Origin of the sequence: Carboxylicivirga linearis, from assembly GCF_018271995.1 — a bacterium.
GTDB classification, from domain to species: domain Bacteria; phylum Bacteroidota; class Bacteroidia; order Bacteroidales; family Marinilabiliaceae; genus Carboxylicivirga; species Carboxylicivirga linearis.
In genome coordinates this window covers 57,672-115,342 of the sequence record NZ_JAGUCO010000012.1, presented here as the reverse complement: position 1 = coordinate 115,342, position 57,671 = coordinate 57,672, and the positions used below count along the sequence as shown (strand labels likewise).

Genomic DNA, 57,671 nt, shown 5'->3' with positions numbered 1-57,671 from the left:
CCGAACCGTTTATGGCTGATGGATCATCATGCCCTGAGGTTATTTATTCAATTGTTTATAGCTTTCAATATGGAGCTACCGGTAATTACTTATCTAACAAAGCTCTTCATGGTGCAAGTAGTGCCACCTTTGGCCTGAAAGCAGCACCTTGGAATGGTAGTTGTGGTGTTCCTCAATTTATCGACACTTACGATCCAGATGATTCCAGATTTACTGATACATGGCTAATGGGACCTCAAGTTGATCAGGGAGGTTCTCCGATAACAATTGAAGGTACTCCATTGAATTATAGCCAGAGTGTACACAGTATTGACAACCCTGGCGCATACCAAATGGAAGGCGCACGCTTCAAGAAATATGAAATTGTTTCTGGTGAAGAAGGAACTTATGGAGATGATGTACCATTTTTTAGACTTACAGATGCTTACATGATTAAAGCAGAGTGCCTGTTACGCTTGGGGGGATACAATGGAGAAACGGAACAAACAGCAGCTGAAATTGTAACCATGATACGCCAAAGAGCTTTTAAATCAAACCCAGAAAAAGCAACACGTACAGTAGAGCAATTAAAAGGTCCTAGTGTCTATAATTACGGTCATCAGGAAAATACAGCTTTAGAAGGAGAAGATGATAACTGGATCATTACAGAAGAAGGTGGAGCTGATATCGAATTTGGAGGTTTATTAGACGATCTTGCCTGGGAGTTTGTTGGTGAACATCATCGTCGTCAGGATCTGATTCGATTCCAATTAACAAACGGGAATAATGTGTATACTGGAAAATCACGATTCTGCTTTGATGCACATAACAATCCTCAAAAAAATATATTCCCAATTCCGCAAGACTTCCTAGATTCAAATTCTAAGTTGGTTCAAAATCCTGGATACTAATTCTTATTTAAAAAGTAACACATGAAAAAGATAAATATATATTTTCTAATAACCTGCTTTTTAATAGGCCTATATAGCTGCGAAGACTACGATGATTTTTCATCTAAACATGTCTATACAGCTGATGAAAATCCCTATTTAAGAGTGGATGGAGATGCCACTATTACAACTGAAACTGAATTTGAAGTCGGCCGATTTGAAGCTTACACTATACCACTCGAAGATTACGCTGAAGTATTTGAATCTCAAATGGGAATGACAGTCGATGAGGTTATTAGTGGTCTAAACAATGGAAGTGTTTTATTCTACAATATTAATCTAAGTAAAAATGTTTGGAATAAAGCAGCTAAAACAAAAGGCTCAACCGGCTGGTACTATAATACTTCTGGTGTAATTTCTTCAGAAGGAGATGAAAGACTAACAGCTTCAGTAGAAATAGACACCAACTCCAAATCATTAATCGTTGATGTAATGGATGATGCAACTGCAGGAACAGTTTTTCAAGTTAATGTTGGTTTTGCGGTTGATGGACCTGATTACGATAATTACGTACGTTTTGTTTTTAATGTTTCTGTAACAGATCCATCCATAATTATCACCTCAATTAGTATTCCTACAGGAGACTATGCTAGCTTTGGAATTGACTTAACTCAATATGCCGATATTATAGAGTACAATATCGGAATGCCACTGGATGATTTCGTTAATAGTTTTGATCACAATGATGGCGGCACAATGCATATGAATATGGTTGATATTACTGACGCAGCAAATCCAATATGGGATTTAACAAGTGATTACACTGCCAATCCTCCTGGTTACTGGCTCGATGATCAAATGAAAGTTTGCTTTTGGGGAGATGCAGGTTTCTCACTATATGCAGAAACAAACTTAAATGATAAAGTTCTATATATTGGTAGAGCTCCAGAACTTGCTTCAGGACTTGAATTCAATCTCTGCGTTGGTTATAGAGATACAACTGATGATACCAAATTCTTTAGGTTTATTATAAATGCTAAACTTGAATAAAACATATGAATTTCAAAATTTTAAATAAACAAAAGCCGGTGTATGCCGGCTTTTGCTTCATACCTACAATCCTAATTTTACTGCTATTTGCGTCATGTGGAAAGAACAATTCCATTGTTGCACAAACACCCGATCCCGAACCTGAACCATCAGATACAACGGATGTTACATCGGATGTAATCATCTTATCGGAAGACGATGTAGCAGATTTCGACAAATACTATAAGCCCAATGAATTCAATAATATGGATATGTTGCGCAGCGACAGTAAATGGTCTTTTGTGCGAAGCAAGCAGTCTGAACATTTCTTTGTTTTCTGGGAAGAAGGTTTTGGCGATAATCCTAATTCAACAGATATTGAAGCAGCTTTAAGAATTGATGTAGATGATTTATTGGAAAAGGCCGAAGAGTTTTTTGCCATTAATATTAATACATTAAAGTTTGCTGATCTCGGAACTTCAACATCCAATCTGGATAAGTATAAAATGCAGATCTATTTGCATTATACAACCGAATGGATGGCATATGGAGCCGGATACGATGATGTAATAGGTGCCCTTTGGGTCAATCCTTCTACTTGTAAACCTGTTGGTTCAACTATAGCTCACGAAATTGGTCATAGCTTCCAGTATCAGGTGTATGCCGATTTATTGGCTTATGGTGGTATCACCAACGATTTTACACGTGGATTCAGATATGGATTTGGAGGTAATGGAGGTAATGCATTTTGGGAACAATGTGCTCAATGGCAATCTTTCCAGAGTTATCCTATGGAAGCTTTTACATCCTATAATTTCTCTGTCTATTCTGAAAATTATCATCGCCATTTTTGTCATGAACACCAACGGTATGCTAGTTACTGGTTGCAATATTACTGGACTGATAAACATGGTATTGATGCCTTGGCCAAAGTATGGAGAGAATCGGCAAGTCCGGAAGATCCACTGGAAGCATATATGCGAATTTATGGATTAAGCGTAAGTGATTTAAATGCAGAATTATATGAAGCTGCAGCCAAAATGGTAACCTGGGATATTGATGCAATTCGAGCCAATGGTGAAAACTTTATAGGTCAGTTTAAATATAAGTTCTACCAACTAAATGACGGAAGTTATCAGGTAGCCTATAGTAACTGTCCGGGTTCAACTGGCTATAATGTAGTACCTCTGAATGTACCCGAAGCAGGCACAACCATTGTTACTTCATTTACAGCCTTAACACCAGGTTCAGCTTTAGCTCCTGATGATCCAGGTACCTACTCAGATGAAGAAACAACACTAACCACAACTAACTATAATGCAAGTTCTCAAACAAGAGCTGGTTGGAGATATGGCTATGTTGCGTTATTGTCTGATGGTACAAGAGTATACGGTGATATGAACCGAAAAACATCTGCTGACATTGAATTTGTGGTACCTGCCAATTGCGAAAGACTCTGGTTAGTTGTTTTAGGAGCACCGGCCACTTACGAGGCGCATCCTTGGGATGAAAAAGAAAGCAATGATGATCAATGGCCTTACAAGGTTAAGTTTACCAACACCGATTTATTAGGCAATGTTACCGTAGATCCAAATCAAGATCCGGAAAGTATCACATTGACATATAATGTTGAGTTTCCAGCCGATGGCGTTAATTACACCGGAACAACTGTTAACCTGAATACCAACGGAGATATTTCAAAGGTAGCTCAGGCTCTATCAATGCAACCTTCAGCCATTGCCTCTAATATGTTAGATGCTAAATCAACTCCAGCTGAAGGTAAAATTGCTTTTGCTGCCATTGAACCTGATGAATCATTGAATTACGAAACCACAGCCAATGGATATGGTTTCTGGTTCGACAGTAATGGTGCTGTCATTGGATGGGGATCAGATAATGATAGTAAGGTATTTTCGGAATTTGATCCTGCTAACATGCAATTCTCTATCGGTCAGTTCCCAGGTAAAAGTTCTGCTAATGATACTTATACTATTAAAGAAGCTTTTGTTTATACAAAGGATGGAACTGAGTATATAATAACATTTGTATTTAATATTACTATTCAATAAAAGATTGATGAAGCTAAAACACCTGATAGTTTTCTTTTGCACGATAGTCTTTATTCTTTCGAGTTGCAGAAAAGATGATATTCCTTTGAAGCAAAAAAAGGATGATGAGATTGTGGAAGAAAACTATCAGGTTGCTAAGCTTTATATTACCACAGAAAATCAAACTGAAATAACTTCCAAAGAAAGGTACCTAAATTGTATTGTTCAATTCGAATCTGATAATGAAAATTGGAATTACACAGCCGATGCAAGAATAAGAGGCAGAGGAAACTCTACCTGGCTTTGGTACCCCAAAAAACCTTACCGTATTAAGCTTAACACAAAAGCTCCTATACTTGGACTACCGGCTGATAAAGATTGGGTCCTATTATCCAACTACCGTGACCCCACTCACCTAATGAATACTTTTGTATTTACCGTTGGCAAAAACCTGAGAATACCATTCCCTAACCACTCCCGTTACGTGGAAGTAACTCTAAATGATGAATATATAGGATTATATCAACTTACCGAGCAAATTGAACAAGGAACAAACAGGGTAGCCATTCTGGAGGATGAAGGAATATTACTATCGCTTGATGCAGACGACGGCCCCTATCTTGCGCCGGATGAAACTGATAACTTTTGGTCAGAAAAATACCATATGCCAGTGTGCATTAAAAATCCAAAAATCATCACCGAAGATAAACTACTTGAAATCAAAAATGAATTTGCCCTATTTGAAAATGCCATCAATAATGCTGTTTATTCAGAGGTTGAATCTCTCTTAGATATCGCGTCGTTTATTGACTTCATGATAATACAAGAACTTGTTTACAATGTGGAAGTTGATGCTCCCAGAAGTATCTACATCCATAAAAATAAAAATGGCAAATGGACGATGGGTCCACTCTGGGATTTTGATGCTGGTTTTGACTTTGATTGGGGAACAATGTACACCGGTCATAATTATTTTAATAGCTATCAGGAATTGGTGTTAGGAACATCACCTGTTTCTCACACGGGAGGCTACCATGTGCCTTCATTCTTCACAGACTTATTCAAAAACCAACAATTTGTAAATAAATACAAACAGCGTTGGCTTGAAATTAAAGATAAAATCATCTCTGAATATTGGGCAAGTACCCTTCTCTATGCTGACGAATTTAAAATTGCAATGGAAAGAGAAAATGAAAGATGGCCAATTGATAAGGATAACATTACTGAAATTAACAGAATGGAAAATTGGATTGAAAAGAGAGTCAATTACCTATCTGATGTTATAAACAATTATCCTGCAGGCATCAAATAAACATTTGTACTAGATAATAATGAAAACGTGACATAAAAAATACCAGACCTCATCTACTTTTACCTTCATAAACTTTGAATCATCAAAAATTAAATACAATGAAGAAAATTGCCTTACTACTCCTCTCCTGCTTTGCTATCTCAAGCTTTGCACAAGATAAAAACAGCGGATATCCAATTACACCGGTTCCGTTCACTTCAGTAAAAGTAAATGATGCTTTTTGGGGTCAACGCCTGAAAGCAAGCCGCGAAGTAACCATCCCATTGGCATTTAGTAAATGCGAAGAAACAGGTCGTTATCAAAACTTTATCAATGCTGCCCATCCAAGTGATACCATCAAGGTGGGTGGTTTATCTTTTGACGATACTGATGTGTATAAAACCATTGAAGGCGCCAGCTACTCAATGCAGACTTTCCCCGATGCCAAATTAGATCATTACATCGATAGCATTTTAGTGATTGTAAAAGCTGCACAGGAACCTGATGGTTACTTGTATACAAGCCGCACCATGAACCCGAAACATCCGCATGAATGGGCTGGTTCGAAACGCTGGGAAAAAGTGGAAGACTTAAGCCATGAATTATACAACCTGGGGCACATGGTAGAAGGTGCCATTGCTCATTATCAGGCAACAGGTAAAACTTCTTTCCTGGATATTGCTAAAGCTTATGCAGATTGTGCTGTTCGCGAAGTAGGTGATGGTCCCGATCAGACTTGTGTTGTTCCGGGTCACCAAATAGCAGAAATGGCATTAGCCAAATTATATGTGGTAACAGGCGAAAAGAAATACCTTGATTTTGCCAAATTTTTATTGGATAAGAGAGGTTATACCACCATCAAAACAGAATATAGTCAATCGCACAAGCCTGTTTTAGAGCAGGATGAAGCGGTAGGACATGCTGTTCGTGCAGCTTATATGTATTCAGGCATGGCTGATGTGGCTGCCTTAACAGGTGATACTTCGTACATACATGCTATTGATCGAATCTGGGACAATATTGTTGGCAAAAAGCTTTATGTAACGGGCGGAATTGGTGCTACCAACCATGGCGAAGCATTCGGTAAGAATTACGAATTACCGAATATGTCGGCGTATTGCGAGACTTGTGCTGCCATTGGTAATGTTTATTTGAATTACAGATTGTTCCTTCTTCATGGAGAATCAAAATACTATGATGTATTGGAGCGTACCCTTTATAACGGATTAATAAGTGGTGTTTCGTTAGAAGGTGACGGATTCTTCTACCCTAACCCATTGGAATCAATCGGTCAGCATCAACGTCAGGCATGGTTCGGATGTGCTTGTTGTCCTTCAAATGTTTCACGTTTTATTCCTTCGGTTCCCGGATATATTTATGCCGTGCACAACAGCGATTTATACGTGAATCTGTTTATGTCTAACACGTCAACTTTAGATATAAACAATAAAAAAGTAAGCTTAACGCAAAAAACATCTTACCCATGGAATGGCGATATTTCCATTGAAGTGAATCCAGAGAAAAAACAAAACTTCAACTTAAAAATCCGCGTTCCGGGATGGGTTCTTGGAGATGTCGTTCCAAGTGATTTATATTCATTCGCAGACAAAGAACGTCTATCATACAAAATTACTGTAAATGGTAAGCCTGTTGAAAGTCAATTAAAGAATGGCTATTTCACCGTGGCTCGAAAATGGTCGAAAGGTGATAAAGTAGAAGTTCACTTCGATATGGAAACCCGCGTAGTAAAAGCGCATCCATTGGTGGAAGCTGATCAAGGTAAAGTATCATTCGAGCGTGGGCCAATTGTTTATTGTGCAGAGTGGCCTGATAATGACTTTAGTGTATTGAGCGCTTTTATTCCTCAAAAACCTGAATTTAAAGTAACTGAAAAGCCTGATATGCTATACGGAATCAACATGATTCAGACAGATGCTCAATTATTAGCTTACAATAAACAAGGTAAGATTGATGTTGAAGATGTAAAACTGAACCTGATTCCTTACTATGCATGGGCTCATCGTGGAAGTGGCGAAATGGCTGTTTGGTTCTCTAACGAACTGCGTTCAACTAGAGCAGTTCAACAACCTACCTTAGCTTCCGAAAGTAAAGTTGAAGCTTCGCATATGGTAAAAGCCATCAGTGCTGTTAACGACCGTTTACTTCCAAAAAATGAAAACGACCGTTCAGTACCTTATTACCACTGGTGGCCTAAACAAGGCACTACCGAGTTTATATCTTACGAATTTCCTGAAGCTAATACTGTTTCAAGCTCTTCAGTAATTTGGTATGATGATGCTCCATGGGGTGGTTGCCGAATTCCAAAAGCATGGAAAATTTACTACAAAAACAGCGATGGAAACTGGGCTCCAGTAGAAAACGACACCGAATATCCAATTAAAAAAGGAACGGTTAATACCATCACGTTTAAACCCGTTAAAACAACCGCAGTAAAAATTGAAGTTCAACTTCCTGATGATAATGCTGCAGGTCTTTTCGAGTGGGAGATTGAATAGAACAAATAGAACTCAATAACAGAATATAATGAAAATAAGACATTTAATATATTCCTCAATTCTTACCCTTTTGGCCTTCTCTTGCACCAGTAAAGAAGGTCGAAAGGAACCTTTAACCCCTGTGCCTTTTACTTCTGTTAAGTTTACCGATAGCTTTTGGGCTCCTAAAATTGAGACAAACAGAACCGTTTCAATTCCATCGGCTTTTGGTAAATGTGAAGAAACAGGCAGATTAGACAATTTTGCGTTAGCCGGCGGTTTAATAGAAGGCGAGCATCAGGGCGATTTTCCTTTTGATGATACCGATATTTACAAAGTATTGGAAGGAGCATCTTACTCGTTGGCCGCTCAATACGATGCCGATTTGGATCATTACCTTGATAGTGTAATTACCCTAATTGCTGCCGGACAAGAGGATGACGGATATCTTACAACCTGTGTAACCAACAAATGCGAGCGTTTAACCGGTTGGTACGGAAAAGGTCGTTGGGATCGTTTAAACAGTCATGAACTATACAACAGCGGCCACTTGTACGAAGCCGCTGTAGCACATTACCAGGCTACTGGTAAAAGAAGTTTATTAGATATTGCCATTAAAAATGCCAATCTGGTAAATGAGGAGTTCGGCCCTAATGAAGGACAAAAACATGTTCCATCAGGTCATCCTATTATCGAGATGGCTTTGGTTAAATTGTACCGAGTAACTAACGATAAAAAATATCTCGATCTGGCTCATTATTTTGTGGAAGAGACAGGTAGAGGAACGGATGGTCATAAATTAAATGCCTATAGCCAGGATCACAAGCCAATTGTTGAACAGGAAGAAGCTGTAGGTCATGCTGTTCGTTTAGGATACATGTATTCGGGTGTAACTGATGTGGCTTCGTTGCTGCACGACCAACATTTGATGGAAGCCACCAAACGAGTTTGGGATAATGTGGTTACTAAAAAACTTTACATCACAGGCGGAATTGGATCTCGTGCTCAGGGCGAAGGTTTTGGCCCTAATTACGAGTTAAACAACATGACTTCGTATTGCGAAACATGCGCTTCAATATCTAATGTTTACTGGAATTATCGCTTGTTCTTGAATGAACACGATGCCAAATATTACGATGTATTGGAACGTACTCTTTACAACGGAGTGATTTCCGGTGTTTCGTTGAGTGGTGATAAATTCTTTTACGATAATCCGTTGGAATCAGCTCATAACCACGACAGAGCTCCATGGTTTGGATGTGCTTGTTGTCCGGGTAATATCACTCGCTTTATGGCCTCTGTTCCAGGATATATGTATGCAACAGATAAGCATACGGTTTACGTAAACCTGTTCGCACAAAGTACCGCCAAAATTCCTTTTGGAGACGAAACAGTAGGTATTAGTCAGGAAACCAAATACCCTTGGGAAGGCAAGGTTAACATCACCATTGATGAGCCTTCATCAACCAAAATGGAACTTAAAATCAGAATTCCGGGATGGGCACATAACCAACCTGTACCATCTGATTTATATCATTTTGCCAAAGAGATAAAAGATGCATACACAATAAGTATCAATGGCAAAAAACAATCAGTTAAAACCAATGAAGGTTACGTTGTATTAGATACCACATGGAAGCCTGGTGATAAAATCACCATTAATTTTCCAATGCCGGTTCGAAAAGTAATAGCCAATGAAAAAGCCACCTACGATCAGGGTAAGATAGCTTATCAAAGAGGACCTGTTGTATTCTGTTTCGAAGATAAAGACAACAACGATGGCTTCATGTTTAACAACTATGCACCGGAAGATGCTGAAGTAACAGACGAATTTGATGCTTCATTATTGGGTGGTGTGGTTAAACTTACCATGGGAGCAAATCAAGTAACTTCAAAAGACGGGAAAGAATCGACTGAACCAACCGAATTAACTGCAATACCTTACTATGCATGGAACAACAGAGGAACATCCAACATGTTGGTTTGGTTACCAGACAACAAGCAAACAGCTATTGCAAAACCAGCAGCATCATTGGCTTCAAAAGCAACACCTGAAGCTTCAAGCGGATGGGCTCCGGGATTAAACGATGGTTTTGAACCTAAAAATTCGGGCGATGTAGATAAGTCGTATTTCTATTGGTGGCTGAAAGAAGGAAGTGAAGAAACCGTTGATTACGTATTCGAATCTCCTGTTACCATTGCTCAATCTTCTGTTTATTGGTTAAATATGGATCATTACGATGGCAATTACCGTGTACCTGAGCACTGGAGTTTGCTATATAAAAACAAAGCAGGAGAATGGGCTGATGTTGAAACAAGCGACGAATATGGTGTGGCTTTAGATCAGTATAATACAGTCAACTTTAAACCGGTTAAAACAACTGCAATACGCATTAAAGCACAATTACAGGAAGGCGAATCAGGCGGTATTTTAGAGTGGAAAATAAAATAGTTAGTACAACGCAACATCACTAACCATTTTTAATGTAGAGAAGAATGAATATAAAATCGATTTTACTTTTAGGTGTGATGATGACTGTTTTGGTGTCATCGTCATGTGCTAATAACAAAAAGAAATGTGAATGCGCTTCGAATAAATATACCATAACAGCGCCACCCGCATCACTAAATCGCGATCCTTTTTATAAGAAATATGCCAATGTAAATGGGATTCAAATTATGAGTTCGTGGCGGGTGCCCGATTCAGCTTTTGTCAAGGCTTGTGAAATCATCGATTTTATGACAGGTGATTTACCTGATGATGTATTAAATCAAATGGTAAAAGTAGGTGCTCGTTTAGGTATTATGGCTCGTTACGAAGGCACAACTGATATACCGGAACATGCCGATTTGGCTAACGACACAACCATAAACTGGGATGTTCGTGCCCGGGGTTTAGGTGGTGATATGAATTTACCTTTAACCACTTGTGCTGAAGAAAATCTGCTTTGCTATCAGATTGATAAGTATCATGCCGAGGATATTACCATTCACGAATTTGCTCATGCAATTCACTTGATTGGTATTGCTCCAATTGATGATACTTTTAACGATACGCTTCAAAAAATGTTAGATAAAGCAATGGCCGAAGGTAAATACAAAAACACCTATGCCGCTACTAATCTATATGAATACTGGGCTGAAGCTGTTCAAAACTGGTTTAATGTTAATGCCGAGGTAGCTGAGCCGGATGGTAAGCACAATTGGGTGAATACGCGTGAGGATATGAAAAAGTACGACCCTGATCTTTATAAACTGGTCAGTAAGTATTTTTCCGATTTCAAAGAAAGCCCTTCCTGTCATAGTGCTCAAAATCTTTATACAGAGTAACCAAATACGATATTTATGCAATTAAAATCCCTTATAAAAAACACTGTTGTTTTAGGCCTAACATGCTCCGTAATGGCATGTTGCTCACCTAAAGAATCAAGAATTGAGGCTGACGGTCGTGAAGTGGTTGATTTCAAAGTACTCACTTTCCCTTTGGAAGATGTGAAACTGTTGGACGGTCCTTTCAAACATGCTACAGAGCTAAATGTACAATCGCTCTTAAATTATGAACCAGATCGTCTATTAGCCAAATTTCGTTCTGAGGCTGGATTAGAACCCAAAGCTGAGCATTACCATGGTTGGGAAGATAACACCATTGCTGGTCATAGTTTGGGCCACTATCTCTCTGCCATTTGTATGATGTATAAATCAACCGGCAATGAAGAATTTCTGAATCGGGCCAACTACATTGTTGATCAATTGGAAGAATGTCAGAATAGTGATGGAGAAGGATACATTGGAGCTTTCCCCGATGGGAAAAGAATTCTGGAAGAGGAAGTAGCCAAAGGTGATATCCGCTCTCAGGGTTTCGACCTGAATGGAATCTGGGTTCCCTATTATACTCAGCATAAAGTAATGATGGGTTTGATGGATGCCTATGAATTATGCGGCAATCAAAAAGCTTTGGAGATCAATAAAAAGTTTGCCGATTGGTTGCTAACCGTTGTGAAAGATTTGAATGACGAGCAAATACAAAAAATGCTGAATTGCGAATATGGTGGTATCAACGAGGCTTTGGCTGAATTATATGCCGTTACAGGCGATACTACTTACATGAAAATGACCGATGCATTCTATCATAAATCAATATTAGATCCTTTGTCCAACCATGAAGATATTTTACCTGGAAAGCATGCCAATACGCAGGTTCCTAAACTGGTTGGTTTAGCTCGTATCTATGAATTAACAGGGAATCAAAAGGACCGTGATGCTGCAGAATTTTTCTGGGACAGAGTAGTAAATCATCACTCCTACGTTACCGGAGGACATTGTAATCACGAGTATTTTGGAGCTCCGGATTCGTTACGCGATCAACTGAGTGATGGAACCACCGAAACATGTAATGTTTACAACATGCTTAAGCTTTCGAGCCATATGTTTAGTTGGGAGGCACAACCTGAAGTGGCAGACTTTTACGAGCGTGCTCTCTTCAACCATATTCTATCTTCTCAACATCCCGAGGATGGAAGGGTAATTTATAACCTTTCGCTGGAGATGGGTGGTCATAAGATTTATCAGGACCCTCAATGGTTTACTTGCTGTGTGGGAACGGGTATGGAGAATCACTCGAAGTATGGTCGCAATATCTACTATCATAACAACGATGAATTATATGTAAGTCAATACATAGCATCGGAATTAAACTGGAAAGATCAAGGCGTTAAAATCATTCAGAAAACTCAATATCCTGATGAGCAAGGCACTCAACTAACAATCAAAGCAGATAAAGCCAAGCAATTTAATCTGTTATTGCGCTATCCTTATTGGGCAAAGTCAGGCATTGAAATTACTGTAAATGATAAAGCCATTACAGTAAATCAAAAGCCGGGAAGCTTTGTAAGCATCAATCGCGACTGGAAAGATGGTGATGTAGTTAAGCTGAAAATGCCTTTTGACCTTCGCTTAGAAACCATGCCTGATGATTCAAACAGAGTAGCCATTATGTATGGTCCTTTGGTGTTGGCAGGTGATTTAGGTCCTGAAAACGATCCTAAAGTAAGTGAGTTGATGTATGTTCCTGTTTTAATGAGTGAATCGCGCAGTCCATCTGACTGGATGGAGCCCGTTGCTGGTAAGCCAAATACTTTTAAAACGCATGATGTGGGTCGTCCTCGCGATGTGGTTTTCAAACCATTTTATCAAACTCACGAAAGAAGATACTCTGTTTATTTCGACTTATTTGATCAGGCAGACTGGGATCAGCAACAAGCTGAATACCGTGCAAAGCAAGAGCAAAAGAAGAAGATTGATAACATGACGATTGATTTCTTCCAGTTGGGCGAGATGCAGCCGGAAAGAGATCATAATTACGATGGTGAAAAAGTGTTTGTTGATCAGTTTAAACAACGAAGATATCGCCAGGCCGATCGTGGCGGATGGTTCTCGTTTGATATGACTGTTTATTCGGGCCAGCCAATGGCATTGGTATTTGAATACTGGGGCGGATTCCCTTGGTCATTAACCTTCGATATTTTTGTAAATGACCATAAACTGGTTACTGAAAATCTGAAGAATAAACGTCCGGGAGAATTCTTCTATCAGATATATGAACTTCCGGATAACTTAACGGTAAACGGCGGCAAAGTAAAAGTAAAATTGGTACCTCACGAAGGTCACAGAGCGGGACCTGTATTTAGTGTTCGTACCATTAAAAGATAACAGGTTTATAGTTAATATTTAGTGCTAAATTAGATTCAATAAAAGTCAAAGTATCATCTTTGACTTTTATTTTTTTAACAAGATAAGTATTTGATCCATGGAAAATATTATAAAGATTCGTCTGCAAGAGCTTAGAACTGAAATGAAAAACAAAGGAATCGCTGCCTGGTATATGTCGGGTTACGATCCTCACCAAAGCGAATACATGCCCAACCATTGGCAGATTCGTGAGTTTATCAGTGGCTTTAATGGTTCTATGGGCTTTATGGTAGTTACTTTAAATGATGCCGCTTTATGGACCGATTCGAGATATTTTCTACAGGCTGCAAGCCAACTGGAAGGAACCGGTATTCAATTAATGAAATTCAGGATTGAAGGTACTCCCAGCCCTGCACAATGGATCAGCAGTCAAATAACATCCGATCAATTGGCTGGAACCGATGCTACATGTATTTCAGTATCTGCTTTTGAATCATTACAGGCGGAACTATCAGAATATGAAATTAAGCTTACTGATTGTGGTGATTTACTTTCTTCTTTCTGGACGGATCGCCCAGACTTACCGATGAATCCAATATTTGAACACGAGGTTAATTATGCTGGCTATTCACGCGCTGAAAAGATTGATCAGATTAGAAATCATCTGACTGAAAAGAAAGCAGACTCTATTCTCTTAAGTGCCCTGGATGATCTTGCCTGGACCTTTAACCTTCGTGGAAACGATGTTGACTTCAACCCTGTTTTTATATCATTTGCACTTATCAGTAAAACATCGTGCACCTTGTTTGTCAATCAGGCTAAACTATCGGATTCATTAAAAGATAAATTGCAAAGCGAAGGCATCAACCTGTTACCTTATCAGGATATTTATAGCGATGTAAGTAATATTAAAGGTAAAATTCTAATTGATCCCGACCGGATTAATTACGCTTTAAAAAATGCATTAAGCAAAGACGCCAAAGTTGAATACACCTTATCAATTGCAGCTATCCTTAAAGCCATTAAATCAGAACAAGAAATAAAAATGTTTGAAATTGCCATGCAAAAAGATGGTGTTGCCATGGTGAAGTTTCTTTACTGGCTCAATCAAACAGCAGGTGTTGAGAATATTACTGAATATGATGTTCTTTTGAAATTAAAAGAATTCAGGGCTCAGCAAGAAAATTTTATGGGGGCCAGCTTTCATTCCATTGTTGGTTTTAACGGAAACGGAGCGGTAGTTCATCGTTCTGTAACTCCAGAAACCGCTGCTTCTATCACCAATGATGGTATTCTATTATTTGATTCTGGAGGTCAGTATTTAGAAGGTACCACAGACATAACTCGTACTGTTTGTTTGGGGAATCCTACTGAATTAGCCAAGGAAGATTTTACAATAACTTTAAAAGGCACTATTGGTCTGGCAGAGTTGAAGTTTCCGGCCAATACCTTAGGTTGCAACCTCGATTTAGCTGCCCGTCATGCTATGTGGCAAACAGCAAGAAACTACGGACACGGAACTGCGCACGGAATTGGTTTTTTCCTGAATGTGCATGAAGGCCCAATGAGCATCCGTCAGGAATTTAACGATCGAGTTATTGAACCCGGAATGGTAATGTCTGACGAACCGGCTTTTTATCGTGAAGGTTTATATGGCATCAGAACAGAAAATGTGATGGTTTGTAAAGAATGGGTGACAAATGAATATGGACGCTTTCTACAATTTGAAACGCTCACCCTCTGCCCCATCGATACAAAATTAATTGAGAAAAGTTTGTTAACCGATGCCGAAGTTGAGTGGATTAATCAATATCATCAGCAATGCTACGATAAACTTGCTCCTGAACTGAATGAAGCTGAAAGCACATTTTTGAAAGAAATAACTCAAGTCATTTAACAGCTTCTTAACTCATTATCAGTAACGGTTGTCTTAGTCTGAACATTTGTGCAAGTTATTTAAACGCTAATGACAGCCGTTACCGGAATAATTTTTCTTCTTCACATTGAGAAAAAATCAGTAATCCAGGAAACAAGAACATATGCACAAATTTTCGCCAACCCAAATAATTAAGAAGTCATCTTTGCTTACTGCTACTTTTTTAACATTCATCATGATGTCTTGCAATAATGAAAAAACCAAAGAGATAGACACTGTGAAACCTAAAGTTGAGCTGTTTTCAATTAAAGATGTAAAACTTCTGGATGGTCCTTTTTATAAAGCTACTGAATTGGGAGAAAAGACTCTGTTGGCTTATGAACCCGATCGTTTTTTGGCCCGATTTAGAACCAATGCAGGATTAGAACCTAAGGCGGATCATTATGGAGGCTGGGAAGGAGAATCATTGGCTGGTCATAGTTTGGGGCATTACATGACAGCTTTAAGTCAAATGTATCAGACCACCGGCGACGAAGAGTTTTTGAATCGCGCTAATTACATTGTGGATGAATTGGCTTTATGCCAGGCTCAAAGCTCAACCGGCTTTATCGGAGCTTTTAAAGATACCGAGAAGGTATTAACAGAAGAAGTTGCCAAAGGGAAAATTAAAGCCCAGGGATTTAACCTTAACGGATTATGGTCGCCATTTTACACCATTCATAAAATAATGGATGGCTTGTTTCATGTTTATAAGCTATGTGATAATAAGAAAGCTCTTGAAATTGATAAAAATTTAGCCCTATGGGTTGGACAAATCGTAAAAGAATTAAATGATGAGCAATTACAAGAGATGCTACATTGCGAGTTTGGAGGCATCCCTGAAACATTTCTTGATTTGTATGGCGAAACTGGCGATCCTACCTATCTTGAGTATTCAAACAAATTCAGACATAAAGCCATTGTTGATCCAATCATCGAAAACCACGATGTATTAGCCGGTAAACATTGTAATACACAAATACCTAAATTTTTGGCTTTGGCTCGAAGCTATGAGTTAACAGGCGATACCAACGATTACAGTGGAGCTGTCAACTTCTGGAATATGATGGTTCATCATCATGCATATGTGGCAGGTGATTTTGATAATTACGAATATTTGTACGAGCCCGATCAATTAAACGATCAGTTAAGTAATAATACAGCTGAAACATGCTGTGTGTACAATATGCTTAAGTTATCAAGGCATCTTTTCCAATGGAACCCTTCAGCCGAGGTGCTTGATTACTACGAAAGAGCTTTGATTAACCACATCTTATCATCACAAAATCCTGAGGATGGACGCGTTATTTACCATTTATCCCTCGACATGGGAGGTTATAAGGTTTACGAAGATCCACATGGTTTTACTTGTTGTGTAGGTTCAGGAATGGAGAATCATGCCAAGTATGCCCAAAATATTTATTATCATTCTCAAGATGAATTATTTGTTGGACAATTCATTGCCTCGGAAGTTAACTGGAAGGAAAAAGGTTTTAGCTTAAAACAATCTACTTTGTTCCCTGAGGAAGAAGGAACAACATTAGAGATACTGTCTGATAAGCATGAAATTAAAAACACTTCAATAAAAGTTCGTTACCCTGCATGGGCAACTGAAGGATTTAATATCAGCATTAATGGCAAGACATTGGCAATTGAAGCTCAACCCGGATCATTTATTAATTTGGGAGATACATGGAAAAATGGCGACCTGATTAAAATTGATATGCCATTTAACTTGCATACCGAATCGATGCCGGACAACAAAAACAGAATTGCCATCTTCAATGGACCTGTTTTATTAGCTGGAGTTCTTGGACCTGAGAATGATCCAAAAATTGCAGATCCTTTATATGTGCCGGTTTTAATGACCAAAGATGCCGATCCTGCCAGCTGGTTACTAGAATCAAAAAAGGATTTTAATGCATTTAAATTAACTGATATAGCTCAGCCAAGAGCTGTGGAATTGCAACCATTCTATCGCACCCATAATTGCACTTACACTGTTTATTGGGATTCGTACACACCAAACGAATGGAAGCATCAGCAAAAGAAATACAAAGAAGAACAGGCTAAAAAGAAAGAACTGGAACTAAAAACCATTGATCTGTTTCGATTGGGAGAGATGCAGCCGGAGCGCGACCATAACTTCAAAGAAGAAGCATCGTGGGTAGGTGAATATAAATCGAGAAAATACCGCGAAATACCAAAGGAAGGTTTTGCCTCGTTTGAAATGGCTATTGATCCATCGCAAACCAATTCGTTGGTTTTTGAATATTGGGGTGGGTTTGCCGGAAGTCACACCTTTGATATTGCAGTAGAAGGCACTATTATTGCCACCGAAAACATTACCAATATGGCTCCTGGGAAATTTATCAATGTAACCTATGATCTTCCGGAGAACCTGATAGAGAATAAAAGCAAAATCAAAGTAGAGTTGTTGCCTCACGATGGGCATCGAGCAGGACCGGTTTTTGCTGTTAGAACCATTAGATCATAATCGCCAATTAACCAATAAAAATCATCAATCATCCAAAGCATATGAATAAGCACTTCATCCAACTTATTGTATTTGTAATTATTTCGGCTGTTGCTCAGGCGCAATCACCCCATATGAACTCCGAAAATGGCAACCCTCTCCTACCCGGATATTTTGCCGATCCAACCATCAAAAAGTTTGATGACACCTATTACATTTATGCAACCAGCGATGGAGTAAAATTGGCTTCGGGCGAGCCATCGGTTTGGATAAGTAAGGATTTAGTTAATTGGTATAATCAGGAGATGACCCTGGATTTGCCGGAAGGATTAACCAACTGCTGGGCACCGGATGTGGTTAAAGGCGATAACGGAAAATATTACTACTACATGGGTAATTGCCAGTTTGGATGTAATATCTATGGCTATGTTTCTGATTCGCCAACCGGACCATGGAAACCGGTTAACGATGGTAAAGCTGTTATTCCTGTTGGAACCAGTAAAGAGTATTTACCAGCTCTGGATGCACAATTTTTTAAAGATGATGACGGATCACTATATAGCTATTTCGGAACTTGGTGTACATCGTTTAAAGGCATGGGATGGGTTAAAATCAATCAGGATGATATGTTCACCATTGAGGAGGAAGGATTTATTCCCATTGAACAGATTCCGCATGCTTTTGAAGCAGCTTATCCACTTAAAAAAGATAGCATTTACTTTTTGATGTATTCGGCCGGCGATTGTCGTTTAAGTACCTATTCAGTTCATTATGCATGGTCACGATCACCAAAAGGTCCCTGGAACTATGGAAAGAATAATCCTATTTTGGAAACATCTGAAGATGGCCTGATCCATTCTCCCGGACATCATTCTGTGTTAGAAGAAAATGGTGAGTACTATATTTTCTATCACCGCCATGATAACCCACACAGTTCAGGAGGCGAATTCCGCCAGACATGTATGGATCGAATGGTATTTTCCGATCCTTATACCATTGAAAAGATTGATGCAAGTCACGAAGGCGTATGTGTCAATAAAAATAAAAAGCAACCTAAGAACCTGGCTTTGGAGGCTAAAGCATCAGCAACTTCGTATTACCACTTACAAGCTGAAGTCAACCGATATACCGAAAAAGAAACGGATTACAAGTACCTTCCTCTACTGGCAACCGACGATAATAACGGAACTATTTGGAAGGCTTCAAGCGGCTCTTTACCTCAATCATTGGTAATCGATTTAGCCAAGAAACAATCCATCAAAAGAGTAATGACTGAGTTTGAATATTCCACATATTTCTATCAATATAGAATTGAGACTTCGGCTGATAGTATTAACTGGAATATATTCACTGATCGAACTCAAAACAAACAGAGTGGATGTCCAATAATCGATGATAATAATGCCGATGCCAGATATGTTAAGATTACAGTAACCGGAACCGAGAAAGCTGGTATGTATGCAGCAATTTGGAATGTAAAAGTATATGATGATTTGTTTGAAACACCAGAACTAAATCATCATATTCAAACAATTGAAGCCGGCAGTACCGCTCAAAAGGGACTATTGGTTGATTTTGATGTTCAAAAGCTAAAAGCCAAGAAGATCAAGCAGTTTAAAAATAAAGGTTTGATGGATGGTGATTTTGTCTTACATGGAGATGCTTCATTATCCACTATAGACGGTGTTAAAGCCGTTCAATTGGAGGGAAAAGGATATTATGAATTAACTGCCTCACCTGCCAAAAGTCTGAACTGGAATTCTCCATTTACGGCATCAGCATGGGTGAACGTACCTGAGTTACAAAATGGTGATTGTATTCTTAAATGGAACTCACGCGATAATATGCTACAATCTTCTTACGCAGCAATGATGTTCGGAAGCGGCCCGTTTGGTGCCATCGCTCATGGAGACGGATCGGTTGATATGGGATTCAAAGAAACTCCTTCAGCCAATCAATGGCATCATATTGCCATCACTTTCGATGGTATGAAAGAAAGTGTTTACGTTGATGGTAAACTGGACAGAGAGTTGCCTCTAATGCTTTTTGTTGAAAGCGACACGGTGCTTATTGGTAGTTCAGGCTTTGAAATGGAGAACTTTAAAGGATTCATTGCCAAAGTACAGCTGTATGATATCAGCATGAATTCTGAAGAGATTTCAAACCTTTTTATACAATCAAAACCCAAAGGGCTTAAATAAAAATTCACTTCAATACATTAAATTTTGATTAAGTTTATATATTTTCAAAAACCTTAAAATCATCCCTGGCTAAATCGTTTCTCATAAAATTGAATCTATGAATAAAGTGTTTTTAGCTAAGTATCTGTTGATAAATATTCTGGTATCGATAATCGGTATCGCAACTATTCAGGCAGAAATTTCTGAAGAAGAACCACTTTATTTTAGTCATTATACCAATGAGGATGGATTGCCCTCAACTTATGTAAAAAGCATTGTTCAAGATGCTGATGGATTTATATGGGCGGCAACCCGCATGTCGGTAGTTCGGTTCGATGGAAAGACTTTTCGTGATTTCCCGAGTTATAACCATAATCACGAATTGGTTCAGATGTATTGTAATAAGTTGTTCTTCACAAAAGACTCAATGCTTATTTGTAGAACCAATGATGAAGAATACTTTTATTACGATGATAATCTGGAATGCTTCTATCCCTATGATTTACTGACATCGCTAGGTACAACAACTTCTGTTACTCCATCCAATAATGGATTTTGGATCTGTAAGAATAATACCATCTATTTTGTTGATAAATCAAACGGCAATAAAACGGATATTCTGTCAAAACTAGAAATCCAAAACATAGATAGAAAAACGGTTTTTCATGATCTGGTTGAAAATGATCAATGGCTTGTTTTTTCAACCACCTCAGGCATTATCTATTCTTATAATAAATCAACACTAAAAATAAACGAACTTTTATTACCACAGGTATTTAATGTTGAGGATTATGATTTAAGATTTATTGATAGCCACAATAACCTGTGGATCTCTACTTCAACATCTGGAATTGCGAATTTAAACCTTGTAAATAAACATTACAGTCATTATACAACCAACCGCAATGATGCCTACCGCTTACCCCATAACCTTGTTCATGCCTTTTCTGAAGATCAACTAGGAAGAGTTTGGCTTGGAACAGAAGCCGGTTTAGCCATTTATTATCCAACATCGGACAAACTGAGGTTAATAAAGAGTAGACTATCAAATCCCCAAGGGCTAAACACCGACCCTATTTACGATGCTTTTTGTGATATGGAAGGAAATATGTGGCTGGGCTCTTATTTTGGCGGAATTAACTTTTGGAGTGGTGAACAAAAATTCTTCAGAACATGGACTCCTGGTTTTAGAAAGTGGCAGATTAATGGTCGTGTAGTGAGTTGTTTTGAGGAAGATTTGGATGGTAATTTATGGATAGGGTTTGAAGATAAAGGTTTAAATAAATTAGATGTTGAGACCGGTAAAATGGTGCACTATTCATCAGAATCAGGCCAAAAAGGTTTATCCTACGATAACCTTCATGATTTACTTTTTGTAAACGACGATGAATTATGGATTGCCACCTATACCGGAAGTATTAATGTTTTAAATACCCAAACAAACACTTTCAGCTACTACCATCGCAATGATGAGGATGAGACTCTTTCTGATGTTATTTATCAATTTAAAAAAGTAGGTGATACCATTTATATTGCCACTTCTGAAGGGATTACCTATTATAATATCAAACAAAAAGAGTTTATTGCTCTCAGACCAGATTTACTAAGATCCATTCAGTTTGAAAGTATAGCAAGTACCAATGATGGAATTCTATGGTTCTCCTCCGCAAGTAAGATATATCAATATAATCCGGAAAAAGATTCGTTATATACTTTTGATCAGATCCCGGATTACACAAACATCAATTTTGTCAAAACAGATTCTAAAGGCAGATTATGGATAGGAGATTGCTACGATGGATTATGCATGTATAACCCCATGAATGGCACTATTCAAAAATTCAATAAATCAAATCATTTTCCTGCTTCATGGATTTTTAGTTTAGAAGAAGGGTTAAACGGTTGGTTTTGGGTAAGTACAGATAAAGGATTAATTCATTTTTCACCCGAACAAGAGATATTTACACTTATTGATAGTAATTCGGGTATACCTTTCAATCAGTTTAATTATCGGGCTTCGTTTACAGATAGTAACGGTAATATTTACTTTGGCGGAAATAGTGGTATGGTATCGTTTAACGAAGAAATTGATATTCCTAAAAAGCAGCATCTACCCATTGCCTTAACCGATATTCAACTGTTTAACGAATCACTTCAACCTGGTTGTAAAGTACTCAATCAATCCATTAATAAATTAGATAAACTTAGATTAAAACATAACCAAAACGTATTTACTATTGAGTTCTCAGCTTTTAGTTATTCAACCGGCGGAAGATGCCAGTACAAGTACTATTTAGAAGGTTTAGAAACAGACTGGAACAATGTGGGTAATCGAAATTTTGCTACTTACACTAATATTAGTCCCGGAACCTATACTTTACACATAAAGGCTGTTTATAACGAAAGACAAATAGATATTGAAGAGCGGCAACTACTTATTGAAGTACTACCTCCTTTTTGGTTGACAGGCTGGGCATATGCAATTTATGTATTTATTGTACTCATTATCTTTTTGGTTGTATTCCGTGTTGGTAAAAACATCGAAAAATCAAAAGCCCTGGCTCAAATGGAGCATCGCGAAAAGGTGCATGCCGAAGAAATCAATCGCGTAAAGCTCGAATTCTTCACCAACATATCGCATGAGCTTAAAACACCTCTTACGCTTATTTTAGGCCCCTTGAGTAAAATTATGAGTGAAGAGCAAATAACACCAGCTTTCAGGAAGAGATTACTTGGTATTGAACGCAATGCTAATCGACTGTTCCAACTTATTAACCAACTTTTGGAGTTTAGAAAAATTGAAACAGGTAAAGAAAAACTGGAAGTGTCCCCTACTAGTTTAGAAGAATTAATAAATGATGTAACCTATTCTTTCAACAGCATTGCCGAAACAAAAGGTATTGAACTCTCTACGCACTTAACCTCAACAAATGAAGTTGTTTGGATTGACAAAAACAAAATGGATAAAATCTTTTGTAATCTTCTTTCCAATGCATTCAAATTCACTCCTGAAGGTGGACTGATAGAGTTTTCGCTCAAAACAAAAAAAAGAAAAGGGAAGCATGTACCAGAGCTATATGATTTGATTATCAAGGTTTCTGATTCAGGTAAAGGAATTGAACCTGAACTACTAAATAAAGTATTCGATCGTTTCTTCCAAATCGAAGATGAATCCAAGAATGAAGGCGGATCGGGTATTGGATTAGCCTATGTAAAAAGTCTGGTGCAATTGCATAAAGGTAAAATTTCAGTAGACAGTGAGATCGGAAGTGGAACTAAGTTTAAGATTGTTATCCCTGTCAGTCGTGATGATTACAATAATAAAGAAATATCAACCATAGCTAACTCCCCCCAATCACAATATATAATTGAAGAAGAAGTCGAGTCAAATTTCACTAAAGCCGATTTGATTAATGTCGATGCTCTATCATCCAAGCCATCTGTTTTGGTAGTAGAGGATAATGTGGAACTGGTTCAATTTATGAAAGAGAATCTGGAAGCAAAGTATAACGTAATAACAGCTTTTAACGGTAAAGAGGCACTTGATACTTTAGAAAAAGATCGCCCCGATTTGATTATCAGCGATATTATGATGCCCGTAATGGATGGCATTGAATTGACTAAAAACCTAAAGAAGGATATTAATTATTCACATATTCCATTGATATTGCTTACAGCCAAAGATAGCGTTGAGGATAAACTTCATGGACTAAATTGTGGCGCTGATTATTATATGGCTAAGCCTTTTTATCCGGCCATTCTTGAAAAATATGTTGAAAACATCATTAATACTCGTAAGCTTTTAATTGATAAATTTAAAAGCGATGAAGATGTTAAAGCTGAGGACATCGCCTGTTCCGAATCAGATAAACAATTCATCGAAAAACTAACCGAAATTGTAAAGCAAAACATCAGCAATCCTGATATGGATGTGAGTTTCATAATGAAACAAATGGGTGTAAGCCGATCACTTCTTCATCTAAAACTGAAAGGATTATTGGGATGTTCAAGTACAGAGTTTATCAGGGCTATCAGATTAAAAGAGGCGGTAAAACTAATTTCCAGTGGTAAATGCAATTTTTCTGAAGCAGCCTACGAAACTGGGTTTTCAAGTCCAACTTATTTCACCCGTCGATTCCGCGAATTCTATGGCAAATCACCACGTGAGTACTTTGGAAAGTGATTTAACTTAAAAAAACAGAAGTGCCCTATTGCTTTACTCGGCCAAAGGTTTTCTAACATGAATATTGAAAGTTCAGTTGTTTTATGTGTAGTAATGAACATTTATGCTGGTTTTATAAACATTACTACTAAACGCTCGAGCGTGTTTTAGCTTTCTTTATGTTGGAATAAACTGTACTAATAAAACCAGCATGAATAGAATTTCTAAAATACTATCCGGCCTCCTTTCTTCTGCATTACTTGTTTCTTGTATCAACAACAATATAAGTGATGTTGAAAAAATAACTTATTTCCCATCCGAGATATGGAAGGTGGAAAAAGGGAATGATTTTTCGGATAGCCTGGCTCAACTTAGCCGATATCGAATGAAAGAAACTGCTAACCTGGCAATTTTATGGGAGAAGGCATTTGGTGAAGATCCGTCAACTACAAGCGATGAGAAATATCGATTTCAGATGCATGATTTGATGGAAGAAAGTGAAAAGATGTTTGTGTTTTATCGCGATAGCTTACAATTCATAGAAAAAGGACAATCTCTAACCGATAGTATTCGAATGCTGATTTTTGCCTATCACAACGATGATGGTACGGTTTATGGCGGAGGTGAAAAAGACTCAATTGGTATTATGTGGCTATCGCCCAACCGCATTCAACAAAAACCATATGCAGCCATGGCTCATGAGATGGGACATGCTTTTCAGTATCAGGTTGCGGCCGACGGTAATGATGGTTTCGATCCGGGATCTATCTATGAAATGACTTCGCAATACATGCTTTTTCAATTTTATCCGAACTGGATGCAGCTGGAAACCTATCATTTTGATAACTTTATGAAGAATACACATAAAGCATTTTTGCATGAAGATAATATGTACTGCTCCCCTTATGTTTTGGAGTACTGGTCGAATAAATACGGAAGAGAGTTTATTGGCAAGCTTTGGAGAAATGCAAAAAAGGGAGAAGATCCGGTAATGACTTATAAACGCATTCAGGAAATGGATCAAGAAGCCTTCAATAATGAAATAGCTGATGCATATCTGAAATTTATGACCTGGGACATGGATCGTATTAGAACAATTGCGAGTGAATTTGCCAATAAACATACCTCCCAATTGATCGAAAAGAAGAATGGCTGGTATCAAATATCAGAAGAGAATTGTCCTCAAAACTATGGGTATAATGGCATACGGTTAAATGTTCCTAGCACAGAAACAGAAATATCAATGGAGTTTAAAGGACTAACTGATGCAGATGGCTACAATAATATTCAATCAGATAAAGCCGGATGGAAATATGGTTTTATTGCTGAACTAAAAAATAATGAGCGTATTTATAGTCCAATCTTCTCTAATAACACAGATACTGTTACATTTACAGTTCCAGATAATACAGCTAATCTTTGGTTGATGGTTTGCGGAGCTCCAACAGAGCATTGGATTCATGAAATGGATTTTAAACCAGAAAATGATGAGCAATGGCCCTATCAAATTCGCCTATCTGGAACAAGTATCTTTAATGAACAACAAACTATTAATTAAAACATAAATGAAAATTAAGCTTCTTTTTGCAGTGTTATTCGCACTCTCTGCGAACATGCTTTCACAGGTTGCCACCGTTTCATCACCCGATGAATCTATAAAAGTAAATGTAAAAATTACCGATCGTATATATTACGATTTAGTGGTTGATGGAGTTGAAACCATGTGGTATTCTCCTATCTCAATGACGACTGACAAAGGTATTTTAGGTCACAATCCTACTCTTCTAAAACAATCTACCACATCAGAAGACAAAACCATTAAAACGGTTTGGGGTATTCGCTCCGAAGTGAAAGATCAATATAATGAGTTGACCCTTGATTTTAAAGGCGGCTACTCGCTTATTTTCAGAATGTACAACGATGGAATTGCTTATCGATTTAAAACATCGCTGAAAGGAGATTTAATTGTGTATGACGAAGAAGTGGAATACCGTTTCTGGGAAAATCATAAGATGCTAAGTCATGTTGTTGATTCGTATACAACCTCTTTTGAAAAGCTTTATACCCGTCAGACATTAAGAGAAGTTACACCGGATAATCTGATCAGTTTGCCAAGTGCTATTATAGCTGATAATATTAGGCTAACTGTTCTGGAATCAGATCTTTTCAATTATCCGGGAATGTACCTTTCCAAGTCAATCAATCATGCACATCGTTCTTATTTAACAGCAAAATTTGCCAAATACCCAACCGAATGGGTTCAGAACAATTTCCGCTTAAAAATTACTGAACGTGCCAACTACATTGCCAAAACAACAGGAACACGAGTTTTCCCCTGGAGAGCAATTTCCATTGCCAGATCGGACATTGAAATGGCCGACTCCGATCTAGTGTACAAATTGGCTCGTCCTTCACAGATTGATGCCAGTTGGGTGAAACCAGGTAAAGTAGCCTGGGATTGGTGGAATGCATTAAATCTTCAGGGAGTTGATTTTGAAACCGGTATTAACGATAAAACATATGAATACTTCATTGATTTTGCGGCTCGCAACAATATCGAGTATGTAATAATGGATGAAGGCTGGTCCGATCAGTTTGATGTTCTGCTTCCTACACCTATGATTGATATGGAACATCTTACTCAATATGCGAAGGACAAAGGTGTTAAATTAATATTATGGGCTGTTTGGCACACTATTGATAAACAATACAAAGAAGCTTTTGAACTCTTTGAAAGATGGGGAATAGCAGGAGTTAAAATTGATTTTATCGATCGCGATGATCAAATTGCCATTGAGTTCTACGAACGTATGGTAAAAGAAGCCGCCAAACATCATTTATTAATCGATTATCATGGATGCAGCAAACCAACCGGAATGCATCGTACCTATCCAAACCTGATCAATTATGAAGGGGTTCATGGTGGCGAATACAACAAATTCAATAATGAGCAAACACCTTCACATAATGTTGATTTGGTTTTTACACGTATGATGGCCGGGCCAATTGATTATACCCCCGGAGCAATGAGTAATTCAACGCAAGGTGATTACCATGTGAGTTATTATAATCCCAAAAGTATGGGAACAAGATGCCACCAATTGGGTATGTTTGTTGCCTATTATGCACCTCTACAGATGTTATGCGACGCTCCAACGGCTTATGAGAAATACCCCGATATTCTGCAATTTCTGAGTGAAGTTCCAACCACATGGGATGAAACAAAAGCCATTGAAGGCGAAGTAGGTGAATATGTTGTAATAGCTCGTAAAAAAGGTGAAGATTGGTATATAGGTGGTTTAAATAACTGGACAGAACGTGAAGTTAAAATAAATCTTTCCCAGATACTAGATGAGGATAATTACAAAGCTTCTTTACTAATTGACGGAGTAAATGCTAACAGAAATGCCGAAGATTATCAATCTATTCAAAAGAATGCAACAAATAAAGATGTACTAACGGTAACCATGAAAAAAGGTGGTGGATTTGTCATTAGATTAACTAAATAGGAATAGTTGAATTACAAAAAGCAGTTACTTAATGAAGTAGCTGCTTTTTTTTGCCCAATAATCCTACATGCAAATGCATGTTCTGTAATCATCGTCTCAAATCCATTTAATTGGGAAGATAAACTCTTGTAACCTCTGTGAAGTGAGAAATTTATAATTTATATATTTGATCAGCTGATATCCATTTTCTATGTTACAATCTCTGCAAATTCATAAAAAGCACCGCTCATTACTACTAATCATTCTATTAGTTATTATTAATGTAAACTCATTTGCACAAGAGATTAATTTAAGAGAAATACCCTCATTAGATAAATTACCCGTTAATGCTATTCACCGTATTTATCAGGATAGTGATGGATATATGTGGTACGGAACATTCAACGGTTTATGCAGATATGATGGATATAACATTAAAACAATCCGTTCGGACTTTAAGCACCCCAACTTACTGGCCGACAACTACATTACTTATATTATTGAGGATCATGAAAAACATATATGGTTTGGAACTTTAAAAGGAGCTTATATTCTTGATAAGTCAACCTTCCATATCACCCCGGTTAATCTGGAAGGCATCACCGATAAAAACGTATTCACCATAAATGTTACAAAAGATGGCTCTATATGGATTAGTGTAAAAGGAGCTTTACTGCAGTTTAAATCCGACGGAACATTAATCAGGAAGCATATCATTGAGTATAACAACCAACCCGATTTTGTTTATTTAGTATATGAAGATAAAGCCGGAGATTTACTAATCTCGATACCTCCCGGTGGACTCTATAAATTCAATAAAGAAAAAGACTCTTTCGAACCATACTTTCCTCATCCGCAATACAAATATATTGAAAGAATAATATGGTATGAGACACACAACTGTTACTGGCTGGGAACATGGGGACATGGAATTATTCGTTTTGACCCAACAAACCAAAATCAACCATATACACCTCAACCATTACCTGTTGATATACTTGGAAATCCAACAGGCAACCTATTCCATATGGTGCAGGATGATGTATTAAACTATCTATGGGTGACGACTCAGAAGAATCTTTTTGCTTTCCGTATCAAAGAAGATGGAAATCTGGAACAAGTAGACACCTCTCCTTTTCTTCCCGCAGAGAATAAAATACTATATGAAATAATCAAAGATAAAGAAGGTAAACTTTGGGTTTCAGCATTTGACAATAAGAGCTTTATAGTTGATATCCGAAAACATATAACTAAGGAGTACCCCCTTACTGCCTTACGTCAACAAATTATGGCAAATCCATCGGTTACCGCCTTATGTTTTGACAAAAAAGATATGCTTTGGTTCTCACAAGAACGTTATGGTCTTTGCACTTACGACCTAAAAGAAAATAAAATTAAACACTATCAACAATGTGAAGACACGAAGAACCTTCCTTTCTGGGATGTAATAGCATTTAATCAATCTAAAACCTCAAACAGGGTTTGGACAATTGCAATGAATGAAACCATCTATGGTTTGCGTCAAGAAAATATGGATATAAAAGTTGATATTAAAATCCAGCTTCATGATGCAATTGAAAATGCAGGAAGGCCAACTACTCTTTATGAAGATTCCAAAAACAACCTCTGGATAGGCACCTCTAACAGTCTATTTAAATATCATATCCCTTCAAAGAAATTAAGCATTGTATCAAAGGATCTGGGGTATATTTCCGGGATTTCACAAACCAGTGAAGAAAATATTTGGGTAGCCATTAAAAATAAAGGGATATGTCATGTCAACTCAGAAATACAAACCAAAATATATCCTGCTTCCAAAGATTTTGTTTGCATCGATGCAACCAGTGATGGAATACTCTGGATTGGCACTGCTCAAGGTGAAATTCTGAAATTTAATTCTGAGAATGGAAATATAGAAGACTATAGCATACCTTGCGGAATGAAAGGTGATATCATTAACAACATTGTAGTTGATGAATATAACCACCTTTGGATAATAACGAATCAGCTTATTAAAGAATACAACCCCAATAACTCGGCTTATCGAGTATTTAATACGCGAAACCCTGATTTTTTATTAGACCGTTTACTCCCCAAGGCGGTATTCTACAATCAAAGAGAAAAGATCTTTTTTGGAGGTATTTCAGGTATTGTTTCTATTTCTCCTTCACAACAATTGGAAGGAATACCGGAACATGTAATAACATATATTACCGACGTTAAAGTAATGGATAAAAGCATTTTGAACGATACTACAAAAACAAAATTTACGAATAATGGCATCGTTATTGATCCACAAGATCAGAATATTGAAATTGCTTTTTCCTCTCTTGACTTTCATAATTTGGAACAAGTTCGTTATGCATATCGGCTGAAGGGTATAGACAATGAATGGGTAATTCTGAACGAAGGAAAAAATACTGCTTTTTATAACAAGCTGCCAAAAGGCACTTATACATTTCAGGTAAAAGCTACCGACAAACATGGATTATGGAGTAATGAGATAACAGAACTAACCATTATTCGCCTTCCGTTTTGGTACGAATCGAGCTGGGCATATCTAATATATATCTTTCTAGCAACTGCAATATTGGGTTATATCATTTATATAAATCGTAAACGAATTGAACTTCAAAGTAGAAAAAAGTGGGCAGATAGCGCTGAGCTAGTTAAAATGCACCAATATCTGGAACAAAATAAGAATCAGCAATCACATGAATTTAAAGAACTGGATCAGATGTTGATTGACAAAGCTACTAAAGCTGTATTGGAGCATTTGGGCGACTCCAAATTCAATGTTGAAACTTTGGCAGAATCTATGAATATGTCACGCTCTACTTTATCAAGAAAAATAAAACTGATCACCGGAAAAACTGCCTTTGATTTTATAAAACAAATTAAAATGCATCAGGCTTGTCAATTACTGGAAAGTAAAACAGCTACCATTAACGATGTAATGATTGCTTTAGGATATAATGACTACAAAAGTTTCACCAATTCTTTCAAAAGCATCTATGGAGTTTCTCCCAGTGAATACCAGAAAAACGCAAAATCATAATTCCATTCACTCAATTTCGTTAGTTTTTTTCTTCAAATGATTGGTTTTTTTAGTCAATCTGACTAAGATTAAAACACCCCATATAGTTGATTTATATACCAAATCAATACTATTTACAAATTCCTTCTTTTGTTGTAAATATGCTTAAAGAGCAAAGTTAAGGGTTCTCATGCATTTGATTTTTTGTACTGATACATATAGAAACAGAAAAATAAAACTACGTAATTATGAAAAGGAATTTATTACAGGCATCAGTCTCTTGTAGCCGACTTCCAAATAAAAGAGAATATCTATTCTTTTTTATCTGGAGTTTAATCTTTAGTCTATCATCATGCAGTAATGGGGAAACAGAGCATACAAAAATTAAGCTGACCGAAAAACCAGTAAAGATCTCATCCGTTAAAAACATATCCGGATTTTTCGGAGACAGAATGAAAGTAAACCGTGATCAATACCTCAAGAATTTCCCGATAGACAAATACGTTGATTTTATTGTAAAACGAGAACATACAGAATGGAACTGGACAAAGGCTGAACAACATGGAAAATGGTTAGAGTCGGCTTATTTATCTGCCATTCAGGCTGAAGACCAGCAATTATTAGCAAAAGCACAGACTATCTTAGATCGCATTATTGACTCACAGGAAGAAAGTGGGTATGTTGGTGCCACATCAAAATCATTTCGCACACCCGAAAGACCTGTAAGAGGTATGGATCCTTATGAGTTGTATTTTGTATTTCATGCATTTATAACTGTTTATGAAGAAACAGGCAATGAAAAAGCTTTGGTGGCTGTTGAGAAATTAGCCGACTATTTTCTGGAATATTTTGGTCCTGATAAATTGGGATTCTGGCCATCTGATCTAAGATATCCCCAAAACAAACACAAGAAACTAGCGGGCACCTCACAATCAGCCGGTCATAGTGTACATTATTCATGGGAAGGAACATTACTTGCAGATCCTGTTGCTCGTTTGTATGAACTTACCGGAAAAGAAAAATACCTGGATTGGAGTAAATGGGTAGTAAGCAACATTGACAAATGGAGTGGTTGGGATTCTTTTTCAAGATTGGACTCTGTGGCCGATGGCAAATTGGGCGTAGGTGAACTTCAACCTTATGTGCACTCTCACGCCTTCCATATGAACTTCATGGGCTTTTTAAGACTTTATCTCATTACAGGAGACACTACTTTGCTTCGAAAAGTAAAAGGTGCATGGGATGACATCAGAGAAAGACAAATGTATATAACAGGTGGGGTAAGTGTTGCAGAACACTACGAACTTGGATATGTAAAACCGCTGTCAGGTAATATTGTGGAAACATGTGCAACCATGTCATGGATGCAACTAACTCAAATGTTACTTGAAATAACCGGCGATGTAAAATATGCTGATGCCATTGAACGTTTAATGATTAACCACGTATTTGCTGCACAAGATATTGATGAGGGACTTTGCAGGTATCATACGGCTCCGAATGGAACTAAGCCAGCAGGCTTCTTCCATGGCCCTGATTGCTGTACTGCCAGTGGTCATAGAATTATCTCGCTCATTCCAACATTTGCTTATGCCGAAAATGGATCGGCATTCTTTATCAACCAGTATCTGGAATCGGAATATGAAGGTAAAGATCTACAGTTTACAATAGAAACCAAATATCCCGAATCTGAGAATATTAAATTGACAATTACAACTGAAAAACCAGTAAAAAAGGATTTACTTCTTAGGATCCCTTCGTGGTGTAAACATCCAATAGTTAAAGTTAAAGGAAAAGAGATTAATGACATAAAGCCGGGTTCATACCTTACACTTTCAAATAAGTGGATGAAGCACGATGTTATTGATATAACATTCCCAATGGAAGAAAAATGGATTAAAAGAGAAAACCATAGCGAATACTCTATGTACTATTTACCTGGTGGTGAACATATGTACAAAGAAACAGCAACAGACAGAATTCCATCCGCTTTTACCCGTGGACCGTTAGTTTACGCAGTTGATATGGTTTGGAATCCTCAATTAGAAGAGGATAATATCAACTTAGAAAATGATTTGAGAATAAACACATCTGAACATCCAACAATGGAAAGTAAACCTGATAACAAAATGCTGGGCCCTGTATATGAAGCAAAAGCAACTTATAAAGGTAAAGATGTAAAAGTAAATTTAACTCCATTTGCCAACATAGGCCAGTGGTACAGAAAAGACGGTCCTAAACCTGATAAGCACTCGAAAGCATACTCTTATGGAATTTGGTTGTATGATACTTCTTTTAATAAATAGGTTTTGATGGGAGTAAAATAGGACAGCTATTAACAGCTGTCCTAATTTCCGTTCAAGAGCCATCTGCTTTAATTCTAACTAGTTCAATACCCAAATTCAAAATCTATGAAATATATCCTTACACTGATCTGTATAGCTTCATTTTCCTTAATTGGAAAAAGTCAATCCCAAAAATTTGATGAAATATTATACGGAGTCGCTTATTATCATGAGTATATGCCCCAAGAACGGTTAGATGAGGACATCCGCATGATGAAAGAATCCGGAATCAATCTGGTTAGATTGGGTGAATCTACCTGGAGCCTTTTTGAACCGCGGGAAGGTGAGTTTGAATTTGCCTGGATGGATCGTATCATTGATAAAATGCACCAAGCTGGAATTAAAGTCATACTAGGTACTCCAACCTATTCTATTCCTGCATGGCTATGGCATAAACACCCCGAAGTATTGCTGGAATATCAAAAAGGAGGCAAGGCTTATTATGGTATGAGACAAAATATGGACCTGACCAATCCAACCTACCTTTTTTATTCAGAGCGTATTATACGCAAACTGATGGAGCATTATGTACAGCATCCTGCAATAATCGGATTTCAGGTAGATAATGAAACCACCGACAGAGGAGTTAATAATTATGACTTTCAGGTTGGTTTCATAAATCATCTGAAAAAGAAATTCAAAACAACGGAAAATCTCAATAAAACCTGGGGTTTAAATTATTGGGGCATGAATATCGACGGATGGGAAGAGTTACCCCCACGTGATGGAATTTCAAATACAGGTTATAAGTTGGAGTGGGATCGTTATAAACGAAAAGAGGTAGCTGACTTTCTTAAATGGCAATCGGCAATTGTTCGCGAATATAAAAGAGAGGATCAATTTGTCACACATTGTTTCATGACAGCTTTTGAAGAGGTTGATCAGGCTACAAGCTCCGAATTGATGGATGTGATGGGTGTGAATGTATACCACGATCAACAAGATCACCTGACTGGCCGAGAGATTGCTTTAGCAGGCGATTATTTTCGTTCGGTTAAACATCAAAACTACCTGGTGATGGAAACCAATGCCCAAACAATGGGCTGGAATTCACGCATCCAGCGCCCACCATACCCGGGACAATTGAGGCAAAATGTATACGCTCATTTAGGTTCCGGCGCTAATATGGTGGAATATTGGCACTGGCATTCTATTCATTACGGCCAGGAAACTTACTGGAAAGGTATTTTATCACACGATTTAAAACCGAACAGGGCCTATCGTGAGATGTCAAAAACAGCCCATGAACTCAAGAAAATTGGAAAGAAACTGGTTAATCTGAAGAAAGAAAATAAAGTGGCTATTCTGTTTAGCCATGATTCTAACTCGGGTCTTAATTTTATGCCTTTTAATAAAGGAGGCAACGGCTGGGGACCAGATCATAATAACTATTACAATTGGGGTTTAACATGGCAATTTCACAATGTTTTATACCGAAATAATGTAGGCGTCGATTTTGTCTTTCCTGACACACTTGATTACGATGAATACAAACTACTTATCATTCCTTCTCTTTACATAGCCAGTGATGAATTACTAGAGAAAATAAATAATTACATTAAAAATGGCGGACATGTGATTTTACAGTTTAAGAGTGGTTTCTGTGATGACAATTCGATGGTTCGTCCGGTTTTGGCACCAGGGCCACTGCGAGAGGCCTGTGGATTTTACTACCAGGAATTTTCGAATATCGGGGAGATGAAATTAAAAGGAGACCCATTTGCTGTCGGTGAAGGGAATAATATAGTACATACCTGGGCCGAATATATTATTCCTGAAACAGCCAAACCCTTAGCATACTATGACTACAGGTATTTTGATGAGTATCCTGCCATCACATCCAATGACTATGGCAAAGGAAAATTGATATACGAAGGTTGTATGGTATCTGATGCTATTCAGGAAAAGATACTTATGAGTGAAATAGAAGAACTTGGACTTACTTCACCCGATCAGGAACTTCACTGGCCATTAATAACTAAATCAGGTATTAATACTGATGGCAAAACCATTCACTATTATTATAACTATTCATCTGGCACTAAAGAATTCAATTTCCCTTATGAGAAAGGCATTGAACTGCTGACAAATACAAAAATAAAGAAACAACAAACTCTTCAAATAAATCCCTGGGGAGTAATAATAATTGAAGAAGATTAAATCCACTAAATCCAATTCTATGAAAAAAAATCTATTAAAGTGTATGTGGGTATTATTTATAACAATAATACCTCTGACTACAAATGCTCAGAGTGCTGTTAATATTGCACCTAACGCTTCATCTGTTGAGGCATCCTACACCGCAGCATGGAATAACCTATTTGCTGTCAATAATCAAACGGTTGGTTATGGTCTGGCAGGAGGAGGTACGCCTGTACTCGGGAATGAAGAGACTTGGGGCAGTTGGAGTGAAAATCGTCCGGTATCTCAGTCATTAACTTATGAATGGTCTAACAAATACGACATTAATAAGGTATCTATTTACTTTTGGTGCGACAATGCCAGTTCGTCCGCTGGTAATGGAGTAGCTCTTCCTTCAAGCTGGAAAATTCAGTATTGGGACGATTCAACGTCAAGTTGGGTAGATGTTACTCTTCTGGATGGTCAATTCTACCCACTCAACATTGATGCTCCCAACACAGTAGAATTTAATAATATTTCTACAACCAAGTTGCAGGTGGTAATGGATGCTTCCACCGATGGAGCAACTTATGCAGCATTAGGAGTTACTGAATGGGAAGTTTATTCATTGATTAGTGATCCTATCATTTCATGGAATCGTCCTTATATTATCCTGTCGGACTTGAAGAAACGAATAGACCATTTTACAGTGAAAGGTGTAAATTTGACCGATGATATAACGATTGAATTGGGGAGTGAATTAACCGAAGTTAAGCTATCTACAACAACAATACCTCAAAATGAAGCAGAATCTGCAGATGGATTCGAAGTCGCTATTGAATTAACTTCTATGCCAGCCACTACATCTACCGGTAATATAACTTTAATATGCGGTTCCGTAACAGAAAGTATTAATGTTGCTATTTCTGGCGACTCCGAATGTCTGGTTGAAGCGGAAGCAAATGTAGTTCCTGACCCAAGCTTTTACTCTTTAAACGGATTAGGCATATGGGAGACCAGCCCCAAAGTAGTATCCATTTTAGATGGAGTTGATGTTAAATGTGGGGCAACATGTCTGTTATTCGAAGGTTCAAAATCAGGCATTGAAGTGCAGAACAGATTCTTTGCCAAAGGAGAGTATAAAATTACCGGATGGATTAAAACCAACGGCACTTTTGAAACAGGAGTATATGATTCAGGTAGTAATTTAAGCAGTTCTGAAACATCAAAAGCAGAATTAACCGGTGGCAATTCAATTAACTTTTTAATTCCTAATACAAACGGAGCTTGGCAGTATTTTGAGTATAGTTTTAATGTTGGTAGTTCGGCAAGCGGCGTATGTTGGATCAATAACGACAGAAGCAAAACGGCAACTGAAGTTTATCTGGATAATTGGCAAGTATATGATGTAGCTATGCAATCTTCAGAAACTACTGGAAATAAAGATTATCCTATACAACCTATCACCTTTAACAAAGTAAAGCTTTCAGATCAATTTTGGGCTCCCCGCATTCAGCAAAACCAGGATGTGACCATTCCTATTGCGCTGGATCAATGCTACAGTACCGGAAGGGTAGATAACTTTTTAAAAGCAGCCGGCTTGATGGATGGCTATTTTAACACCGAATACACTTTTGATGATACTGATATATATAAAATTTTAGAAGGAATGTCCTATTCTGTTCAAATGTTTCCTAATGAGGAACTAGAAGCTGAAATGGATAAATTAATTGAATACATTGGTCTTGCGCAGGAAGAGGACGGATACTTATACACAGCCAGAACTGCAGGTGAACCTGGGAATTTTCATTCATGGGTAGGGGTTAATCGCTGGGAAAAAACACCCGACCTGAGTCATGAATTATATAATTGCGGGCATTTATATGAAGCAGCTGTAGCTCATTACCAGGCAACAGGTAAAACAAACCTTCTGGACATTGCAATAAAAAGTGCTGATCTATTGGTAGATGTCTACCTAAAAGAAGGTTTAACCTATGAACCGGGACATCAAATTGTTGAAATGGGATTAGTTAAAATGTCCAGAGTTACCGGTAATCAGGATTACATAAATTTAGCAAAATATTTCCTTGACTTAAGAGGTAATCAAGGGGTGATGCGCAAAGAATACAGTCAGTCGCACAAGCCAGTGGTATATCAGGATGAAGCTGTCGGTCATTCAGTTCGCGCAGTTTACATGTATTCGGGTATGGCTGATGTTGCAGCTTTAACCGGGAATGAAGCTTATATGCATGCAATAGATACCATCTGGCACAATGTAGTAGATAAAAAATATTACATCAATGGAGGTATTGGGGCCAGGCATGATGGTGAAGCTTTTGGTGTAAACTACGAATTGCCCAACCATACAGCATATTGTGAAACTTGTGCTTCTATTGGTAACGTTTATTGGAACCATCGCATGTTCTTACAGCAAGGTGATTCAAAGTATTACGATATTATCGAACGAACTCTATACAATGGTGTAATATCGGGAATTAGTCTGTCTGGAGACCATTTCTTTTATCCTAATCCTTTGGCGTCCGATGGTAAATATCTATTTAATCATGGTTCTAATACTCGCCAAGAATGGTTTGGTTGTGCCTGTTGTCCAAGTAATTTATGTCGATTTATTCCATCCATGCCAGGGTATATCTATGCTCAAAAAAGCGATAGCGTTTATATAAACCTTTTTGTTGAAGGAGAGACAAAATTGGGTATTGGAACAGACTCTGTAAATATTTCACAAACTACCAATTACCCATGGGATGGTGATATAGAAATAAACATTGATCCGGAATCTACTCAAAATTTTAATGTATTGATACGTATTCCGGGTTGGGCTAAAGGACAACCGGTTCCCGGAGATTTATACTCTTATCTGGAAACGACATTTGATGACGTAATAATCAAGCTCAATGGACAGGAGCTTTCTACTTATCAAACAGACAAAGGTTATATTGTTTTATCAAGGGATTGGAACCCCAGAGATGTAATAACTGTCAATCTGCCAATGGATATTCATCGAACCATTTCTAATGATATGGTTACTGAAAATGATGGAAAAGTAGCACTGGAACGCGGTCCCCTATTATACTGTATGGAATGGCCTGATAACAACTCAGTTTTTAGTTCGGTAATTGAAGATGAAGCTACTATTACAACTGTAAACGAACCTGATCTTCTTAATGGTGTATTATGCTTAAATATTGAAGGTAAAGTTGCCAGAGAAACAACTTCAAGTGACGTAATATTAAATGATGAAACGCTCAAAGCCATTCCTTATTATTCATGGGATAACCGAGGCATTGGTGAAATGGCCGTTTGGATTCCACGCACCAAAGATTCTGCAACTCCATTACCTGCTGCGATATCTGAAAACGATACCATTACATATTACTTAACTCAAGAGCCATTTGTTGGAGGAACAAGTACTGTCTATCCATATGATATTATAAAAGCTGATCTGCAACGTGTATTATCATTCTTTGGAATCAGTCAGGCAGACTTAACTTCACTTTTTGACAATTCGATCCAGTATTCAGCCATTAATAGAAATGGTACCATCGATATAAATTCAACTGCAGGACACCCTGGACATTGGTTTGATAACAATGGTAACGTAACAACATGGAGTAATAACTCTTACATCTTTTCTGAGCTTAAACTAAATAATTTTGAATTCTATGTTGGTCAGTATCCTGATGCATGCCATGATAGTGAAAGCTATAAAGTAATGCAGGCTTTAACCTATTCTCCGGAAGATGGAGATAAAAAGAGAGTAGTATTTGTTTTCAATGTATCAGTATCATCTGAAGCAACTGCTATACCAGGCGCATATAATTCTATAATAAACACTTACACAATCAATAATCATTTGTTTATTGAACATTTACCTAAAAATTCAACTATCAGTATATACGATATACAAGGCAGATTGCTTGTGAGCAAAGATCTGCAACAAGAGAATTTTGAAATTGAATTAAATCCTGGAATTAAAATTGTTAAAATTAATAATGAAGTAATTCGTAAAGTTATTATAAGATAAAAAATAAGTATTAGATCACTGAAGCCACTTGCCTGGCAGTATACCACCAATAGCTTCTCAGTTATTGGTGGTTTTATTATTGGGAAGCACAAAAAAAGCAGCTACACCTTATCGATGTAACTGCTTCTTACAGAGGGTGGGCCCACCTGGGCTTGAACCAGGGACCCCCTGATTATGAGCTGTCCAAAATACAATTTATATTAAATTGGTTTGATTTGATATATACTGTGTATGTGTATTTTACATTATCTTTGTATTCAAATGATTTCAAATGAAATCAAACAAGTAAGTGCAAATTAAGTGCAAATTTTTGAGCCTTATGAATACAAGTATTGTCATCACATTGGATACACGGAGAGAGAAAAAAGATGGTACTTACCCAATTATTTTTCGGCTTTGCCACAATCAAAAAACTATTCCCATATCAACAGGCTATAGTGTTCCAAAAAAGTACTGGGATGAAAATAACAGACGTATAAAATCCAGTTACAAGGGCATTTCAAATGTTATGCGTGTAAACAATTTCCTTGAGAAGGAAAAAGCAAATTATATAGATAAGATAACCGTATTAAAAGATAAGAAAGAACTTGCTTATCTATCAATACAGGAGATAAAGAACAAGCTTTCTCCCAAAAAGAATTATGAAACATTTTTCTGTTATTCAGAACACCTAATTGAATCATTAATAGAGCAAAACAGAATTGGAACAGCTCGTAGTTATAAGACAGCTGTTAATTCTGTAAAGAAATTTCGTAACCAAAAAGACTTTACTTTTAATGAACTCAACTATAGATTTCTGCAAAACTACGAAGCATATTTTCTAAAGAATGGATATAGTCTAAATGGCTTTGCTTCATTTATGCGAACAGTACGTGCCATTTACAATAAGGCAATCAAAGATGGTGTTGCTGAAAAAGATGGATATCCATTTGATAGATTTACAATTAGAACAGAACCTACAAAGAAAAGAGCAATAAGCTTAGAATCAATTCAAAAAATAGCTAACCTTAAATATAAACCTAGCTCTGCACTTTTTAAGTCTCGCAATTATTTTATGTTGAGTTTTTATTTAATGGGGGCTTCATTTACCGACCTTGCACACCTTCAACTAAAAAATATAGTTGATGGCAGAGTTCAATATAAAAGACAAAAAACAGGAAAGCATTACGATATTAAAATATCCCCGCAACTTCAACCTATTTTAGATTATTACACACAAGGAAAGACAAAAGAAGATTACATCTTGCCAGTCATTCGAAGCAAAGACTCAAAAGAGCAATATAAGCACATAGTTAGAGCCAGGAAAAAATACAATAAACGTCTACGTTTAATTGCTGAAGATGCTGAAATTGACACCCAGTTAACATCATATGTAGCACGTCACACTTTTGCTTCTCTCGCTAATAACTTAGCAATTCCCGTGACTGCTATAAGTCAAATGTTAGGGCATCAAAAGTTAAGTACAACTCAAATTTACTTAGCAAGCTTAAACAAAAAAGTTATAGATAATTACAATGACAAGGTTATCTCTATGATATGATTTTCAATCATTAACTTCAGAAGCTACCTATTTAGAAATTTCAAAGTCATTTATGTAAAATTTATTTTCCATTTCACACTAGCCAACCTCTTTTTAATCAGTTTTAAAGTCTCTAATACATCACTTTCTTTTGACAAATCACCATACACCAATTTTTTAAAGTCACCGTTATAAGCAGTTCTCAACTCTTCCCATGATTCTTCCAACTTATCAAATACTAGGGCATCTTTTGGATGATTAACAAGCCATGCATTATTATTCTTAAAACTTGCCACATCATCATTCGCAACTTTTAGAAGCATTTCATCAAACTCAGGAGAGTTCAAGAAATCAAAGAATTCTTTTTCCTTTAGTAGTTGGTGCAAATCATATGTGTGCCTGATTTTATTCTTCAAGTCAGTAATCGGGTTCTCCCCATAAGAAAACCTGACAAGGCTCATTATCTTCTCACAAATCGTTCGTTTCGGATCTAACACCCTCACCTCAAAAGGCATTAAACCATTCTCTTGTGCAATTATTTCCTGACCAGTACTCAGCATCATCTCTCCAACCATAGAACAAATCTGTTTACTTGTGTATGGCTCCGAATTTCCAAGCCAAGTGGCCTCAATAACAATTGTATCCCTGATTTGACCAAACTCCCCCTTAAACTCTTTACTATAAGCATGAGCCGTTTTTCGGTTCATTCCCATTTTATGAGTTAACCCTTCCACATCTACTTCTGGAAGAACTTTACTGACAACCCTACCCATCTTTTTAATTTTATTGGAAAGCTGATTGCCAGTTTCATCACCTTTCTTGAGTACGACTAAATCAATATCTTCAGAAAACCGCTCTATCGCATTAAAGCATTTTGACAGTGCTGTTCCTCCTTTGAATACGGTATCTTTACCAATATCATCTTTGAATATTAGATTTAGGGCATATGTAACCCAGTAGTCTTTTTCAACATAAATAGGCAATATCCCATTTTTTTGAGCTGTAAACTCAATTGCTTGCCTGAATAGTTTTTTATTCTCATGTAACTTCATACGATGTTCCATTTATCAACACCTGGAAGAATGCTTTCTAAACTACCAAGTTTGTATTTTGTAATCGGGTTGAGCGATTTATAAAGTTGATCAATATTTCCAACCTGAATATTTTCCAATATAGCACCCAGTAAAGCCCTTGTTGATGGAGGATATTTTAAAGCCAGTCTTATAATTGTATTGACATCAGCGTCTGAAAGTTCTTTGATAATTGACTGTATCCGTTTAGCTGAAGCTTCTATCGTTGTATCAGGAATTCTTTTTACATACCTGATTGAATCCAATATCTGAAACAGCGGGATATTATCCTTAGTAATTGTATTCTTCTGCCGAATAAATGAAATCTTATAACTTCCTCTTTTAAAATCTGGACGAATTACATTTTTCCCAATTTGGATAATATTACCTACCTGAGTGGTTAATCCTAACGTATTATAAATACTAAAGCCAGTTAGATAACCAGTTACTTTCCCATTATCTTCTAAAAGATCTTTAACAATCTGTTTTTGTGATGGCTGCAAATTACCAAAGGGAGTTGCTTCTGGTTTATAATACTTGCCTTTTGACAGTTTTTCAATCTTACCAGATGCCACCATTCTATTTAAAGCTTTAATAACAGCTTCCTTTTTATTCACCTCAGTAACAAAATCTGCATAGGTGAATACATATCCATTGGGAAACCTGTCTATCGTATAAGCAATATATTCAGCTGTTTTCATACATACATTTATATTGCAAATATAGATATTTGTCCAGTTTTTTAGTAAATAAACTGGACTTTTTTTGGATCTTAAAGGTATGGTACTTTTCTCTGGCTATAAATAAAAGATCAAGCTTATCAAAGAAACCTGTGTTTTGTGAGATGCTATTTCAGGACTAGACAAATCAAACATAACAAAATGCCCATAGGCCATTGCTTACGGGCATTTTTATTTTAAGTACATCTCCACACTTAATTCTGTTTATTATGGCAATAAATAAAATTGTATCTCTTTCTTGAATCGGGTTGCACAGTGCTTTTTACAAAGAGCAATAACTTCTTTATAAAAGGGTTCATCATTAGTAAGAGGAATAATTCCGGTGATGGCATTTGCCAATTTAAATTCTTTTATCTGCTCAATTATTAGTTCTGAATATTCTGCCTTACAAGCTAACTTAGAAGCAAAATCAGCATTGAACTGAACCTTTTTACTGTGTGTATTCAAATGTCCTTCGGCCAGCTTAATAGCTTTGCCAATCATCAAACCAATATATACTTTTTCAATACCTTCCTGCTCACACAATTCAAGCGTATCGCCCACCAGATTACCAAAATGAATATAAGCCTGCTGAGGTTGCTCGGGAAGCAAAGTCTTCATCTTATTCTCGCTTCGCAAACCTGATGTTAAAACAATACTTGTACAATTAAGTGCCTTAGCCACCTGAATTTGCTTTTTGATGGAAGCTATAAAAGCTTCATTCGAATAGGGTTCAACACGCCCGGTTGTACCCAATATAGAAATGCCCCCAATTACTCCAATTCGGGGATTGAAGGTTTTTTCTGCCAGTTCTTCTCCCCTGGTTACAAACGGTTCGGCAAGCACTCCTCCATCATATTCATACTCACCCTTCAGATAACTTAGAATATTAGTTAGCATCTGTCTGGGTACCGGATTAATGGCCGCTTCACCAACCGGAACAGCCAAACCCGGTAAAGTTACTTCGCCTATTCCTTTACCTCCTTTTATTTTTATTCCAGCTTCTGACTGCAAACTTATTCTACATCCTACTTCTTCACCATGCGTTATATCCGGATCATCTCCGGCATTTTTAATTACAGAACAAACAGCTACAGTTGGTGAAATCTTAGTGCAATAAGTAACAAATTCAACAATCTCTCCTTTGGGTATCTGAATAGTTACTTTCTGTGGTGGCCATTCATCGAACAAGGTTAAAAATGCACCCTTGGCTGCTGCTGTAACGCAGCTTCCTGTAGTATAACCATGTTTTAATTCAGTACCTTCTTTTAATATCGATTTTCGTAATTGATAGATTAAAGATTGAAGTGTTTCTTGAGAATCTACAGTATAAGTATAGCCTTGAAAAGATGGTTTGGAAACCACCCAAACGGGCACACCTAACTCCTTGGCAGCTTCTAGCTTTTCGTTAAAGAAACCAGATTCTCCACTTTCTTTGGTTAATACCAATTCGGCTTTGGTATGTAACATTAGCTTACAAAAACTTGCCACATCTTTTTCTGGCGATCCCTGAATCACTTTATCTTGATCGATACCACTCCTCAATGCAATATCTAATGACAATTGCGTTGGCAAAATGCGAAATACACAATGCTTTTGTTGCCAAACCACTTTTAGCTTGTCGATGGTTTGTGTTCCGGTCAAAGCCAGAATATTATTGAATTGAGATTCGCAAACTACCTTGCTTAGTTCTTCAAAACTATGGAATAATCGAACATTTTTATTTTGACTTAAATCAGTAAAAATTCTTTCGAAACGGATTGTTTCGATACTCATTGATTCAGTAGCCAACAGTATGTTCTGATGCAATTCGGTGGCAAAAGGATGGGCCGCATCAATCACCAATTTTATCTCATAATCAGTACAAAATCGAACGATATCTTCCGAATTCATGGCACCATTAACCTGTTTGCCCATTACCGTATGATTACTGTTGGTTTTGGTTGAATAGATATATGATTCACCAATAGCATCGAGCAACCATGCAGCTTTTTTCCCTTCGGTGTTACCACCGAATATGAGTATTTTAGCTTTTTGTTTCAAAATAAATTTAAGTCAAAAGGATTAAATTCAAAGTCAAAAATTACCTAAAAATTTATTCCTCCCCTTTTCTGAAGGCATGAGTAAACTGTTTGTGATATAGTTTTGATTCTCCACTTCGGTTACCAATGGATTTGCCTACCACAATCATGGTGGTCATCGACAGATTGTTTTCATTCACTGTCTGTGCCAAATTTTCAAGAGTGGTTCTCCATATTTTTTCATCCTTCCAGGTTAATTTATAACAAATGGCCACGGGAGTTTCTGCCGGATAATGAACCATTAGCTCGCTCTGAACTTTTTCTGCAATTGAAGCACTCAGGTAAATACACATGGTACTTTGCGACTGAGCCAATTTATGCAGTTGTTCCTTCTCTGGCATTGGAGTGCGCCCTTCTCCTCTCGTTAAAATTATGCTCTGAATTTCTTCAGGAATGGTAAACTGAGATTTAAGTGCTGCTGCAGCTGCCTGAAACGATGAAATACCCGGCGTTATACGATAATCCATCTTCAACTCATCCATCTTAGCCATTTGCTCCTGAATAGCACCATAGATACAAGGATCGCCAGTGTGCAAACGCACCACCAACAAACCACGATCGTAAAAAGGTTTCATGGTATCAATCTGCGTTTGCAAATCCATACCCGCAGAACTCTTAACCACACAGCCTGGTTTGGCATAATACGTTAGTTCTTTAGGAACCAGACTTCCTGCATACAAAATCAAATCGGCCGATTGCAACAAGCGTTTTCCTCGAACCGAAACAAGCTCCGGATCACCGGGCCCGGCACCCACAATCTCAACCATTCCTTTTCGTTGATTGACAGCATTAATGGCCACCGCACAGGTAAAATATTTGTCTCCAGCCTTTGCTTTCACCTTTTCAAGCCAAAGATTATTTTCGGATAACAACATGGCCGATGCTTCCGCAACACTTGATGACCCGGTTACACTCTCCACCTTTTCGGAAGGATTAGGAATAGTGACAGCATCTAATTGCTGGTCGGAAAAAACTTTTAATGACTGATTTAAACTGTTCGCATAATCATTCAATGCTTTTTCATCAGCTTTTAATTCAATGGTTCCAATATTGGCAATGGATAGTTTTGATATCTTATTCTTTTCCAATAGTCTATCTAACTCTTTTGAAAAAAGTTCTGAATCAATATCTCGCTGGCATCCAACTCCTAAATTTATCATTTGAGGACGATAGAAAATAGTTGGTTTAGTAAACTGATGGACAAAAGGTGTAACCGCAATTATTAAATCAAACTGATCCTCGTTAATATCCTTTTCCTCAGTAAAAACAGTAACAAAATCAGGTATTTCTGTTTCGAGTACCAAGGTTCCTCTATCTCGCGATTGAAGCAGCAAAGCAGTAGGCTTACGATTAACAAAAAGGGAGATAATCTGAGTTAATGGCTGAGTTGTTTCCATCTGCCAATTGTATTGAGATGGCAACATATCTAAAGCCCATAAGCCAGAAGTATCGCTAACAGTTGTAATGACGGGCTGAGCTCCCAAAATATTGCTTATTTGTGAGCATAGCTGATTGGCACCACCCACATGACCCGATACCACCGACTGAACAAAACTTCCATTGGCATCCATATTAATAACAGCAGGATCGGTGTGTTTATCAACCAACAAAGGTGCAATGGTGCGAACGCAAATACCCAAAGCTCCAATATAAATCAAAGCATCAGCCGTTTTCCAAAGCTCATCGATATTTGAACTATTGCGATGAATATTTGCATGAATTCCTTCTTTAACCAAACGTTGGGCTAACTTTTCGCCTTCATTGGAGTGAGTTATGATATGTATATTTTCGTGTTTCATTTAATTCATTTTTTGAGCAACCAAAATACGTATAGGATTATGGTCATCAACGGTTAGCAATGTATTTGTCAGCAGCGTATATGAATGCGAATTCACCCAGTTAATAAACGAATCGGCACTTTTGATACTTACCGAGTTAAATCCAATTATTCCGTTAGTTGCTAAAACGTTATTGGTTTGATCAAGTATTTCATCCATTCGCCCGCCATATCCGCCTAAAAAAGCTACATCCGGAAGAGGTAAATCTGTTTTATCCAATTCTGCAAAATCACCCATTCGTAATGTTATGCCCGGTGCTCTGAACTTTTGGATGTTGGATTGTATAATTTCCTCACACTCCGGACGTTTTTCGAATGACACCACCTCAAGATGAGGATAATTTAATTTAGCATCGATGGATACACTACCCGAACATGCCCCTATATCCCAAAATACCTTCTTGTTATGAAGATTCAAATAAGCCAAAGTAGCCATGCGTATGGGCATCTTTGTTATCATGTTCGGACGACCAGGAAGCGTTGTTAACTGCTTTTCGTCAATTCCTTTTTGAACAGGCTTGCTTTCGGTTTGCTCCAGAAAAAGACAGTTGGGAACTTCAAAAGTTTCGAAAACTACTTCATCAAGATTCCAATTAGTTACTCTCTCCTTTTCGCCTCCCATGCATTCACCCACAAACATTTTGTAATAGCTAATTCCTGCGTCCACCATACGTTGAGCTATTACACCTGGTGTTTTCTTCCTATCGGTTAAAACTGCGAGTTTGGCTTCGTTATGTATTAATGCCTTATCAAACTCTTCCCAAGGCCGACCCGTTAGCGTAACTGTTTTGTATTCGCCATAGTTAATTTTTAATCTATGAGCCAAAACCTGCAGTGAATTAAAAGTTGGGTAAACCTGTACATCTGCCTCAGGAAATTCACGAATAAGCGTGTTTGCCATTCCGAAGAACAAAGGATCGCCTGAAGCAAAAACCACCCAATCATTATGGCTTTCCTTCATCACTGATAATATACCACTCAAAGGCACAGTAATATTATACCATTGAGCGTTAAGTGGTAGGATCTTATTTACCAGATTATAATGACGCACACCTCCACAGAAGCAAATGGTTGAATCCACAATTTTTTGCAGCTCTTCATTCAATTCTAAGGCCTGATCATTTAATCCGATTACAACTATTTTTTGAGGTTTCATAACTTTCAGTTAGAGTCCTTCTCCCGGATTCATATTTTTTAAATCGCTCCACGAAAGAGCAGCGTTAATGATAGTTGCAGCAAGATTACTTCCGCCTTTACGACCACTAACAATAATATGCGGCGTTTGGCTACAACCATGCTTTAACTGCCATTTTGATTCGCGAACATTAACAAACCCCACCGGAGCACCAATCACTCCAATTGGATTAGCCGTTCCTTTACGAATAAATTTGACCAATTCGATCAAAGCGGTTGGAGCATTTCCAAAAGCATATAAAGCATCGGGATGCTCCTGCACTGCGATACGAATACCGGCTTGTGTGCGGGTGATCCCTTTCTCTGCAGCTAATGCTTCGGTTCTTTCATCATCGAGATAACACTTTACTTCAATTCCCAACTTTTGAACCAAGGCTTTGCGAATACCCCGCGTCACCATATTTACATCGGTTACAATAACCGGTGGTTTACCTGAATAAAATGCATTGTTTAGTTTTTCAACAATACCATCTGAAACTTCCAGTAAATCGGCAACAGAGAAATCTGCTGTTGTATGTACCGCATGCAAAGCCACCCACAAGTGTTCTGGCGAATATTTATCAGCATCGAGCGATTGAAGAATAGTTCGGAAACTCTCGTTCATAATCTGGCGTCCAATCTTTTGAGTACTCTCTTTTTTACCGCTATAATATCCGCGCGGCGTTACTACCTTATCGTTATAAATGTACGATTGAGAGTTACCAATAATAACGATGGTAAACATATCAACAACACTAATATCCAAAGCACCCAAGGTAGTTGTTGTATAGCTTTCTTCTTCGCGACCAACCTGACGGGCAATTCCAACCGGAGTATCGGCGCTTCGGTATTGCAAAAACACTTCGCGAAGACGAGCCAACTGCCAGAAGCGTTCGTTACTCTTAGGATTATAAACCGCTGTAATAAAATCGCCTTTGGCAGCTGCTTTTATACGTTTTTCTATGGTTTCCCATGGCGTAAGCAAATCGCTCATCGACACCGAGCAAAAATCGTGACCTAAGGGTGCTCCCATTTTAGCGGCAGCTGCCATCATGGCACTAATACCCGGAATTACTTCCACTTCGGTATCGTAGTTTTCCTTGCCTTTCATCTCCCACAGTAAGGAAGCCATTCCGTACACACCTGAATCGCCACTGCTAATTACTGCAACGGTTTTGCCCATTTGTGCCAATCGAAAAGCCTCGCGACTACGCTTCTGCTCTTTCTTCATTCCGGTATCAAAAACCTCTTTATCTGCAATTAAATCGGCTACCAGCTGAATGTAAAACTTGTATCCAATAACTACGTCTGATTTATTCAAGGCTTCTAAGGCTTGAGCAGTCATATACTCTTTTCCACCAGGACCAATGCCAATACTATATATTTTATTCATCTTTGTTTTATTCGTAATTCTCTGTTATTCAACGCCAGGAAAAATAATTAATGAAAAATAAGGTATCTTTCTTTCTTCCAGATCCTCAAAATTGGTAGATATAAATTGCTCATCTGTTCCCACTTTTTCAACATAAACAAATGAACGATTATTTCTTTTTAAGAAGTCATACCATCCTTTCAGCACATTCATTTTCATTACAACCACTGCATTCGATTCATCTATTGATTTCTGAATCTGCTCAAATGAATCGGGGCGAGCAATGTTAAGAAAGCTGTGATTACCATCAACCAAAGGCATTGATGTTTGCGCTATACCAGCCAAAAAAGCAGGAACTCCGGCTATAGACACCACCGGAACATCGTTCTGTTTAGCCAATTTCATGATATAACCAAAGGTGCTGTAAAAACTCAAATCTCCCTCGGTTACCATCACCACTTTCAATCCTGTTTGATAATCGGCTTGCAGAATATCGAAAGCCTGCTGATAAAACTGATCTCGGTTTTCACCTGTCATTGGAAACATCAAGGGCTTGCAAACCACATCAAGGTTGTAATGATCTAAGATTCGCTTAGAAAAGCTAATGGTACGCTCTCCTTTGGGTGTTGCAGCATAATAGATCACGTCAGCATTATGCAGTGCCTTCAACCCTTTTACGGTTATCAAATCAGGATCGCCTGGCCCTAAAGCCACACCTGTTATAGGATATTTATTCTTCATCGATTTTTTCTTTAAAAGTTAGGTTTAGGGTTGTGGTTCTATAAGATGGAAAATCAGACATCAAACTATCTTTGATCTTCCTGATATCGTTAAAGTCTATTTCAGCCATACAGTATCCAGGTTCCATGCCTTTATATTGGGCTAATACTTTACCGCGCGGTGAAATAATCGTTGATACACCAGCGTAATTTTTCTTTGTTGGAGTAGTTCCTGTTGCGTTGCATGCCATCACAAAACAAGCATTGTCGTAGGCACGGCATTTCAACATCATCTGAAAGCGTTCCATCTTTTCTTCGGGTGTTTCGCGTGGCGATGCAAAAGCAAAAGCCAACAAATTGGCACCTTGTTGTTGATATTGTAAACTCAATTCAGGATAATGACTTTCGAGACAGAGATGCATCCCAATTTTAGAATGGTTCAGTGATAATAATTCCAACTCCTTGCCAAATTCAAATACTTCTTTTTCGTGAACCGACAAATGTGTTTTACTGTGTTGATGAATAATGTTTCCATCCCAAAAAGTTAGTTGTGCAATCGTTGATGCATTACCAATCATCATTGGCATCCCCACCGAAAATGCCAATAAATACTGCTTCGAAAGTTGTTTTAACTGTAAAATCGCATCATCAGCAACAGAAAAGAATGAGTCAAGATCAATGGTGTTATTGATATAACCTGAGACTGAAAGTTCGGGAAAGAGTGCATACTCAACATGTTGCTTTTCTAACTCTTGTAAGAAGCTCTCAATACAACGGATGTTTTGTTCAGCGGCCAATGTTTCCATCCACGAACATACGGCTGCAACCTTCATTGTTGATTTAGCTGTATCCATCATCTTTAATTGTAAATGTTTTGATGAGATACAACACGCATTATCTCCGTTACGATATCTTCGACCTTATCGGTTGTAACTGCTTTTAACTGATTACACCAAAATTCAAAAGGTTGATCCGAATCGTTAATAATGCGAATATGAAAATCTTCAATCTCATTAGCTTTTACCGGCTTAATTCCTTTTCGCATTAAAGCACGGCGCAAAAGTACGTACTCAAACCCATGACCAGCAACCGGAACCGTTACATTATATTGATGAGCCACTTTAAACATACCCGTTTTATTATCAAATTCAATCTTATCCTTCTTAAACATCGATTGAAAAGCATTTTGCAGAAGCAAGTCTTCGGGAGTTCCTGATATAATAGCCTCCGTCTGCAACAACCACAAGCGATCGGCCATTTGCAAGGCTAAATCTAAATCGTGAGTCGACATTAAAATGGATTTGCCCGTTTGTACTGCTAGTTTGCGTAACAACTGCATGACTTCTACACGTGCAGGTAAATCGAGAAATGCTGTTGGCTCATCCAAAATAATAATAGGCGTATCCTGTGCCAATGCTTTAGCAATAGTGGCTTTTTGTCGTTCACCATCGCTAAGCGAACTAACCAATCTGTTTCGTTTATCAGCAATACCACATTGCTCAATAGCCTGCTCAATTATTTGTTTATCGTCAGAACTTAATCGTCCTAAAAATCCTGTATGCGGACTACGCCCATACGCTACCAGCTCGTATACCGTTGCGTTTGGTACATTAATTTTTTCAGTAAGAACAACTGCAACCTGTTTAGCCAAATCTTTCTCATTCATCGCTTCAATAGCAGAACCATTAATGGTAACCCTACCCTCTATCGATTTAAGGAAACCGCTAATGGTTTTGATCAAGGTACTTTTACCGGTTCCGTTTGCTCCCAATAAACAAGTTAATTCGCCATTGTTAAGCCCGGCATTTAGCTGAAATGCCACAACTTTACCTCCTTTTGAGGAACGATAACCGGTTGATAGGTTTTCTATTTGGATGGATTGCTTCATCGATACAAATTGATTTAAACAGATAATTGATCGCGACGACGACGCCAGATTACTGAAATAACTACCGGCGCTCCCACAAAAGCAGTTACTGAGTTGATGGGTAGCGCTCCGTCGAATCCGGGTAGTCGTGCAATTAAATTGCATAGTAAAGCTGTTGCCGAACCCAGAATAGCACTATTAAGTATTAGTATATAATGATTGGAAGTTTTAGAAACCATCTTTGCCAGATGAGGCACAGCCATACCAATAAAAATAATAGGGCCACAAGAAGCAGTTACAGTGGCAGTTAAAACTCCTGATAACATAATAATCAGAAAACGAGACCGTTCGATTCGTAATCCAAGGTTACGTGCATAATTATCGCCCAGCGAAAGCATATTCAACCATTTACCCAAAAACAGGCTTAACAATGATACAGCAAGTGTAAACAGCAGGAAGTAGTTGGCACGATCTAACGACAACTTACCAAAATTACCCAATCCCCAAATAACATACGAATGAATATCTTCTTCGAGGCTATAAAACTTCATAATACTAACCAGCGAATTACTAAGGTAACCAATCATCACTCCCATAATTAAAACGGAGAGTGTACCACCCACGTGACGAGCAACCATTAGAATAATAAGCAGGATACCCAACGCTCCGACAAAGGCCGCAATCAGCACTGCCATATCGCCTACTAATCCAACACTACTTAAGGAATACCCGAAAAGATTACCGGCTATCAACACTACAAATCCGACACCTAAACTGGCACCTGACGAAATACCCAAAACAGATGGACCTGCCAAAGGATTTCTGAATAGCGTTTGCATCAGTAAGCCTGATATACTTAAAGCACATCCGGCTGCTAAAGCAACTAAGGCTTGTGGTAATCGGGTACGTATAAGTATATTGCTCCACACAACATTTGGTGTATCGCTATCAAACAATACCTGCAATACTCCTTTAAACGGAATATGAACCGAGCCCCAAGCCAGGTTCATCAAAAATAGAATGATTACCAATACCACTCCAGCCAAAAGCTTCAGTAGCGTAGTGTTTGTTTTTAAATTATTATTCTCCAATCTTTTTCCAGTAAACAGGTTTATAATCAGGTAGCAAATTGGGATGAAAATGGTGAATATAATCAGCTAATAAAACTTGAGGACATAATCCTGATTCCTCGCGATAAGGAATATCTCTTAAATTACACACCAACACATTTCCGGTTTTAAAAGCATCAAAATCGGCATATCGCTCATCTTCTTCTTTAAGCATTTTTTTGCCAAAGCCATGAGGCGAACTGGTTAAAACACGCCAATATTGAGCATTATGCGCCAATGCATATACCGATTCGAAGTCCATTGGTGAGGCTCCAGTCTTATTATCTTTGATTACATAATCAGCTCCGGCATCGGTAAATAACTGTGCAAAAAAACTATCACCACCAGCCACATACCAGGCACTCCCCTTCATTTTACCGCTAAAAACCGTTGGTCGGGTTTTAATATTTTTAGTTAAGGATTTAAGGTGGTTATAGTTATTGGCAATATCCGAGAAGATGGAATCAGCTTTGGGCTTTTGATCAACAAATAACGACATGAATTTAATCCATTCGGCACGGCCTAAAGGTAAATGCTCTGAGTAAGCAGCCATCGGAACCAAAGGAATACCCATATTTTTAATCATATTGTAACCTCCCGTTTTAAAAGGCGAAACAAAAATAACATCGGGATTGATGGCAGCAATTACTTCGGTGTCGAACACCCCTTCTTTACCTACACGCAGTATTTTTCCGTTCTTTACCCGATTCTTGATTTCCTGATTAAATAAATGGCGGCTGCTGTTAATACCTGCCACGCCATCAATGGCATCCAATTCAATTAAGTAAGCAAGTTGAGTTGAACTCAAGCAAATAATTCGTTGACAAGGAACTTTAATTTCGTTGGGTTTTAGTTTGCCCTCATAATTAGATGGAAGCAAATAGAACTGAGCCAACACACCGGATAGGTCTTTAGGATTAAAAATGGTAACGCGTGTTTTATTATCAAATGTATCGATACTAAAACCTTTGGCATATTGCATTTTGCTATAGTCACAACTGGTATCAGACATCTTTCCGTTGGAGCAGGATGCACACCAAACTAACAAAAAAAGCATTGTTAATTGCCCAATAAATCTAAACCTGAATATTCTTTTATTCTTCATGTTTAAGTTTCTCATTATATCCATCAGCCATCATTTGAATGTTCTACAATTTTTCAAAGGTCTCTTTTAAATGTTTGATCCAAACATCTACTATTGCATCATATTCAGCTAATCCTTTTAGAACCGTTTTCACTTCAAAACCTTGTGCCTCTAATTGCGATTTCCAACTGTCATCATCATCCCCAGCCATATCATTTTGAGCATGATCGCCTGCAACCGACATAAACGGTTGTAGATATACTTTTTTTATCTTTTGATCTTTCAGCTTTTCTATAATATCCCCTAACTCAGGATATCCTTCTACTGTTCCTAAAAAAATGGATGGTGATTTTTGCCAAAGATAATATTGAAAGCCGGGATAATAAACATTAGATTGATGACTTGTTCCATGTCCCATTAAAACAACGGCTTCACTTTTTCCAATATTTTCAGGCAGAACAGAAGACATTGCATCGAGAGTAGCCAACATATCTTCGTGCGTATATAGCAATGGCTCACCAATTAATACTACTTTGGCGTTTTTAGGCATATGATTAAAAGCTGTTACTGTTTGCTTTAGCGCATTAAATTCATCACCCGGAATAATATAAAGCGATTGTACAGCAATATGAGTATAGCCGTCGCTAGCCATTTTAGCCAATGCTTCGGCAGGCGAATCTACATGTTTACCTTGCTTTTGAAGTTTTTTTCGTATAAAGTTGGCTGTGTATGCCCAACGAATTTCAGTATCAGGGAATGCATCTTTTACCTTGTCTTCTATTCTATCGTATGCTTTTTGAGCATTGGCATAACTGGTACCAAACGTTACAAGAAGAATACCTTTTTTTTCCATTGAGTTCGCTTTTTTGGCGTATGACAACTGAAAGATAGCTACAAGAAAAAGCAGTGTCGTCGTGATTTTTAATGTTTTCATATTATTACTATTTCGGTATTTCGTTTGTATCGAGTCTAGTGTTATTGCCCTTTATTTGCAATTGATATTTCTTCTGCCGGATTTAACCAACCGTTTTAACCATTTCCAACTTAACAATACCCCGGTATAACTCACAACTAATCCACCAAGGCAAATAATAATTAAAATGGTGATTCGTAACCATGAGTAATTCTTAAAGATTGAAAAATCAAGCTTATGCAATCCACGAGTCAGTATACGTCTGGCTTTTTTATTGTTATTGAAATACTCCACAGCTTTTCCTGATTGTGGATCGATATACAAACTGGAATTAAAGCGATTGTTTAAACAGATTTTATATACCGGCAGAGGATGATAATACATCCCGTATGCTTTGTAATAGTTATCGTATTTATCTTGCAGTTCAACAGATACTTGTTTATTTTTTAATGTTTGCAAAGCATATGCTTCAATATCTTTTTGATTGATGGAAAAGGGAATTAGTGTATCATTATTCGTAACGTATACTATCGGCTTTTTATAATTGTTGTAATAGGCTTCGATTACAGGCACCCCCATTGCAGTGCCCCATGCAATTTTACGTAGTCCTGACTTTTCGGGTAGTAATTTCCAGATTTGCTGAGGCTGCATCACCGAATCTTGCTTTATGGTTTGATTCCAAGCCTTTTGAGGTGATTTCCCCTCAGGTTTGGCAGAAATCCACCCTGGAATGTCATTTGCATAAAAGATACCACTCACTAAAAAGGTTAAAAAGAAAAGACCAATAAAAAGACCTAAAATATGATGCCACTTATATGACCATTTTTTATAAACAGTAATACCAATTATTTTTCCTGAGGTATTTTTTTTAAGCCTAAAAAAAGCTGCTATAATTCCCGAGACAGATACCAGTATGCCTATCAGGCCAAGCACCAGAATAACATTTTGCCAAAGTTTGCCATTCTGTTTTATCTGGTAAAAATACATCATATGTGGAATTGCCCCTAAACGAGCCATCCATCGCGCATAACGTGTAGTGTACTGAATAACCGTTCCCGTTTTTGACGATACATATACTGCCGAATGTTTATCATCATCCAAATAACATTTGAAGAATGGAAGCAATGGTCTATAATATCCCCAGGGAAGCCAAGAATCTAATTTACTGATACTATCTACGCGAACCACATTAGCATTAACAAAACGCTCAGCTTCTTCGATAGCATTTGCTTTTGAAAAATAGCTTACTTTTTGCAGCGTATGAGCATCGGTTATAACCTGTGTTTTTCTTCCTTTATAATTTCTATAAATGGCTTTCTGTTGATATTTTTCAAGTTCCACTTTTTCTGACGATGACTCTGATAAACATTGAATGTCAATAAAATCATCATCCGAAAAAAACTCGAGATTTTCTAATCGTCTTTGTACACTGGCATGAGGAAATCCTTTAAAACATAGCACAATACCACTCATGCACCAAAAAAGGAATAACAGGCTCATTACTGAACCTGTTATTTTATGTATTTGAATGAAAAACTTTTTCATTACCGGTTATACTAATTATTCGGCATCATCAATAGCCACAATTCTGTCAAACTCATAACCTTCTGTTATGGTCATACCCTTTGTTAAGGTTTCGTTATTGATATCATACACATAAACACATGGTTCTGAATCTTCAGGATTGATGCCGATATACGCTTTATCTCCTAGTATAACAGAACGTTGCGAGAATGTACCTTGACTAAAAGGAATATCTAACTTTGTAAGTTCGTCGGTTGTTAAATCCAAAATTGCATAGTAGCAGTTATATGCACTTCCCCATTCTCCTGCACCTGTATAAATTGGATCTTGTACATATATAAGGGCTTTTCCACTTTCTAATGATTGAACGGTAACTAATTTTCCTTGTTTACCCGATGATGTGGTATATCCTCTATAAGTGTCATCAAATTCTGTTTCACCTGCTTTTATGCGTAACAATGACCCATACTGCTGAGTAGTACTGGTATAGCCATCAATTTTTGTATTACAAGCTAAATAATAGTCACCGTTTTCATCAAAGAAAGCTTTATCTTGCAATAATTGGCCATATGCAGTTCCGGCCATAAACTCAACACGGTTATCTACAGCAGTATGTTCAACACTCATATCATCGGCATTAATAAATGCCATATAAACTCTATCACGTTGTGCTGATTTACTATGACAATAAGAATACAAGATCATATCATCACTGGCACGATAATCAGCCAAACCAGAAGTACTATATGCATCCAAATCATCAGTTAGCCCTTCCAGTGTACCTTCATCTATAATAGTCATATCGGTTGTGTTTAGCTTAGTCCAAATAATGGCATCTTTATCGCCATTAGCAGCAAGTATTACTAAGGTAGTTTCACCAATCCAGGCATGAGCATAACGACGGTCTTTGTAAGAGTTAGTAGAGAAAGCTATTTCACTAACCGTTTCAATACCGGTAGATCCAATTCTATATTTACCAAAGCGATCTTTTTCCTGAGGAATTTGATAATAGTACTGACCTTTAGTTATAGATTCCTGAAACAGTTTAGCAGTTACATCTACTCCGCTTCCTTTAAAATCAATGACAGTCTCAGCATCATCCAATTCTTTGGTATTTTGTACCAGAAGAGTATTGTCGGATCCCATTCCGCCACTTCCTCCTATAGAAACCCAAATATCAAAATGAGCTGTTTCCAAAGGATTTGGATCAATATTTGTACCTTCATCATCACATGAGACAAAAATCATGTTTAATGCTAATACGATACATGCCGTTAAATAAAAACTTACTTTTTTCATTGCTATTTAGATATTAATTAATAAATATTCTGAGTTTTAAAAAGAATGATCTACCTGGCTTTTGCATTCTAAAATTATCGTAAAGTGTACGATCAAATATATTATTGCATTCTAACGAGATATTATACTTTTCTTGTTTTATAGAGTAGGTTAGACGGATATCATGCGAATATTGAGTGGGTATAAGATCTTTATT

Annotated in this window: 34 protein-coding genes (2 of these 34 cut by a window edge); 19 read left to right on the top strand and 15 right to left on the bottom strand. The window is 37.5% G+C overall.

Going from position 1 to position 57,671, the window contains the following annotated elements:
* From KEM10_RS14975 to KEM10_RS14885, 19 genes are all read left to right on the top strand, one after another.
* A protein-coding gene (locus KEM10_RS14975; RefSeq protein ID WP_212216838.1) for a RagB/SusD family nutrient uptake outer membrane protein crosses the window boundary here: on the top strand, positions 1-890 show its 3' portion. The gene continues 769 nt to the left of window position 1, outside the view; the window shows 890 of its 1,659 coding nt (coding positions 770-1,659); its start codon lies beyond the left edge, outside the window; the stop codon is at positions 888-890.
* 21 nt (positions 891-911) lie between these two features.
* Positions 912-1,919 carry a DUF4859 domain-containing protein gene (locus tag KEM10_RS14970; protein ID WP_212216837.1) on the top strand — a complete coding sequence of 336 codons (1,008 nt, stop codon included), beginning with the start codon at positions 912-914 and terminating at the stop codon, positions 1,917-1,919.
* A gap of 5 nt (positions 1,920-1,924) precedes the next feature.
* The gene (locus KEM10_RS14965) at positions 1,925-3,967 is read left to right on the top strand and encodes a DUF4859 domain-containing protein (RefSeq protein WP_212216836.1); all 2,043 of its coding nucleotides are present in this window, start codon (positions 1,925-1,927) and stop codon (positions 3,965-3,967) included.
* A gap of 85 nt (positions 3,968-4,052) precedes the next feature.
* Positions 4,053-5,258, top strand: a complete 1,206-nt coding sequence (locus tag KEM10_RS14960; RefSeq protein WP_212216835.1) for a CotH kinase family protein — start codon at positions 4,053-4,055, stop codon at positions 5,256-5,258.
* Positions 5,259-5,356: 98 nt separating this feature from the next.
* Entirely contained in the window at positions 5,357-7,753 is a 2,397-nt protein-coding gene (locus KEM10_RS14955; RefSeq protein WP_212216834.1) for a glycoside hydrolase family 127 protein, read from the top strand.
* 28 nt (positions 7,754-7,781) lie between these two features.
* Positions 7,782-10,184 (top strand): glycoside hydrolase family 127 protein, encoded by a 2,403-nt coding sequence (locus KEM10_RS14950; protein ID WP_212216833.1) that lies wholly within the window; start codon positions 7,782-7,784, stop codon positions 10,182-10,184.
* A gap of 44 nt (positions 10,185-10,228) precedes the next feature.
* Positions 10,229-11,062, top strand: coding sequence for a M90 metallopeptidase family protein (locus tag KEM10_RS14945; RefSeq protein ID WP_212216832.1), 834 nt, complete (start codon positions 10,229-10,231; stop codon positions 11,060-11,062).
* Between the two features lie 15 nt (positions 11,063-11,077).
* Complete coding sequence (locus tag KEM10_RS14940) at positions 11,078-13,441, top strand: glycoside hydrolase family 127 protein (protein ID WP_212216831.1); 2,364 nt, start codon at positions 11,078-11,080, stop codon at positions 13,439-13,441.
* A gap of 97 nt (positions 13,442-13,538) precedes the next feature.
* Entirely contained in the window at positions 13,539-15,317 is a 1,779-nt protein-coding gene (locus tag KEM10_RS14935; RefSeq protein WP_212216830.1) for an aminopeptidase P family protein, read from the top strand.
* Between the two features lie 142 nt (positions 15,318-15,459).
* On the top strand, positions 15,460-17,832 hold the full coding sequence (locus KEM10_RS14930) for a beta-L-arabinofuranosidase domain-containing protein (RefSeq protein ID WP_212216829.1): 2,373 nt from the start codon (positions 15,460-15,462) through the stop codon (positions 17,830-17,832).
* Positions 17,833-17,873: 41 nt separating this feature from the next.
* Positions 17,874-20,012 (top strand): family 43 glycosylhydrolase, encoded by a 2,139-nt coding sequence (locus KEM10_RS14925; RefSeq protein WP_212216828.1) that lies wholly within the window; start codon positions 17,874-17,876, stop codon positions 20,010-20,012.
* 97 nt (positions 20,013-20,109) lie between these two features.
* On the top strand, positions 20,110-24,174 hold the full coding sequence (locus KEM10_RS14920; RefSeq protein WP_212216827.1) for a hybrid sensor histidine kinase/response regulator transcription factor: 4,065 nt from the start codon (positions 20,110-20,112) through the stop codon (positions 24,172-24,174).
* 190 nt (positions 24,175-24,364) lie between these two features.
* Complete coding sequence (locus tag KEM10_RS14915) at positions 24,365-25,711, top strand: DUF6055 domain-containing protein (RefSeq protein ID WP_212216826.1); 1,347 nt, start codon at positions 24,365-24,367, stop codon at positions 25,709-25,711.
* A 7-nt stretch (positions 25,712-25,718) separates the two neighbouring features.
* Positions 25,719-27,662, top strand: coding sequence for a glycoside hydrolase family 97 protein (locus KEM10_RS14910; protein ID WP_212216825.1), 1,944 nt, complete (start codon positions 25,719-25,721; stop codon positions 27,660-27,662).
* Between the two features lie 190 nt (positions 27,663-27,852).
* The gene (locus tag KEM10_RS14905) at positions 27,853-30,699 is read left to right on the top strand and encodes a two-component regulator propeller domain-containing protein (protein WP_212216824.1); all 2,847 of its coding nucleotides are present in this window, start codon (positions 27,853-27,855) and stop codon (positions 30,697-30,699) included.
* Positions 30,700-30,926: 227 nt separating this feature from the next.
* A complete protein-coding gene (locus KEM10_RS14900; RefSeq protein ID WP_212216823.1) occupies positions 30,927-32,984 on the top strand; it encodes a beta-L-arabinofuranosidase domain-containing protein in 2,058 nt (685 codons plus the stop codon).
* Between the two features lie 105 nt (positions 32,985-33,089).
* Positions 33,090-35,183: a beta-galactosidase gene (locus KEM10_RS14895; protein WP_212216822.1), complete on the top strand. Its 2,094-nt coding sequence runs from the start codon at positions 33,090-33,092 to the stop codon at positions 35,181-35,183.
* A 19-nt stretch (positions 35,184-35,202) separates the two neighbouring features.
* Entirely contained in the window at positions 35,203-39,189 is a 3,987-nt protein-coding gene (locus KEM10_RS14890) for a beta-L-arabinofuranosidase domain-containing protein (RefSeq protein WP_212216821.1), read from the top strand.
* Between the two features lie 319 nt (positions 39,190-39,508).
* Positions 39,509-40,729 carry a site-specific integrase gene (locus KEM10_RS14885; protein ID WP_212216820.1) on the top strand — a complete coding sequence of 407 codons (1,221 nt, stop codon included), beginning with the start codon at positions 39,509-39,511 and terminating at the stop codon, positions 40,727-40,729.
* 50 nt (positions 40,730-40,779) lie between these two features.
* Here the strand turns inward: KEM10_RS14885 and KEM10_RS14880 are convergent, their stop codons facing one another.
* The 15 genes from KEM10_RS14880 to KEM10_RS14810 form a co-directional block, all read right to left on the bottom strand.
* The gene (locus KEM10_RS14880; RefSeq protein ID WP_244825892.1) at positions 40,780-41,760 is read right to left on the bottom strand and encodes a nucleotidyl transferase AbiEii/AbiGii toxin family protein; all 981 of its coding nucleotides are present in this window, start codon (positions 41,758-41,760) and stop codon (positions 40,780-40,782) included.
* A complete protein-coding gene (locus tag KEM10_RS14875; RefSeq protein ID WP_212216818.1) occupies positions 41,757-42,479 on the bottom strand; it encodes a DUF6088 family protein in 723 nt (240 codons plus the stop codon). The genes KEM10_RS14880 and KEM10_RS14875 overlap by 4 nt, the downstream gene beginning before the upstream one ends.
* A 246-nt stretch (positions 42,480-42,725) precedes the next feature.
* A complete protein-coding gene (cbiD, locus tag KEM10_RS14870; RefSeq protein WP_212216817.1) occupies positions 42,726-44,540 on the bottom strand; it encodes a cobalt-precorrin-5B (C(1))-methyltransferase CbiD in 1,815 nt (604 codons plus the stop codon).
* A gap of 52 nt (positions 44,541-44,592) precedes the next feature.
* Positions 44,593-46,377 (bottom strand): precorrin-4 C(11)-methyltransferase, encoded by a 1,785-nt coding sequence (gene cobM / locus KEM10_RS14865; RefSeq protein WP_212216816.1) that lies wholly within the window; start codon positions 46,375-46,377, stop codon positions 44,593-44,595.
* Positions 46,378-47,571: a precorrin-6y C5,15-methyltransferase (decarboxylating) subunit CbiE gene (gene cbiE / locus KEM10_RS14860; RefSeq protein ID WP_212216815.1), complete on the bottom strand. Its 1,194-nt coding sequence runs from the start codon at positions 47,569-47,571 to the stop codon at positions 46,378-46,380.
* Positions 47,572-47,580: 9 nt separating this feature from the next.
* On the bottom strand, positions 47,581-48,981 hold the full coding sequence (gene cobJ, locus KEM10_RS14855; protein ID WP_212216814.1) for a precorrin-3B C(17)-methyltransferase: 1,401 nt from the start codon (positions 48,979-48,981) through the stop codon (positions 47,581-47,583).
* Between the two features lie 24 nt (positions 48,982-49,005).
* The gene (cobI, locus tag KEM10_RS14850; protein WP_212216813.1) at positions 49,006-49,701 is read right to left on the bottom strand and encodes a precorrin-2 C(20)-methyltransferase; all 696 of its coding nucleotides are present in this window, start codon (positions 49,699-49,701) and stop codon (positions 49,006-49,008) included.
* Positions 49,691-50,536 (bottom strand): carbon-nitrogen hydrolase family protein, encoded by an 846-nt coding sequence (locus tag KEM10_RS14845; protein ID WP_212216812.1) that lies wholly within the window; start codon positions 50,534-50,536, stop codon positions 49,691-49,693. Before KEM10_RS14845 ends, cobI begins: the two co-directional genes overlap by 11 nt.
* A 2-nt stretch (positions 50,537-50,538) precedes the next feature.
* On the bottom strand, positions 50,539-51,567 hold the full coding sequence (locus KEM10_RS14840; protein WP_212216811.1) for an ABC transporter ATP-binding protein: 1,029 nt from the start codon (positions 51,565-51,567) through the stop codon (positions 50,539-50,541).
* 14 nt (positions 51,568-51,581) lie between these two features.
* The gene (locus KEM10_RS14835) at positions 51,582-52,637 is read right to left on the bottom strand and encodes a FecCD family ABC transporter permease (protein ID WP_244825885.1); all 1,056 of its coding nucleotides are present in this window, start codon (positions 52,635-52,637) and stop codon (positions 51,582-51,584) included.
* Positions 52,627-53,760 carry an ABC transporter substrate-binding protein gene (locus tag KEM10_RS14830; RefSeq protein ID WP_212216810.1) on the bottom strand — a complete coding sequence of 378 codons (1,134 nt, stop codon included), beginning with the start codon at positions 53,758-53,760 and terminating at the stop codon, positions 52,627-52,629. Before KEM10_RS14830 ends, KEM10_RS14835 begins: the two co-directional genes overlap by 11 nt.
* Before the next feature lie 43 nt (positions 53,761-53,803).
* The gene (locus KEM10_RS14825; protein ID WP_212216809.1) at positions 53,804-54,673 is read right to left on the bottom strand and encodes a sirohydrochlorin cobaltochelatase; all 870 of its coding nucleotides are present in this window, start codon (positions 54,671-54,673) and stop codon (positions 53,804-53,806) included.
* A gap of 51 nt (positions 54,674-54,724) precedes the next feature.
* On the bottom strand, positions 54,725-56,197 hold the full coding sequence (locus KEM10_RS14820) for a PepSY domain-containing protein (protein WP_212216808.1): 1,473 nt from the start codon (positions 56,195-56,197) through the stop codon (positions 54,725-54,727).
* 15 nt (positions 56,198-56,212) lie between these two features.
* The gene (locus KEM10_RS14815) at positions 56,213-57,475 is read right to left on the bottom strand and encodes a hypothetical protein (protein ID WP_212216807.1); all 1,263 of its coding nucleotides are present in this window, start codon (positions 57,473-57,475) and stop codon (positions 56,213-56,215) included.
* A gap of 13 nt (positions 57,476-57,488) precedes the next feature.
* A protein-coding gene (locus KEM10_RS14810; RefSeq protein ID WP_212216806.1) for a TonB-dependent receptor crosses the window boundary here: on the bottom strand, positions 57,489-57,671 show its 3' portion. Its footprint extends 2,175 nt past the window's final position; 183 of the gene's 2,358 nt are visible here — the last part of the coding sequence; the start codon falls outside the window, past its right edge; it ends in the stop codon at positions 57,489-57,491.

Excerpts from the sequence above, each read along its gene's own strand:
- KEM10_RS14970 (WP_212216837.1), top strand. The coding sequence starts at position 912 with ATGAAAAAGATAAATATATATTTTCTAATAACCTGCTTTTTAATAGGC.
- KEM10_RS14965 (WP_212216836.1), top strand. The coding sequence starts at position 1,925 with ATGAATTTCAAAATTTTAAATAAACAAAAGCCGGTGTATGCCGGCTTT.
- KEM10_RS14955 (WP_212216834.1), top strand. The coding sequence starts at position 5,357 with ATGAAGAAAATTGCCTTACTACTCCTCTCCTGCTTTGCTATCTCAAGC.
- KEM10_RS14950 (WP_212216833.1), top strand. The coding sequence starts at position 7,782 with ATGAAAATAAGACATTTAATATATTCCTCAATTCTTACCCTTTTGGCC.
- KEM10_RS14945 (WP_212216832.1), top strand. The coding sequence starts at position 10,229 with ATGAATATAAAATCGATTTTACTTTTAGGTGTGATGATGACTGTTTTG.
- KEM10_RS14940 (WP_212216831.1), top strand. The coding sequence starts at position 11,078 with ATGCAATTAAAATCCCTTATAAAAAACACTGTTGTTTTAGGCCTAACA.
- KEM10_RS14935 (WP_212216830.1), top strand. The coding sequence starts at position 13,539 with ATGGAAAATATTATAAAGATTCGTCTGCAAGAGCTTAGAACTGAAATG.
- KEM10_RS14930 (WP_212216829.1), top strand. The coding sequence starts at position 15,460 with ATGCACAAATTTTCGCCAACCCAAATAATTAAGAAGTCATCTTTGCTT.
- KEM10_RS14925 (WP_212216828.1), top strand. The coding sequence starts at position 17,874 with ATGAATAAGCACTTCATCCAACTTATTGTATTTGTAATTATTTCGGCT.
- KEM10_RS14920 (WP_212216827.1), top strand. The coding sequence starts at position 20,110 with ATGAATAAAGTGTTTTTAGCTAAGTATCTGTTGATAAATATTCTGGTA.
- KEM10_RS14915 (WP_212216826.1), top strand. The coding sequence starts at position 24,365 with ATGAATAGAATTTCTAAAATACTATCCGGCCTCCTTTCTTCTGCATTA.
- KEM10_RS14910 (WP_212216825.1), top strand. The coding sequence starts at position 25,719 with ATGAAAATTAAGCTTCTTTTTGCAGTGTTATTCGCACTCTCTGCGAAC.
- KEM10_RS14905 (WP_212216824.1), top strand. The coding sequence starts at position 27,853 with ATGTTACAATCTCTGCAAATTCATAAAAAGCACCGCTCATTACTACTA.
- KEM10_RS14900 (WP_212216823.1), top strand. The coding sequence starts at position 30,927 with ATGAAAAGGAATTTATTACAGGCATCAGTCTCTTGTAGCCGACTTCCA.
- KEM10_RS14895 (WP_212216822.1), top strand. The coding sequence starts at position 33,090 with ATGAAATATATCCTTACACTGATCTGTATAGCTTCATTTTCCTTAATT.
- KEM10_RS14890 (WP_212216821.1), top strand. The coding sequence starts at position 35,203 with ATGAAAAAAAATCTATTAAAGTGTATGTGGGTATTATTTATAACAATA.
- KEM10_RS14885 (WP_212216820.1), top strand. The coding sequence starts at position 39,509 with ATGAATACAAGTATTGTCATCACATTGGATACACGGAGAGAGAAAAAA.
- KEM10_RS14880 (WP_244825892.1), bottom strand. The coding sequence starts at position 41,760 with ATGAAGTTACATGAGAATAAAAAACTATTCAGGCAAGCAATTGAGTTT.
- KEM10_RS14875 (WP_212216818.1), bottom strand. The coding sequence starts at position 42,479 with ATGAAAACAGCTGAATATATTGCTTATACGATAGACAGGTTTCCCAAT.
- cobM (WP_212216816.1), bottom strand. The coding sequence starts at position 46,377 with ATGAAACACGAAAATATACATATCATAACTCACTCCAATGAAGGCGAA.
- cbiE (WP_212216815.1), bottom strand. The coding sequence starts at position 47,571 with ATGAAACCTCAAAAAATAGTTGTAATCGGATTAAATGATCAGGCCTTA.
- cobJ (WP_212216814.1), bottom strand. The coding sequence starts at position 48,981 with ATGAATAAAATATATAGTATTGGCATTGGTCCTGGTGGAAAAGAGTAT.
- cobI (WP_212216813.1), bottom strand. The coding sequence starts at position 49,701 with ATGAAGAATAAATATCCTATAACAGGTGTGGCTTTAGGGCCAGGCGAT.
- KEM10_RS14845 (WP_212216812.1), bottom strand. The coding sequence starts at position 50,536 with ATGATGGATACAGCTAAATCAACAATGAAGGTTGCAGCCGTATGTTCG.
- KEM10_RS14840 (WP_212216811.1), bottom strand. The coding sequence starts at position 51,567 with ATGAAGCAATCCATCCAAATAGAAAACCTATCAACCGGTTATCGTTCC.
- KEM10_RS14830 (WP_212216810.1), bottom strand. The coding sequence starts at position 53,760 with ATGAAGAATAAAAGAATATTCAGGTTTAGATTTATTGGGCAATTAACA.
- KEM10_RS14825 (WP_212216809.1), bottom strand. The coding sequence starts at position 54,673 with ATGAAAACATTAAAAATCACGACGACACTGCTTTTTCTTGTAGCTATC.
- KEM10_RS14820 (WP_212216808.1), bottom strand. The coding sequence starts at position 56,197 with ATGAAAAAGTTTTTCATTCAAATACATAAAATAACAGGTTCAGTAATG.
- KEM10_RS14815 (WP_212216807.1), bottom strand. The coding sequence starts at position 57,475 with ATGAAAAAAGTAAGTTTTTATTTAACGGCATGTATCGTATTAGCATTA.